Below are 41,887 nucleotides of genomic sequence, written 5' to 3' on the forward strand. Positions count from 1 at the left end.
GCCCACCTCCACCAACGAGCGGTCCGCCAAGGACCGGAGAAGCCCGGAAACCCCCGCATCACAAGGGTTTCCGGGCTTTTTTATTGTCCGCAGCAGACCGGGGCAATCCGTTTCAATCCATGAGACGGTGGGGGTATATCAAGGGGTATCCGACCGCACCCACTGAAGCGATACCCCCAATGCCTCTGACCGACGCAGCCATCAGGCGCGCCAAGCCCAGCGACAAGCCGCAGAAGATCACCGACGGTGGCGGCCTGTACCTCTATCTCGCCCCGACCGGCGCGCGCAGTTGGCGCTGGAAGTACCGCATCGCCGGCAAGGAGAAACTGCTGTCGATCGGCCTGTACCCGGATGTATCTTTGGCGCGCGCGCGCGAGGCCCGCGACGAAGCCCGTCGGCTGCTGGCTCGAGGCGTCGACCCGGGCGCGCAGAAGAAGGCTGCTGCCCTCGCCCAATCCGCCCTAGGCTCGGACAGCTTCGAGACCATCGCCAATGAGTGGCTGGCCGCGCGCCCCTGGGTGCGCAGCTATGCGGAGAAGGTCGAAGCATGGATGAAGAACGACGTGTACCCGTGGATCGGGTCACGCTCTGTGGCCGACCTCACCGCGCCAGACTTCCTCCGGGTGGCCCGGCGCATCGAGGACCGCGGTGCGATCGAATCCGCGCACCGGATCATGCAGAACTGCGGCCAGATCATGCGCTACGCCGTGGCCACTGGCCGGGCCGAGCGAAACCCGGTTGCCGACCTGAAGGGAGCGCTCGCGCCGCCGAAGGAAGCCCACCACGCAGCGATTACTGACCCGGTGCAGCTGGGTGGCCTGCTGCGCTCCATCGAGGCATACAGCGGATCCGCCATCACCCGCGCGGCGCTGCGCCTGGCGCCGCTGGTGTTTCTGCGTCCTGGCGAACTGCGACATGCCGAATGGGAGGAATTCGACCTCGACGCGGCCGTGTGGACCATCCCTGCCAGCAAGATGAAGATGCGTGCTGCGCACCTGGTGCCGCTGTCCAGGCAGGCGCTGCAAATCTTGGAGGACATCAAGCCGATCACTGGCCGGCACAAGTGGGTGTTCTCTGGAGCCCGCGACGCCAAACGCCCGATGTCGGAGAACGCCGTTACCGCAGCGCTGCGCAACATGGGTTACGACCGCACGATGATGACCGGCCACGGCTTCCGCGCGACGGCTCGCACCATTCTGGACGAGGTCCTGCACTTCCGCCCGGACATCATCGAGCACCAGCTTGCGCACGCGGTGAAGGATCCCAACGGCCGGGCATACAACCGCACATCGCACCTGCAGGAGCGCGTGCGGATGATGCAGGTCTGGGCGGATTATCTCGATGGCCTGCGCGATGGCAACGTGGTGAAGCTGCGGGTCGGATGACGCCTACACGCCCCGCCGAATCTGCTGCAGCCCTGCTCTCACCCATGCCTTGGTGCGGACGTCTCTCGCGCGGGGTTTCGTCTCTGCTGGCGGCTTGCGCGGCTCCAGCGCGTCCTTGATCCGTGTCAGATCCATCGCCCCAGACTCAGCCAGGCGCCGCGCCTGTTGCTGCTGCTCGCGCGTAGGCGGCAGGCCGGGCAGTGGCGGCGGCAGTTGGATCGGGGTGCTGTCCGTCAATCGGGCGACGGCCTCGCGCAGAGGCAGGTCGGGATAAAGCCTGGCCGCGCACCAGCGCTCGGCATACCGCTTCGCCTGCCGGACGCTCGCCGCGCGCACTTCCTTCACTTCCCAAAACTTTTGGCCTTCCAGCCATAGGCGCACCCCCGGACCGCCATCGAGTTCGACGCCGGCCGTCTCCCGGCCGTTGTACCAGAGCGCCCAGCGCTCGCCGGTCTGGACCCAGCCAGAGGGGATCGGGGCGGTGCGGAAACCGTAGTGGCCGTGCGGAGGAAGCATGGCCGGGAGGATACGACTTGCCGTCTCAGATCCTCAGACAGCTGCGTAAATCCTTCAGAGAATGGTGGACAAGCCCTGTAGCAAGAATCCCAAGGCGACCAGCAACATTCCTCGCCTGAAGGCCCGCTCCTGAACCTCCTTTCGCTTGAACTCGAGTTCTCCGCCATCGGCGAAGGCCCCGTAGTAAGGCGGTGACAGCGAAGCCCACACCACTCCCACGATGTCGATGTTCAGCCCTACCAAGGTCAACACTGTCTTCAAGCGCTCATGGTCGGGGCTGATGAGCAGCCAGAACGCCACCCAGATCACCGCCGTGGCTCCGAACACTATCGCCAACTGAAAACGGCCCCACTTGACACGAATTTCATGGTCTTCCGGGTACTCCGACATGGGCGCAATTCCTTTTGGGGCGGCGGTCGGAGATTAGCAGACGCCACCTATTACCTCAGGACTAGCCATGTGCGGCCGATTCGTCCAGCTCCCAGTGATCGACTTCGGCCAGCCGGGGCTGGCTGACCTTGCCCCCGGCCTGGCCGAGATCCAGCCCAGCTACAACCTCGCCCCGACACAGCGGGCGTCGGTGATCCTCGACCGCGGCGAAGGCCGGCAGGTCACCCGGCTGGCCTGGGGCCTACTGCCGTTCTGGGCCAAGGCAAAGGGCCTGCAGGGCTCAACCATCAACGCCCGCATCGAGACGGTGGCCACCAAGCCGGCATTCCGCACGGCGTTTAAGAAACGCCGATGCGTCATCCCGATGGCCGGCTACTACGAGTGGTCGGTCAGCCCGATCGACGGGAAGAAGGATCCATGGTTCATCCACGCGGCCGAGCCGCTGCTGGCGGCCGGCCTGTGGGAGGACAGCAGCCCGCTGCTGCCAGAGGGCAACCTGGGAACCTTCACCGTCATCACCGGGGACAGCAGCGGCGTGTCGGCCGACATCCACGACCGCATGCCGGTCTGGCTGCTGGCCAGCCAGATCGATGAGTGGATGGCAGCCGATCCCGACGATGCGATGGCGATGCTGCTGGCCAGCGAGCCCCCATCCATGGAGGCCTACCGGGTCAGCCGTGCGGTCAACACGCCCAGGAACAACCGCGAGGACCTGCTGCAGCAGGTCGAGTGAGGCAGGCCGTCCGGGCCCTGCCCTCGCCTACTCGAACGCCTCGGGCAGATCGAGCCGCAGCCTTGCCAGCATCGCCTGGTTGCCGGCCACACCCGGGTGCACGTTGTCCCCCGAGTTCATCACCGGATCCCAGGTGGCCCCGTCGTTGTTGGCGGACAAGGCCAGATCGAAGCGAACGGGAGGCAGCAGATCCGCGCCGAAGTAGCCGCCGACGATGTCGGTGTTCATCTGCGCGCGCAGGCCGGCCGGCGTGCCGTTCAGCGGCGGCAAGCAACCGATGGCGATTCGGCTCGTCCTCTTCCGCAGCGCATTGAGGATCGCTGTCATGTTGCTGCGCCATGCCGCCTGTGTGCCGGCAGTCAGGGCATCGTTGGTGCCCAGCGTCACGACCACCACCGTATCCCTGCCGCACAGCGAGACAGCCTCTCCCATTGCGCTCACGGCGTGACTGGACAGCTGGCCGCCCCGAGCCATGACCACCGTGTCCAGCGATCCCTTCCCCGCGCGCTCGGACTCGACCATGCGCGACCAGGTCTTGTCGTACTCCGGGTAGGGCAGCCCACCGATCTGCGAGCCTTCCGTGATGCTGTCGCCGAGCAGCAGGACGGCAGCCGGCCGCGCCGCAGGGAACGGATAGTCCGCGACCATGCGGAACCTGTCGACGGCTACGCCGCCGGCAGTGGTGGACGGGAACACCAGGCACGGCGCTCCCCAGGCACGCCCGCTATCGGCTCCCGTGCCCGCGCCATAGTCCAGCACCAGCTCGACCTTCTCGCCGCTCTTCCTGTTGGTGAGGATGAACTTCGTGGAGAACCAGCTGCGCTGCATGTCCAGCCGGACCTGCGAACCGGCCAGGGTCCAAGGCACTGCAATCTCAGCGGCAGCAGCCCCCGGCGCGGTGGTTCCATTCCACTTGTAGACCCGCAGCTGTCCGGTAGCTCCATCCACGATCGCAACAGGGCTGTCCAGTACGGTCCCGCCGCTGTCGCGCACAAAGCCGATGCCCCACACCTGTGCCGCTGCCGTGACATCGGCGTATGCGGTCAGGGTACGGCGCATCAGCAGCGACTTCCCGTAGTACGTCGGGATGCACCGGTTTCCCCAGGACGAAGATACCGCGCTTACGAGGCGACCCTGAGACACTATCGCACCGGCGAGGGTCCAGCCAGCCATTGCGCCGTCGAAACGCTCTTCCAGCAGAGACGGTGGAATGGCCTCCCCCACCACGTCCGAGAGCTTAATGCTGAGAGTTTGGTACTCGACACGCAGCGCGACTCGAACAGCAGCGGTCCCCCAGTCCTGGACATCACCAATGCCGCCGGCCTGCGGGAATCCAGAGGTGGAGAGCGAAGGGCCGCCACCGCTGGCGAACCGGATGTTGTTACCGCTGCCAACCCGAACATAGACGTGACCACCGACAGGCACGTCGAATGGGGTGAAATGCGTGCCCGCCTGCCATGTGTTCAAGCCGTCTTCGAAAGGTACGGCCTCCTTGAAGGTGACCACCCGATCCGGTCCTTGCGCTTCGATGATGGCGACACCACTCCCGGCGTATACGGCCTGAATCAACGAAACCGCGCCTCCCGGAGACGGGTCTGCCGGACCGTAGCCGTACTGTGCCGCGGCGTTGCCCGTGTAGCTGTCAGAAACCGAGCCAACCGCGACCGCCTCGGTACCGATCGCCGCCAAGCCAAGAAAATCCGAGGCCTTTCGCGCCAGAGAGTCTGCCTCCATAGCCTGCGCTGCGGCACGGGTAACCTGAGCATCCAGCGGATCTGAGCCGGTGCCGCTGATATCGACACGAAGGGCCAGCCGTCCCGTGTATGAGAGAACCGGGGGACCCTGAACGTCGCCGACCGCAACCGTGTCTTCGGGGTTCCAACGCGCGGTGCCAATCTGCGTACCGCCAGGGGTATCGAACGTGAGGTTCACGCCCGTGAGCGCCTTGTAGGCGATGTACGAGCCGGCGTCGGCGATGATGTTCAGGTCGATAGACGCGATGCCGGCTGCGGGCCTGGACACCGGGAAAATTGCGATGGTGCGCGTTCCGATGCCATCCGCGCGCGGCGAAAGCACATGAATCTCTCCGGTTGCAGCTGCCCGGAACCCAATCTGCGCACGCAGAAGGAGTGCCCGGTACGGCGTAGGTGTCGCGTTCGCCAGAACCAAGTTGGTCGAAGCAGAGGTGGTGGTCGAGGTAGTGGAGCCAATGCTGCTGTTGACCATGGACGTGCTGAGCCCTGTATTGAGGCGAAGGGCATTCACGTCGGAGACGTCGGCCTTCGCGGCAAGCGCCTGTGCGGCAGGAACGTCGGTGATCAGGCTCGCGGAGGAAGAGTTCACGCGCACGTAGACCTTGTAGGCCACATTGCTGTCGCCAGACTGCACTTTGAACTGAGCCCCGTCCGCAACGGCTGCCAAGCCCGTACTCACATCCGCGTAGATCGGGGAGCCGGCGAAGACCGAATCCCGGATGGTGTCGATCTCGCTTTCCAGCTCCGCCTTGGTTGAGTTGAGTTGGTCCGGCTGAACCGCTGAATCTGCTCGTCCGCCCTGGCTCGCCGTCGCGAAAGCGTTCGACGGCTGGAACGCGGCACTGCCCAGCCCGTCCGCGATGTTCTCCAGCGCACCCACCTTGAAATCCAGCGTCTCCGGATCAGATGTGCCGTCCGTGCCGATCTTGCGCTGCACGGCCTCGATAGCGTCGTTGGCATCGCCGTGCTGATCGGAGTGCGTGCGCGCCTGCGCCTGGCTGTCGTTCGGCTGCGGGTTGTCGAACTGATCGATTTCGGCAGGAAATTTCGTGGTCATAGGGCTACCTCAGGAGATGCGAACGCAGAGGACGGAACCGTTGCGGTACATGGCACCGACGGCCACACCAGCGGTGGCGGCGGCGGCATCGTCAACGGCGTTGGGAAGGGTGGCCAGCGACGCGACGGCTACGAAGTCGGCGGCGTCGTGGGTCGCGGCTGTGCCCAGGCCGAGGGCGTCGGCGATGTCGGTAACCGTCACATCGCCCTGCAGGCCGACCACGGATCGGGTGGCGTCCACGTCTGCGGCGTCGAGCGAGACGGTGCCGGTCTGTCCATTCACCGACTGGACCAGGTCAGGCGGCGTCTGCAGCAGCGTCCAGTCGGCCATCGTGCCGCTGGTGCCGCCGTTCTGGATGTAGGTGCGGCTCTGGTCCGTGCGGACGGCAACGTCACCCTCTTCCACCACCAGCGCCAGCTGCGCGGCCTGGCTGTTCACCACGTAGGTAGAGGTGATCGCCAGCGCCGGCAGGTACTGCGTAGGGATCTTGCTGGCTGCATCCAGCGGCGCAACGCCGTTGGCCGCTCCCTTCTGTGCGGCGATGCGCGCGTCGGCGCGCGCGGCGGTGAAGTACAGGTTGGCGCTGCCTTCGGCAAGGTCGTCGGTGCTGGCTGTCGCGGTGGCCACCACGCGGCCGTACTGGTCGATCGTGGTCTTCACCAGCGCCTGGCCGTCGAGGGTGTCCAGAACCTCCTGCAGGCGGAACGTGGTGTCGCCGTCGCGGCCGTTGCCGTTGCTGATCGACAGGCCGCCGCCGGCCTGGAAGGTGCGCATGCGCCACTGGCCGGGGGCAACCAGCACCGGGTAGCCCATGCCGGAGATTTTCGAGAACGCATCGAGGTTTCGCGGAACGCCCGTCAGCCGATCCCACGGCACACTGCTGCCGCCGGCGTCACCGCCGAACACGGCCGGGTCGATCAGGGTTTTGCCATCCGCCGCGTACAGATTGATGCCCACAACGGCGCCCTTCGTGGCATCGGCATTGATGTTCACCACGCGGCCAAGGTTGTCCTGGAGCTTGACCTTGCTCACGGCTGGGTCTTCCCCTCGCCCAGGCTGCGGATCTCGCCCATGCGGCTGTCGCAGTCCTGCAGAGTGATCAGGTTGGCGTTGTAGGCGGCCACCACGGCCTCAACCGTGCGGGATGTGGCGCGCTTGGCCGGGCACGGCTTGGTCAGGCGGGCGTCGACCGGCACCAGCTTCTCGACGGTGATGTGCACCACCTCGGGCAGCTTCGGCCGCTCGGGTTCATGAGCACAGCCGGCCAGCGCCAGCACGATCAGAGCAAGGGGATGGAATCGCACAGCTGGATCTCCAGTTGGGACCGGCACGCCGGCCTGGTCTTGGCGGCCTGCAGCTCCTTCTCGGCCGCGGTGGCCCGGCGCTGGCCCTCGGCCGCTGCCGCTTCGGCACGCCTTGCGGCTTCGGCCGCTGCCTTGCGCGCCAGCTCGGCCGCGTTGATGGACGCCTGGGTCTGGTCGTTGACCTGCTCCAGCAGCGCGCCGCAGGCGTTCGCCGCGCGCAGGTTCTCGGCGGATTCGGTCCGTGCGTCGTCGCGCTGCTTCTCGGCCTTGGCGATGCTGGCCTGGGCCTTGGCAGCCGCGCCGTCCTCCCCACGCTGGCAGCCCGCCACGAACAGGCCACCGGCCAGCAGCACCCACAGGGCCCAGCGGATCAGGTCCGCATACGGCCGGATCGGGTCAGGGATCAGCACGGCGACCTCCCCTCGGCTTCTGCTTGAAGCTGGTCGCCACAGGCACCAGGAACGCGCCGCCGACAGCCAGGCTGCCCAGCACGATCAGGCCCCACTCGGGGAACAGGTTCTGCGCGCGCTCCGGCATGAGGGCATAGGCGCCGAGCGCGGCGGCGGCGGCGGCGGCGAGAGTGGCCAGCCAGGTACTCGCGCGGCCGGCCACGCCCTGCCAGTTGAAACGGTCCTTCACTTCAGCCCCCTGAGCTGTTTCAGCTCCCGGATGTCCTGCTTGTTCTGCTCGACCTGCACGGCCTGCTTGGCCAGTTCGAGCTTCAGCGCCGGGACGTCGGCCAGCTGGGTGTTGATGGTCTGCAGCTGCTGCTGCACGGTCAGGACCTGCTGGTTGGTGACCTGCTGCTGGCTCAGCAGGGTCTGTACCGACCCCACCAGCCACAGCACGCCGGCAACCACACCGCCGGCGAACGCGCCGACGATCCACTTTTCGACGGGTCCCAATGAGAGGCGAGTGCGGCCGTCCTGGCTCGGCTGGGTTTCCATGCTCATGCGCTCCCGCCCACCTTCCCGCCGGCCTGTCGGTATACGTCCAGCAGGTTGGCCAGCTTCTTCTCGGGCTGGCCGTAGCCGGCCCCCGGCAGGCTCGCCCAGATGTTGCGGACCTTGGCGATGGCCTCCGCGATGCGACCCGACTGGATCAGCGGCAGCGCTCGGCGCTCCCGGATCAGCTGGATGGCCCAGCGATCCTGCGACAACGGCCCGAAGTCCGGCAGCTTCAGCAGGTCCCGGTAGTGGGCATAGTCCTTCAGCATGAACTGGTAACGGCCCGACGCATTCGAGGTCAGGCCCTTGCTGTTGATGCGCTTGGACTTCCGACCGCGCGAGAACGGATGCACCGAGTAGTCGGTGAACACCTCCGGCACCCGGTCAGCACCGGTCACGATCACGTCGTAACCGCGGTCCTTGGTTGCCGGGCTTGTGCTCGTCCCTTCTGCCCAAGCCAGCATCTCGAGGAACGCCACGACGTTCTGCCCGCCCGCCTCCTGTGCTGTGATTCGTGCCACTGTCGGCCCCCTTGGAAGTGATGGGCCTACGGTGCCTTCAGGGGCTGGCGGTTCAATGGGCGCTGGACGCGCAGCCATGCGGGCGGGCTAGAATCCGGGCTCCAACCAAGGAGATGGTGATGGCGCTACCTCTGCATTCATTTGAACGGATACCGACCACCGAGGCCTCGGCGGGTGACCTGGTCTACATCTACAACGGCTGGTGGATAAGGCTCGAGAACGAGGAAGGCGAGGACAAGCGAGGGCTCATTTTGTCCGGCCCGGAGGCTGGAAAGATTGGGAAGTGGCCTGTTGCCAATGGCATTCGTATCGCACACGGAAACGGATGGCAGGTCCTCGCGAAGATCGGTCTTGCAGCTACAGGGAAGCTTCCGGCTGTCTCGATTGGCGAAGAGGGTGTTACGTTCCACGGCCATGAATGGAACATTCCTGAGATGCAATCTTCCTTTACGACCCTCGGACAAGAAACGCTGTCGCGGCGGGAACCATGGGAGTACATCAGCACTTTCAGCATCTGGCTGACGGATGATGATGGGAAACCCTTCGGGACGGAGCCTGTCTTCACAGTGGGGGAGTGACGCAACGGCCCGGGCAACCGGGCCTTTCCTTTGGTACGGGGCTCGCCGGGGCTGGTGGTACCATCCGGATGCCCGGGATGGCCGGGAAAAGGGGGCGGGATGAAAAGGATTGCAGTTCTGCTGCTGTTGTTGGCCGCAGGCAGCGCGACCGGCCAGGATCGTTGGCAGTACGTCGGCGACGGGCTTGATGACGCGTTTGGCGCCTACATGGACACCGCATCGCTCGCGCGAAATGGCGACTATGCAGACGCTTGGTTCGAGTACAGATATTCGCGCCACAAGCGGCTTTCCAAAACTCTCAACTTCGTGCAGATCAACTGCGTGAGGCGGACGATCATCATTCAGTCTTTCACTGAGTACGGCCTGGACGGGAAGCGTGCTGGCGGCAGTCAGGGTCCAACCCAGCAGGCATATATTGCCCCCCAGTCGGTGGGTGAACTGCTGTGGGGCGCTGCCTGCCGAAAAGAATCAGAGCCGCATGGGATGGCGGAGGTTGCAGCTCTGGCCGAGCGCCTCCAAGCACGGGACCCGGACTACGGCCGGAAAATGTCCGAACTGAAGCCCACCCTTGTCTCCATAGAAGCGCTATTCCCACCAACTCTTTGGGCTCAGGTAATCGAGCTCGAGTACAACAAGCTGAGGTAGGCCCACATGGCAGACGACCGTTTCAACGATGCCGGGCAGTTCCACCCAGAGAGGGCGTGGAGCGAGATCCGACGGAAGGACTGGGAGCGCAAGCACGAGGCCAGCCTTGGATTCAAAGGCTGGGCTCTCGTGCTCGGCATCGTTGCATCATTGGCGGTCGCTGTTATCGGCGCGATCGCGTTCGTCTGGCACTACTTCCTGTAGTTCCGTTGCAAGCTCGGCCAGCTGCGGGTCATTGGTGCTGGCGGCGATGTTCCTCAGCGAGGCCAGTGAGCCTACGACGGAGCCTTTCGGCGCGGTGGTGGCACGAGACAGCCAGCGCACAGCCGGGGGATACGTGAAGAGCCTGGCAGCGAGATTGGCCGTGACCCCGCCTCCCAACAGCGAGGCTGTCGATGCTCCGGTCACGTCCATGAGGGACGCGACCAGGGCAGCACCGTAGGTGTATGCGGCAGCGCGGTTTGCGCTACCGCTGGGGTTGGCGAACACCTGCGAACCACTCTTGATGTTGTCGGCCACCCGGGCGATCTGGTCCATATCCTTGGCGAAGCCAGGGCCGTAGTGGCCAAACAGCTCCCGCCTCGCCTCGTCGGACAGCTTGCTCCAGTTGGTCATGAAAGTGCCTGGGCTGAACTGCTCGGCCGGCAGACCGGCCTGGCGCGGCGTCGGACGGCCCATCCGGTTCAGCACTGCGGCCGTCAGGGACTTTTTCCCATCATCCGGCAGGGCCTCCATCACCCGCTTCAGCGTGGTGCCGCCCTCACCCGCGCCAGCCATCACCGCGTTGTAGACCTTCTCTGGTCCGCCGGCCTTGTTCACCACGCGCTCCAGCTGCTTCAGTTGTTCCTGCGTGGACTTGAAGTAAGCATTGGCGCGCGCCAGCGCCTCGGGGGCTTTGCCACCCTGAGCCTGCACAGCGGCCTCGATGTCATCACCCATGGCGCGGTACACGCCGCGCAGCTGCGAGGTGGCCCGGTCAGGGGTCAGGGTGAAGTCGAACAGGCCGTTGCCCAAGTTTGACCGTAGATCCTTGAAGGTCTGGTAGGGCAACGCGGTCCCCCCATCACCCAGGTCCGATGCGATGTTGCGCGCCAGCTGCGTGACTTCGTCAGGGATCATCGACGCGGCGGAGGCAGGCGCGCCGGGATCGACAGCGGTCAGCCGTGCCAGCTCGGCATTGGTCCGATCCAGGCGCACTGGGGTATCCGACGGCACCAGCTGGTCCACGGCGTCATACAGCGCCCGGCGGCGTGCGGTGACGTCGCCCTTGAAGGCCGCGACGCCCTTCTCGATGGCGGTGCCGGCGTTCTGCCGGGTGGGATCTGCCGCCAGTGCGCGCGATCGCTCCCCGAGGTTCCTGGCGATATCGTCGCCCTGCCCCTCGGCAAAACGGCGCATCACCCCCGAGCTGGTCGGCGCTCCCGCCAGCAGGTTCTCCACGCCCTGCAGATTGGTGTTGCCCGATGCCTGGCCGACGGAAGGTGTCGTTCCCAGCGCTTCGAAGTCGGCGATGGTGTTCCGCATAGCCTCGCCGGAGCGGCCGCGCACTGCACCTCGCACAGCGGCAGCGCCGCCCTGCATAAGAGCCGCCGGGCCGATGCCGCCGGCGAGTGCGGCCGCCAACTGGCCAGTAGGACCTGCGCCGCTCTCTCGGGCCAGCCCGGCCGCACCAGAACTGCCGATCGTGCTGATCGCCTGCAGCACTGGCTGGGCAGTGAGGAATTCTCCAGCGCGCTCGGCAAGACCAGGTACTGCCGTGGGCGCCGGTGCAGCTGAAGTCAGCGTGGGTGCCACCGCACGCCCTGCATTGAGGGCTGCGCCGCCGCCAAGCGTCAGTGCGGTACCGGTCAGCGCCTCGCCGATATCGCCCAGCACGCGGTCGCCAGCAGTCTGTGCCTGCGGCAGGCCCAGAACATCGGCCAAGCGCGCAGCGTTGTCGCGGAAGCTGGCCACGGGTCGGCCGGTGATCTTCGTTTCCAGCGTGCCCAGGGCATCACCGCCCAGGGCGCCCAACAGGCTGCCGCCTCCCTGCAGCACCGAGCGCAGGCTGAACGCGGCGTCGCGCAACGGGCCAGCGCGCCAGCCATCCACCTGCCTGCCGGCGGCAGTGCTGTCGGTGGTCGAAGTCACGCCCGAAAAATCAGGCGGCAGCGCCTGCACCGCTGGCAGGTCGGTGATGGGCATCTGCCCTCCGCCAAACTGCCGCTGCAGCACCGCATTGATCTGATCATCAGGCATGCCATCGGGAAACTCGGCGATGCTGCCGTCAGGCAGCTCAACTTCGATCGGCATTACTCGATCCTCCCCGTGGCCGGGTTGAAGCGACGGCGGGCAGGGCCGGCTGGCACCGGTGCTGGTGCAGCGCCGCCGCCGAACGCCTCTACAGCGTTGGGCATCGCGCCGGGGCTTGCTGGACGGCCGTAGTTGCCGTTGATAAGTGCAGCCTTCCGCTGCTGCAGCTCAACCGCCTGCTGGTTGAAGCCAGCCAGGCGCTTCAGTGCTGCCGCCGCAGTGGCTGGGTCGTTTGCGCTCATGAGCTCATTGGCAGCGCGCTGTGCATCTCCCTCGGTCTGCACACCCTTATTGAGCCGCAGCGATTCGTTGACGATCTTGGTCAGGTCGGCCTGCCATTCGTTGTAGTTCACGTCTCCGGGGGTAGCAATACCGGCCAACGTGCGACCGCGCGCCAGCAGCGAACTGGTAGGGCTCACCTGCAGAGATCCATCCGCCAGGCGTTGCGCGTTCTTGCTGATGATGTCAGCCAGCACCTGCGTGCCCCCCAAGGCATCCTCCACCCCCAACAGTTCCCTCAACGCCGACACCGGCAGTGGTGAGTTGCCGCCGGCGTTCTTGCCAGCAGGATTCCACTGACCAGCACGCTGCAACGCGAACTGGGCGCCGTCGATGCCCATGGCTTGGCGGGTCCGCGCCGCGGATGCGAACGAGTTGGCGGCGCTAGCATCGGAGGCACGCGCTCGGGCGGCATCAGCCAGCATGCCTGCGCGCCCCTGCTCGGTGGTGCTGACTCCACCGCCGCCGGGCAGCAGGCGGTTGTTGATCAGGTTCTGGCCTTGGATGGCGGCCAGTTCGATGGGGCCGTTCGCCACGCCTACCAGATTGGCATTGGCCCCTGCCCAGTCGCCGGCCAGCGCTCTGGCTACGGCATCGCCTCGGAATCCCTGTTCCTGCGCGGCGCCGGTGTAGCCTGAGATCTTCGTCGGGTCGAAGCCGCCGCGAAGCGCCGTGGCAAGCAGATTGGCCTGTGCGGGGTCTGCCACCACGCCGCCAATGCTCGCCTGCAGCTGGTCGCGGGCCATCGCCTCATCGCGCTTGATCTGTGCGCCAGCCAACAGTGACGCGAGCTGCGCAGCGCGGGTCTGCCCACCCTGGTAGGCCCGCTCGTCGCGGGAGCCGCCACCGGCAAGTGCCTCGCCCAGAGACATCCATCCATTTCCAGCCATATCAGCGCCCCCACAGGTTCGAATTCTGGTACCAGGTGCCGGCCTGGTTACCGAAGCCCCCCAGCGAGCCAGCGGAGCCTGCCGTGCTTGCCGCGCCGCCTGCGCGCCCTGCCATGCCTCGACCGACGCCCTGCGCGATCTGACCAGCAGCAGTCAGCCACGGATCCGGGCGGATGCCCTGCAGCTGCAACTGAGCGAGGAAATCATCGCTCGCCGCTTCACGCCCGATCAGGCCGAGCTGCGCTGCGAGGTTCCCGCTCTGGAGCGCTTCCCGTCGCCGCAGCTGTTGCGGTGCGTCGATCCGAGCCATCAGGTTCGCTGCGCGCTGGCCATAGTCGCTGATGCCCAGCGCCGCGTTGTTGGATGCGGTGCGATAGGCGTCGCTCACTGCGCCGGCCTGGTTCAGGCCGCGGCTGGCCGCCAGCTGGGCGGCCTGTGACTGGTCGAGAAGCGCTCGCTCGGTGCTGGTGCGCTCGGCGCTGCCATCGTCCGTGGCGCGCTGTCCCAGAAGCTGGTTCACCGCGTAATCAGCACGTTCCTGATTCTCCGCCTGCTGGTAGATCCGGTTCGCTGCCTTCCGGTCGGCCTTCTTGTTGGCCTGGCTCTGCGTGTACTGCTGCGTTGCGGTGCCGAGCAGCACGATTGCAGTTGCGACCCACGTCATGGCTTTGCCTCCAGTTCCAGCGGCTCGTCGTCGGGCATGATCACCAGCGCCTCGATCCGCTCCAGGTCCGTTTCGTCCGTGAGGTGGACCGTTACCAGTTCGCTCGGCGCATGCGCGTAGATGGCACGCTTCATGCCCGGCGGCGAGTCGATGACGTGGAAGCCCTGTAGCTCGACCATGCCGTCGGCGGTGCGCAGAGTGACGTGGCCGGAGACAATCAGGGCATGCCGGAAGCGGTGCCGCTTCCCCACCACCAGGGCGCCGGCTGGCATCGACATACGGCGCAGGTACTGGCCGGGGAGGAAAGTGTGCTGCACCGGCATATCCGCCTGCGGCAGCTGCGCGCACAGGTCCTGCAACTGCACGATGTCAGCCAGCGAAGGCTGGCTCACCAGGCGGGCCATGGTGTTGATCACGTCCGGCATGGCGCTCATCGGGCACCGCCGTAGCCAAAGCCGGGTTGATACAGGGTGTTGTACACGTCGCGGAAGCCCCGGCGGTCTGCTGCTGCCTCACGGCTGCGCGTGTACACGTCGGCGAGGCCGCCGAAGATCTCTCCCAGCGAGTCTGCCCGCAGCCGGCCCTGCGCGGCCTGCAGGTTGCCCTGCAGCGCCTGAGCGGACTGCGTGGCGCCACTGGTCAGGCTCATGCCGCCGGCGACCTGCGACAGCAGGTTCTGTCGGGAGGTCTCGTCCGCCGCCTGCAGGTCGGCCAGCGCACCCTGCGCCAAGCGCTCGGCATCCAGTACGCCGCGCTGATAGTCTTCGCCCAGGCGCCGGTTGGCATCGATCGCGGCCGAGCCGCCGGCCAGCCCACTGCGTGCCATCGCAAACTTCAGGCTGCGGTCTGCCTGCTCCTTCTGCCGACCCAGCTCGCCGCCGTAGAAATCCTGGGTAGCGGCCAGAAAATCGTCATAGCCAGCCTGTCGGTTGGCAGAACTGTACAGCCGGTTCACCTGGTCGGTGGCGCGGTTGATGTTGGTGGTCCGCCACCCTTCGGTCTGTGCGGCGGCATTGGCCGCCTTGCTTCCGCTACTGCCGCCCATCAGGCACCTCGCATGCGTGAGAAATGGGCGATGTCCTCGCCGTTTGCGCCCTGGCCTTGCCAGACGCCGTCGTTCTGCATCCCCAGAGAGCGTTCGAACCACTCGATGGCTCGCAGCCGGTCGGCCAGCGCATTGATCTGCAGACGCCGTGCCCCACCAGCGAAGAGCTGTTCCATCAGCCATCGACTGGCCTTCGTCATGGCGCGCCACTGTTCCGCCCACCCCTCTTCAGTCCCTACCATCCACGACTGCCAGATGCCGGGGCCAACGGGCTCGAATCCGCCAGCAGCAGCGGGCGTGCCATCGGCGCGCAGCACGGTGAGCGCGTAGGGGGAAGATGTGGCCCAGGCGTTCACCAACGCGTGCGCGGTGGTGTCCGGGTTGTAGGCGTCGCCGCCCAGGACGGCCAGGAACTGGCGCTGTTCTTCGCGCCGAAGAATGTCGGCCAACACCACCAGGTGGAGTGGCCGACAGGGCACAACATTGCGCGGGAGACGGGGGGAAATCATGCGGAAATGCTGACTTCCAGCCCGTGTTGATCAATGGTCATGCCATCGGCCGGAAGTCCTGCACGTACAGGCCGAAGGCGTTCCACTGCCACGCCTGCGCGCCGTTATAGACCAGCCGGACCGAGAACGTGGGCGCGGCCATCGCCATCGGTACCGGCCCGCCGGTCAGGGTGTCTGGGTCGACTTCATATGCAGGCGTGAAGGCACCGCCATTCGTCTGGTCGAATCCGATCTGGATGCCGACCTTCCCGCGGCCCACAACCTCGAACCCGTACAGCATCTTCGTGACGCCCGCGGGGCCGAAATCCAGCCATGGCCACTGGATCACACCTTGGAACGGCGTGAAGACACCGGGCTCCAGCTCGTCGCCGACGGCGCCGTCGACCATGCGATAGATGCGGTCGGCCGAGCGCAGATACAGCGAATCGCCCTGAATCGCCCAGGTATGCACCTCGAACGGGAACACATACCGCGACCATGCGCCGACTTGGCCGATCTGGGTCATGGTGTAGACGAACACCTCTGTTTGCCCACCACGGGCGAACATCAGCCAGTACTGGCCTGCCGCGGGGAAGTAGAGCCCGCGCGGCACCACCGCCGGATCGGCCAGCCACGCCTGTACCAGCGGATCGATGGGCATGCCCACGTCACCAGCCTGGAAATTGGTACTGCTGGCCGCAATACCCACGCTGCGCACGCCCTGGCTGGCCAGGAACAGCAGATCGTTGCCCACCGCCGCAATCGCGCGGTGCTGGGTGCTGCCGATCGGCAGCGCGTCCAACAGCGACATGCTGGAGGGATCCTCATCGATCTGCCACAGCTGGAACGCTTCGGCGTTGAACACGGCCAGGTTGCCGCGGTAGAGGCCCATGGCCGCCACCGGGTTTGCGCCGTAGTTCTGCAGGCCGGTGGGCAGGAAGCCTGCATCGTTGGCGCTGCTCCAGTCCTTCGGCGCCACGGTGGCGCTGTATGGCACGGTGTCGCCATTGCCGGCGAAGACCTTGGACGCACCGATCAGCACCACCTTGCTGTTCGGACAGTTCGGATCCTCCACGCGCCGGCTCACCGCCTGCCAGGTGACGCTACCGTCCACCACGGTGCCGCCGATAGTGGTTGGCCACACTGGCTCACTGCCGCCGCTGACGTAGAGTGGTGATGCGCTCCAGGTGACTCGGGTGATGGCGACCGCCTCCCAGGTCACGCCGCCATCCACCACCCGCCTGCCGAGGATGTTCGGCCACGCCGGTTCGCTGGCGCCAGTGTGGCCGGGTGCGTCCTGCACCGCCCGGTAGACCAGCCCTGCGGGAAGTCCGTTTGCCGCTCCGCTCACCACCAGGTTGTCGCCGAACGTCGAATGGCTGTGGTCCGCCACGGACCAGAGGCCGATCGCCGCCCGCGCGTAGGCAGCACCTGCCGGCCTGGCCGAGGTCGCAGTGGACGTCGCCACGCCATCGGTCACCATCGAGCCCTGCGTGTACGAGACCATCACGTCTTCGGCGTCGTACCACCGGATCTCAACCCACCCGCGCGTTGCACCGGCAACGGCTGAACCCTGGTCGATCAGGGCGGTTGCGCTCAGGCTCGCGCCGTCGGCTACAACGAACCGTGCCTGATTGACCGCGGTTCCGTCGCTGATGCGGCCGGGCAACTCCAGACGGCCCGCCGTGATCTGCGCGCCCCCCTCCACGTCCCAACCAGTGTTCCCTCCGCTGAAGTCGCCGTTGATGGCTGCCGTCGCCGTCGGCGCTGGCAGGTTCACCGGCCGAATCAGGTCTCCCTTTGCCGCCTGTTTTGCGGCAGTCCATTGCGGAACGGGGGCGCCGGCCGTGCCGCTGCCAGCGTTGGCCAGGGGGTTCTCGATCGGGACGTCTTCGTTGACCGTCGCGCCGTCGGTGGCTGGCCACTGTGGCTCGGTGTCGCCAGATCGAGCGTTGGCGCCGCTCACACCGGTGACGGTGTACTGGAATCCGTTGTTGCTCGTCGGCACGACGACGTTGCCGACCGCGCGGGTCGCGTACGCCTCCCACGGCGAGTGTCCGCCGCCGGTGTCGACCAGCCGGTATGCAAGGCCGTTGGGCACCGTCGGGCTTACCAGCGCGCCAGGCAGGTAGGTGGTCCCGGCCGCCCACGGCTTCCCCTCTTCCAGCCAGTAGTGATACGTCGTGCCGTCCGAGAATTCGGCAACCACGTACAGGAACCCGAGGAACGGCAGCGAGTAGTGGATCTCCTTCAACGTGGCCGCGCCGTTGCTCGGGTGCTTCAGCACCACCACGGAGTAGCCCGGGCCCGCCGGCATCACCTGGTCGGCGTAGACAACGAAAGCCCCTTTGAAGGAGGTCAGCCCGATCGTTCCGGGAGGCAGATCGAGGTGGATCCGTGCCGCCTGGCGCATGCGGATGGTTCGGGCAGCGGTCACGTAGCCGTTGAGCAGGTCGAACAGCGCATCCTCCGACGCGCCGCCCTTGTCGCGCAGGCGGGTGATGCCGGCCTTCACGGCGGTCAGGTAGGTCGCGCGCATCAGTTGTCCCCCGGCCAGCCGCCAACAGGAATCGGGCGCCGTGCGGCCGGGATCTGCCGCGTGCCCGGAATGTAGCGCCGCGTTCCGTGCGATCCCGCGATCAGCTGCCGCACGTAGGCCTGCGCCTGCTGCATGTAGTTGCCGGCGTCGGGCTGCTTGTAGTGCGCCTTCGCATTCGCCAGCGCATGCAGGAACACCGCGCGGCTGTTGACCGTCAGCAGGTCGTTGTCACCGGTGAGCCACTTCAGGCCCAGGTGCCCCCTGATCTTGATGAGGTATGCGCGGTCAGGTGCCGGGAAGATCTCGATGCAGCCGGTGATCCGGTAGTAGGCCGGCTTGCTCAGGGAGTCGCTGGTGTAAAGCACGGGGTCGATGCCCTCGATCAGCGGGGTCCACTGCACGTCGTCCTGGATGCCCGCCCAGGTGATACGCCGGAAGTCCAGGTACTGGTCTAGGTCCAGCGGAACGTCGTACAGGTTGGCGCCAGGCACGCACTGGATGGTCCACCAGCGCTCCGTTCGCAGCTCCTTGTACTGCTGGTACAGCTGGTCCTGAGCATCGCGGATGAAGCTGTCGACCATGGCATCGAGGTCGAACGGCCGGCGTTGTGCCATCTCCTGCAGGCGGCTGTAGTAGACCTCCGCGTCCTTCTGGCCGTACTTGGCCTTCGCGTCGGCGATCGCCTGCATCTCCACGGCCACACCGTCGATCAGGGTCTTGTCGTCGCCATCCACCAGCGGCGCCTTGCCGTCGCCGTAGCGGTCCATGGCGTACCGCTGCAGCAGCGAGTCCTGCGCGGTGTTGATGATCTGGTCCACGTCCGCAGACTTGGCCACCGTGGTGATGTAGCCGCCCAGCTGGTCGTAGTAGGCCTTCGCATCCTGCTGACCGTGGTGTGCCTTGCCATTGGCCAGTGCCAGCAGGAACACGGCCCACGGGTCGAGCGTGGTCACGTCGGCATCGTCCTGGAACGGTCCCAGCGGCGTGCCGACGCTCAGCCGGTACTGGTGCTGCAGGGCGACCTGCGCTTCGGACAGGAAGTTGGTCAGCAGCTCCTTCACGCCGGGTGCCCAGGCGTCGGCGGTGGCCTGTGCAGAGAAGCCGAGCCGACGCAGCAGGTCCAGGCGCAGCGCTGCCATCGTACGGGGTGCGGGCGTGCCAACGTAGGTGAAGCCCAGCGCAGTCGACACCGTCTGCCGCAGCTGGGTGAACGTGCGCTGCACCTTCACCGGCTCGACCACGAAGCCCAGGCGGCGGATCACCTCCTGCCTGGCCTTCTTCAATGACCACTCCACGCCGAGCGATGCCAGGTTCACCTGCCCGGTGTCGTAGTTGATCGGCGCGTCATATCCCAGCGGGCTGTCATAGACGTTGCCGCCGTTGACCATGATCGGTGCGTTGTTGCCGCCCATATCGTTCTCCAGAAAGAAAAACGGCCGACCGAGTCGCCCCGGCCGGCCGCCAGCCCGCCGCCAGCGGACTTAAACGGTTTCGCTGCCCTGGTCGCCCAGTGCCGTGGCAATGGCATCCAGCACACCCTTGCGCGGCTTCTCGCGGGCGTTCTCGATCGCCGCCAGCTCGTGCAGGTCCTCGTCGGTCAGGTTGTCCAGTTCCGCCTCGATCTCCGCGACGGTCTTGCCGGCGAGGGCTTCCAGCTCGGTCGGCTGGTCTTCTTCTTCCTCGTCGTCCTGGTCGACCTGCTCAGCTTCATCCTTGGCCGAGCTGATGCTGGTCTGCACGGCCTTGGCAAAGTCGCGCTCGTTGCGGTAGGCGAACTTCAGTGCCTCGGCACCCTCGGCAGTGCGGCCGTACTTGTTCTGCAGGCCGGCGAAGACCTCCGAGACGTCGAAGTCCTTGACCTCGATGGCCTCGCGCTTGGACTCGCTGATGGACTCCGGCGGATACAGCTCTTCCACGATCGGCAGCTCGTAGTCGAAGATCTGCACCGGCAGCTTCGTGGTTGCGTCGCGGTCGATGACCAGCGTCAGCAACAGCAGGGAGACGGTCTTGGCCATTACTGCACGCCCTCCAGGGTGATCGGCGCCGTCGCGGCGGTGCCAGTGCGGATGAAGTCCGGCAGGTCGGCGATCTCGACCACTGGCGCGAGGTTGGCGGATGCGCTCAGCACGGTGAACCAGCCCGAGCTGCCTGCGGCAGGGGTGCTGCCGTCGGCCGGAGCCTCATGGCCCTGCAGCAGCACGCCACTGGTCACGGCGGTGTTGCCGCCCAGGTTGGCCAAGCCTTCGCGGCCCCAGCCGCCCAGCAGCGGGGTCTTGTTGAGCTTGACGATGGTGCCCCCGGTCGGGAGCGTCTTCACGTTCGGCATTTCGTTCTCCTGCCGGCGAGGTGTGCCCCCCGCCGGCGTTGCGTGGGGTCAGGCGATCGAGAAGACCGCGTTGCTGTTGCCCTTCTTCAGCGTCAGGCCGTAGTGCGCCGTCATGCCGAAGTAGTGGGTGTGGCGGTCGTACACGCGCGGCGGCGTGCGGCGGACCATCCAACGGCCCTTCACCGGGCGCAGCTTCAGCGACTTGCTGTTGAGGAAGTAGCCGCGCTTCTTCCACGGCACCGCGATGGTGCCAAGCAGGTCGTCCAGGGCGTCGAAGGTCGGATCCCACACCACCGGCACGCCCTTGAAGGCCAGTGCCTTGGTGGACGGGTCAAGGGTGACGCCACCGGTAGCCGAGGTGCCCATGGTGATCTGGCGGCTCATGACCTTCAGCGCATCGGCCTGGATGGCGTCGTACATATCCGAGCCGACCGGAATGAAGTCAGGCGCGCCCAACTTTCCGTATGCGATGGCCTTACGCCACAGGGTTTCCATGTGGGAGATCAGGTTGCCGGCGGTGGCGGTGCTGATGCCGATGTCGGCCCAGTTGCGCCAGTACGGGGTCGCCGCGCGATCGATACCGCCGACGGTACCCACGGTCGGGGTGGTGCTGACCAGCGCGTCCAGACCCGGAACCGCCTTCGGGTTGGTTGCGCCGTCCAGGTGCACCTCGATGTCCCAGTTCTCCTGGAAACCGTCCTTCAGGGTGGTCCAGTTCTCGTCCAGGATGTTGACGATCTGGATCCTCTCGGCCTCGGTCATCACCGCATTGCGGTCATCGGTGAGGATGATGCCGTTGTTGGCCAGCTCGGTTTCGTTGAGGGTGAAGCCGTCGAAGGCCTCGTACGCCTGGAACGGGGCCAGACGCACGGTCTTCTTGCGGTTGTAGGTGACCTGGTCGTCACCGGTGTAGTTCTGGTAGTTCGAGTCGTTGGTGTAGCGGACCTTCTCGTTGTAGACACCGTTGCCGAAGATCGAATCGACCTTGTTCTGGATCAGCCAGTTGGCCAGCGGTCGCTGGGTGGTGAACTGATCGATCGGGTCCTCTTTCGAGTAGGACTGCAGCTGGGTATTGGCACCAGACAGCAGTTGTGCGGCGGTAAGTGGCATAGGAATGGCCTCGGAAGGAAAGATGGCCAGCCCGCAGGGGCTGAGGGTCTTTCCGCGTTCCGAGGGCGCGAGGCTCGTTACAGCGCTACCGGCGGCGAACCCGGCTTACGTCACACGCGGGGCGGCTGGTGTGCCGCTCGCTGGTCAAGATGCCAGTGCTGGTGGGCGCGTCAATGGCCGCTGGGGATACACTCAGCGGGCCGGGGCAAGCCGGCTAACTCAAACAGGGGCAATGGAATGAGCTTTCCCGTAACTGCATTTTTCGTGGCCGAAGCATCGGAAGTGCCGCCAGGCCGCTTTTACATCAACAGGGGGCAGTGGTTCATGTCCGTTGACGCCAACCACGGTCAGGGCGGCAGTCTTTCCGCAATCTGTCTGACCGGCGAGCACACCGGCGTTTTCTTCCCCCGGGACAACGGGACCGTCACCTATGTGGGTGGCGACTACCAGGTGGAGATCCGTGTGGCTGGCATCGAGGCAACCGTGGACCGGATGCAGGGCAACTGGAACGCCTCGATCATCATCGGGGATTCTTTCGCGATCTACGCCCAGCATGGCAATGGCGACGCCGTGTTCGGTCTCGATGGATCCTGGAGCAAAGGCCAGGGTCTTTCAGGATGCCGCAGGCGATTCACTGAATGGTCGGCTTGGCTTGTCCGGCCGGATGGCCGCCAGATCGGGAATGAGCCACTTTTCAACGTGGTGTCAATTCCGAAGGTCGATTAAAGAGCAAGGGGCCGAAAGGCCCCTTCTCCGTTACTGCCCGCGCGCCCGGGCCGCCTGCACCCCAATGTCGAACGCGTTCTCGGGGGTGATCTTCGGCGCCACCGGTGCCGCAGAATTCGCCCTGACCGGGTTGGGAGCGCTGCGGGCGACAGGTGTAGCCGGTGCTGCGGGAGCAGCGACGGCCGTGGCCGGCAGGGCCAGGTAGGCGCGGTGAATCTCGGCCGGCCACTGCGCCGGAGGCAATGTGCGCTGGATGATGTCAATCGTCGGCGCCAGCAGCGCCAGCTTCTGGTCAAACTGGGCATCGCCCGCGCGGAGCTGCGCGCCCAGCTGCTGCACGGACGCCAGACCCTGCTGGTACTGCAGGTCCTGCTGCTGGCGCTCCTGCTGCGCCTGCGTATGACTCTGCTGCAGCTGGCCGGCCTGCCGATGCTGGGCCAGTTCCAGAGCGACGTCGCGGCTGATGTCGCCGGAGCTGACGCGGCCGGCCAGGTCCGGGTGGGCGCTGAGGGGATCGAAGCCAGGCGCCTCACGGCCCAGCTGCTGGCCCAGCCACTGCAGTTCGCCCTGCATGCGCTCGTACGCCTCGGCCATGCGCTTCGGGTCGCCGGAATTGATGTCGGACAGGTAGCGCAGCGCACCGCCGAACTGCTCCGGCGTGCAGCCCGTGCTCTCCACGGTCTGCTCCCACTGGCTGACCCTCTCCCGGGCATCCCGGGCCTGGGTGTGCAGCTCCTGGAAGCGCTCAGCCGCACGCTCTTTCAGGCCCAACTGCTTGACCTCGTCCTCCACAGTCGGCTGCTGCGGCTGTGCAGGCTGTGCCGGCGGCTGCTCATTTGCTGGCGGTGCGCTCGGGTCTGCTGCCGGCGTTGCCGGTGCGCCGTCCTGCGGCGGCTGGCCGTCCGCTGCAGCCGGGACATCGCCGGGCAGTGCGTCCTCGCGGGCCTCCTGCTCGCGTGCGGCTTCAACGCCGGCGGAGAAGGCATCCAGCTCAGCAGCAGCGGGCTGCGACGTGTCGCCACCGTCGGCAACCGGCGGTGCGCCAGTGTCGGCCGGCTGGACGTCGGTCGGGGTGGTATCCGGGGTGGCCGGGGTGTTCTGGTCTTCGGTAGGCATGGTGAAACCTCAGTTGGCGGCGGATTGGGGTGGTGCTGGCGATCAGCGCGGCATGCTGGCGATTGCGCGCCAGATGGCCAGGGTCAGCGGGTGGCGTCGCATGGTTGCTCCTGCGGTCAGAGGGGCGGGGCGACAACGCCGCCCACGGGTGCTGCGGTGGGTACCGACACTTCGGCCGGCGGGAGGGCTTGCATCGGGTCGGCACCTGTTGGGCCGGGCAGCATGGGCGCGGCGCCAGGCATGCCCATGGCGGGCAGCTCCGGCGCCTGCGGGATGAAGGCGTAGGCGTCGATGGACGGATCGCCCAACCGCTCTACCGACTCAACGAGCATCTGCTCCAGCCGGTCCGCGATCTCGAACGGAGAAGCGCCACGCAGCTGGCCAATGGTCATCGCTGCCTGCTGCATCTGGGGAAGGATGGTCGCCCACTGCTGCCGACGCAGGTTGGACGCCGGGCGGCCCGAGCTGCCGGCACGGATGTCGACGTTCAACAGAGCAGTGACCAGTTCGGGTAGATCTGGGTTGATCCACAACGCCTCGGGCCCGGCGATGTCGCTGACCTCTTCCGGAGACAGACCGGCGGGCGACATGGCTTCCTCGGCTGTGTACTGCGCGATCTCGCCCAGCACCTCGTCCAGGCTGTCGCGGCTGTAGCCCAGGCGGGACTCTGTGCCCTGCTGCTGGATGTCGGCCTCGGTGGCCGTCTTGGCGGTCTGGATGCTGGAGGACAGCGCCTCCTGAATGCCCCAGATCAGTTCCAGCTCGGCGCGGATAGGCGCGGTGTCATACAGCGCAGCATCGATCTGGTTGTACTGGATGGGGAACAGCACGCTGGTGGTGGGCAAGCCCTTCAGGTCCAGGCCGACCATCTCTCCGATGCCTGCGCCCTCCAGCTTCGCCGCATCGTCCGGCTCTACAGCGCCACGGTCGAAGCCCAGCTTCGGGATCGCGCGGCGGCGATGCTCGCGGTAGTTCGTGCGGGTGCGGTTGTACTCGTCCAGCAAGGAGCGCGAGCGGTCCACCAGCGACTGCGGGTGCCGCTCCCCATCCACCCACAGCGGCGCCCACTGGAAGAACGGGTAGAAGCGCGTGCTGCGCTGGTCGGGGGTGTACGGCTGACGCAGGTTGCGGCGCAGGCCGGGCGTGATGGTGTGCACCAGATTTGTGGTCAGGTCCCACACCTCCCAAATGCACAGGAACCGCGGGCCGGCGTCGCTGCCCTGCCCTGCCGCCGTTGCGCTGCGGAACACCTCGGCGTCGCTCTCGCTCACCACACCATCGGCGGGGGCGAAGCCGCCTTCCCGCACGCGGCTCTCCGGCTGCACGTGGTAGTAGGCCTCGGCCTTTCCCAGGTCTTCACGAAGATCCGGGAACGTGGCCTGCGTCTTGTCGTACGGCATGAAGGTGCGGTGGGCGATCCACGGCGAGATGGCGTAGTCCTTCAGGGTGGCCACGTCCATGGAGACCTGGATGTCTTCGCCGCGCACGAAGTCGAAGACCAGGCCGTTGTAGATGATGTTCTCGACCTGCGCTTCCAGCGTCTGCATCTGCTGCTCGTACTGAGCCTTCAGCAGGTCGGGGTTGGCGGCGTTGCCCTCGGCCAGTTCGGTCTCGATCGAAGCCAGGGCTTCCAGCTTGGCCCGCAGATCGGCGATCCGCTGGTCGGTGGTGGGGTCGCGCTCGGTCTCGCGATGCCATGCAGCTTTGATCCAGCCGATGCCGATGCTCAGGCCCGAACGCACCATGGCGTCGGCGGCGTGCTTCAGGCGTCCGCGCTTCCACAGCGAGGCGATGACGATCTCCAGCGTGCGGCCCACCTGCTTGGCCAGCTTCACCCGGCTGGAGCCGACCGATTCAGCAGGCTGCACGGCGGGCTCAGGGTCGCGGGCGTACAGGAACGAGGTCAGCAGGTTCACGTAGGTGCCGGCGATCGGCACGCTCACGTCGTACACGGCATCCACCATGTTCCGGCAGTAGCGGCGGTCCAGCGCGTAGCCCTTACGGGCGTGCTTGTCGAAGTCGCGAGACTCTTTGATGCGCTTGTGCCAGTTGGCGACGTCCGCCTCTTCCTGGGCCAGCGCCCGAGCCTGGGCCTCGCGCTCTGCGTCGGCTGCCTGCTCGGCCGCCAGTGCGTCGTTGAAGCTGTCGGCGGTGGGCGTGGTCACAGGGCGGATCTCCTACGTTCGGCGAGTGAGGGCTGGTCGGACTGCTCCAACCACTGCCGGCTATGGGGCACCAGCACCCGAGGCCGTTCAATGGATGGCCGGTCGCGCGCGCTTACTGCGGCGGGGAATTTGCTGTGGATGAAGTAGCCCAGGGCGTCCGGCGGATGGTCGAAACCAGTCGTCTTGTCGGGCAGCCCGTTGGCGTCGTACGGCTGCTTCTCCAGCGCCTCGGTCAGCTTCGGGCAGTTGCGCACGTTTACCAGGAACCGGCGGCGGCGCTTGGCGTTGAGGATCATGGCGTTGACGCTCACGACCCGCGACCGGATGCGCGGGTTGGCCGCCGGCACCACGATGGACATGGAGCGTTCGGCGCGGATCAGGCCCAGGTCGGACGTGCTGGCGTTGTTGGTGTGCTGGCTGTCGCCGCTGGCGTCCGGGTAGATCGTCATGCGGTGGCCGCCGAACTGGTCCCGCAGCGCCTGGATCATCGCTGGGGTGTCGCGGATGCCGGTCAGCTCGGCCAGCGCCATCGGCTCGCCGTCGCGAATCACGCAGACGATGGCCGTCATGTTGAGGACGTTGAAGTCCATGCCGATGTGCAGCGCCTCGCCTTCCTCGATCTCCGCCGTGGTGTTGTTGGCGATGCGGGAGAAGGCCGGGTAGACCGACCCCGTGGTCAGGTTGACGAACATCCCTTCGATGTACGCCTGCACCAGCTGCGGCGGGTAGCTCTCGAACAGGGACTGGATGTAGTCGTCCGGCAGGTTGGCCTCGTTGTCGTAGGTGCTGGCGTGCACCAGGCCGTACAGCGCCTGCAGCGCGGGGTTCTCGCTGGGCAGCTGGTGGAACTGCTCGTAGACGAAGTTGAACCCCTCGGGGGTGGTTGTGACATCGATGCCGTTCTGTAGGCCGTCGGCCTTCACGCGCAGGCGGGCGATGATCTTGCGCCAGGCGTCCTGGGCCTTCCGCTTCTTCAGCGTGTCGATCTCATCCACCAGGGCCTTGCCGACCTTGAAGCCGACGATGCTGGCCGGGTTGTCCATCGACCGGCAGATGATCGTGCCGCGGTACTGGCGGCCTGCGTACAGGTGGGCCTCCTTGTTCGACTCGGTGATGCGCGCGCGCAGGCCCCAGTCGAAGGCCACTTCCTCGATGGTGGGATAGAAGATGTCGCGGATCTGCGGATAGCTGGGGGCGAAGTAGCCAGCCGGCACGCGCGGATGCGTCCACACATGGCTGCACAGCGAGCCACACCCCACCCAGGTCTTGCCCGAGCCGAACCCACCCACGAAGGCGCGGAACTTGTGCGGCAGCTGCAGGAACGCGGCCTGCGGTTCGTTAAGGGTTGGCATTCCGCCGACGCCCGCTGACCACGTTCACCGTAACGGCGACTGGTGCCGGTGCCTCGCCGTCGTCCTCGCCCTCCGGCTTGTCGCGCCAGCTGCCCGGCTTCCGGTTCTTCAGCCAGAAGATGGCCGCGGTCGTGTCCGGCGGGTACTGCTTGTCGGTGGAAGTGACTACGACCTCGCCCTCCACCACCCGGACGTCGTCCTCTCGGCAGCGGTAGCCGGTTGCCCGCTCGAACAGGGCGCGCTCCACCCGCAGGTCGGCCTCGGCCTTACTCAGCTTTAGGGCTTCCGAAAACTCGGGATGCTTGATCTTCCACAGGTTGACCGTGGACAGGGCCACCCCGAAGAACTCCGCCACTTCCGGGTCGGTGCAGCCCCTGCGGCCCAGCAGTGCTGCCTGGCGCGTGAACTCAGCGCGGTACTTTGTGGGCCTACCCCCCTTCGAAGGGGCTTGGGACGTCTTCTTGCCCGGCTTGGCCGTGGTGGCTTCCGGTTTCTTGCGGGCCATCAGATCGCCCCCTGCGGATGCAACCGGAACCAATCCGCCCATACCTTGTGGGGCTCCGGCAAGGAAGCGCCCTGCAAAACGATCGCGTAGATGGTGTTGCCAGAGCAATCCACGAAGCGGTGTCGCTGATACAGGACGGCCCTGCCGCCCCACAGGGGGCCTTTGAAGATCTCAGCACCACCAGCCAGCGTTACCACCTCGCCATCGAGGGGGCCGCCGTAGGCCATGACGCGGATGTGCCGATTCCCGGGGGCATGAACGTCACCATGGAGAGGCAAGTCCCCATGGCCGCCGCAACGCGGCTCTCCCCGTGTCGGCTGCACGCTGTTGTCGACACCTGCGTGCTGGTCGTCCCGGTACGCGCCCCGGGTGGCTACCTGACTGTTCCGCCACCAGGGCGACGGGCTGCGGTCGACAGCCGGAACCGTTCCGTCGGGACGGACGATGCTGGCGTGTAGCAGTTCCATGGTGGATGGCGTCTGGCGGTCGCTCATGCTGCTGTTATCCCAGCCTGAGCGCTCCGATCAATGGCGATTAGGCGGCGAACACCAGTTCCAGCTGCTGCGGCCATTGGACCGGCTCCGGCTGCTCCCAGCCGTAATGCTCCCGCAGGTCATCGGCGATCTGCTCCGGGCTGGGAAAACTGACCCTCTTCCCGTCGGCGGTGTCGGCGCCGTAGAGCCCGAGCAGCCAGTCGGTATGCTCCCGCAGCATGCCCTCGCCCGCTGCCGATCCAATGCGCAGGGCGAAGATGCAGCAGCCAGGATCACCGAAGACGTAACTGCCCTCGCCCTGGGCGTTGCGGATGTCGCGCACACGGGAAAGCACCTTCCTGGCCACCACCAGCACGTCCGCCTCGCTGGCCACGGCAAGGCCGACCGCTGACCGGCGGAACTGCCGGTGCGGTGCCGCCTGCCTGGTCGTCTGGTTGTCGGTCTTCTTGGGCATGGTCGTTCCCCCAATGGGGTTCGTCGGAATCAGGCTGCGGCCTCGTCGGTGATGTGCGAGGCCAGGTGTGTGTTCTCGAACCACAGAGCGATCAGCAGCGCGTCGGCGCGGCCGCTGTCCTTCTTCCTGCTCAGGGAACGGCCTGCACTCGGGAAGCGGGCCAGGGCGAGGACTCGGGCCGCGTCCTTCGCAGTTCCCAGCAGGTGGAAGTGACGCTTCCACGTTGCCGGTGCCACCAGGTCCAGTGGAATTCCGAGCACCCGAATCGTTGCCTTCAGCTGGCCATAGCCCTCAGCGAGGCTGTGCCTGGCCTTGCCGCCCTCGGTCGGCGTGCCGCTCTTGTCCCGCATGGGCCGTGCGTGGATCCGCTCCATGGCCGCCGATACGTGGGCGCCCGGGTGTGCGGCGCGCTGCTCGCGGATGAAGATCGCCACAGCGCGGGCGTCCACCTCGCTGCCCTGCCCCACGTCCATGGTGGGCATGTCCAGCACCGGGCCTGGCTCGCCGTCGATGAGGGTAAAGATCGAGCCGGTCAGGCCGGGATCGATGCCGAAGGTCAGGCTGCGCTCCATGGCCGCACCCTCCCCCAGTACTGGTCGAGTGCGGTGTTCTGCAGATCCAGCAGGTAATCGTCGTCGCCGATCTCTTGGCGGAAGCGGCGCGGCTGCTTGGCGTAGGACGGTCCGAACAGGCGCTCGCAGGTGTCCGCATCCATCCCGCCGAAGGGCTCGCCGCGGTGCGACCACGGATTCAGGCCGATGGTGAAGTCGTGGCCTCGCCGCTTCTGGCCGTGCTTGCCGCCAACGGTCAGGTGGTGCACCTCGCATGGGATGTAGCCCATGCCGAGCGCGTTGGCGACCACGCAGCCGATGTCCTTGATGGCGTCCATGCGCTGCTGCTGGGCGATCGTAGGGCTGCTGGTTGAGCGTCCGCGCTTCATCGACGGTACTCCCAGCGCTTCCTGGGTTTGAACATGCGCAGTAGGTCTTGCTCGGTCGCTCGCTTTCCATGGAAGAAAACCTCTCTACCTGCACGCATGTCAGCGAAGGCCTGAAGAGCGATCGTCCACCACCAAATGGGTCGAACAACGGTTACCCATCGGCCAGTTGTTCCAGCCGCGGCGGTTGCCGCGCGGTCCGCCGCCACAACGGAGTAGACGCGCTTCATTGCTTCGCCAGCCGATCCGCGACAGTGGCGATTCATGCGGTCTAGGCGCTGCTGAGCTGTAGTTATGCGCTTTTCTCTGGTCATGCCGCATACCTCTGCAGTCGCTTCGGGGCCTGGTCGCTCAGGCGCACGTTGTTCTCCACGGCCCATGCCTGCGCGAAGGTGATCAGCTCGGCCATCTGCCCCACGGTCATGCGCCGAGTCTGGATGGACAGGTTCACGATGCTGGCGCCGTCGAGGGATGGGACCACGTCGCCCTGCTGCCGGTTAGACTCGCGCGCCCAGGCGTCGACCAGCAGGCGCTTCCAGCCCTCGGCGTCGATATAGCGGCCTGCCCACTTCAGCTGGGTGGCCAGCTCGCCGCAGATGGCATGGAACATGGCGTTCTGCTCCTTCGACCGCGCCGGCTTGTACTCGGTCACGGTGATCAGCACGTCCTGCCCCAGCTCCAGGAACTGGCAGGCAAAGTGCCATGCAGCTGCCATGCGGGCGCGGGCGTCGCCGGCGCGGAGAATGAAGGTTCCGAGCATCGTTCAGTCCTCCTGTTGGCGGGCAGCGGCAACGCCGGCAAAGCCGCGCTTCTGCCTTGGGCCGGTGCCAGCGGCAGGTGCGCTGGCGCTTGTCTGCTTCGGTTCCCACCACTCGGGCAGGGTCGAGAATCGGAACAGCCCGGGGGCGTATGCCGCGCGGGCCATGCCGGGGGCGCCATCGCGCTGGATGGCAACGATCAGCTCGGCCGTCCCTTCCCAGCGGCTGTCCTTGTGGTAGATCTCGTCGCGATAGATGAAGATCACCGCGTCCGCGTCCTGCTCGATCGATCCCGAGTCGCGAAGGTCTGCCACGATCGGGCGCTTGTCACCGTTGCGCTTCTCCACGTCGCGGTTGAGCTGGCTCAACAGCAGCACCCGGATGTTCAGTTCACTGGCCAGCAGCTTCAGGGCTCGGGTGATATCGCCGATGCCAGATGCCCGGTTGTCACCATCGACGTGCATCAGCTGCAGGTAATCGACCACCACCAGCGCCAGGTCCGGGTCTCGCGCCTTCATGCGGCGGACCTGTGCGCACACATGCTGAACCTTGGCGATGCGCGGCCGGCTGATGCGCAGCGGTGCGTCCCCGATCTTCTTGGTCCAGTGGGTGACGTTCTGCCAGTCGATCTCGTCCAGGTTGCCGGCGCGCAGCTTGCTGCCGGTGATGCCCGCCTTGTTGGCCAGCATCCGCTTGCCCAGCTCTTCCGGGGTCATTTCGAAGCTGAAGAACGCCACCGGCAGGCGCGCGATCAGCGCCACCTGTTCGGCGATGTTCTGCGCCAGCGTGGTCTTGCCCATCTTCGGCCGCGCGGCCAGCACGTACAGGCGGCCGGGTTGCATGCCGTCGAGCAGATCATCCAGGTCTGCGATGCCGGTCGACAGGCCGGTGATGCCGCCACCGGTGTTCGCAGCGGACGAAAGCTGGTCGTACACCCTGGCCATGACCGGTGCCACTGGCTCGAGGTCGCAGGGCTCGCTGTCCAGCAGGCCACCGATGCGGGTCTGCGCGGAGCCGATCAGGTCCAGCGCGCTGCGGCCCTCGGGGCTGTAGGCGGCGTCGATCAGCTCCTGCCCAGCATCGATCAGGGCGCGGCGCTTGGCCGTCTCCGCCACGATCTCGGCATAGCCGCGGATGTTGGCCGCTGACGGGGTGTTGTGCGCCAGCTCGATGATGTAGGCGCCGTCGCCAACCATTTCCAGCTTGCCGCGCGATTCGAACCACTCGCCGATTGTGACGGCGTCGGCTTCTCGGCCCTTCTTCAGCACGTCCTCGATGGCCTGCCAGATCAGCTGGTGGTCGCGGCGGTAGAACTGCTGCGCGGTCAGCACGTCCTGCACGTCCATCCAGGCCTGCGGCCGCAGCATCAGGCCTCCCAGCACCGCCTGCTCGGCCTCGATGGCCTGCGGCAGCGTGCGCAGCCCTTCCTCGCGGTAGTAGTCCAACAGCGCGTTCATTGGACCACCTCGGACAGCGCACGGTCGGCCAGCTTGGCGATCACCGTTTCACGCAGCAGGTACTCGAAGTCCGGCTTCCAGTTCTCGTGCCCAGGCCCACCCTGCTGCCGACCAGCGTGGAAGTCATCATCGGCCGCGGTCTCGAAGTACAGGGTCCAGAACTGCGGGGTGACCTTCTCGCTGCCGAACAGCCGCAGGCACAGCTGGCGCACCGTCGGCAGGGCCTTCTCCACGGCCTTGATCCTTGGCTTGTTCAGCACCGTGCAGGCCGCGAGCAGCCCGTGGGGCTTGGCCATCGTCGTGTTGTACGCAGCCTGGGCGTCCTCGGCGATCTGGCGGATGCGCTCGGCCTTGGTCAGTCTCGCAGGTGCTGCCGTCGGGTCGCTCGTCAGCGTCAGCGACGAGGACGAATCCGAGCGAAGCGAGGATGTCTTTTCCTGCTCCTGTTCCTGCTCCTGTTCCTGCTCTTGGCTTGAAAGGGGTTCGGAAGGGGCTCCAAGAGAACGACGATTCTTCAGGTGGAAATCGGCCTCGTAGCGGTCGAAGAAGCGGCCCAGGAACGGGTTCACCGGCAGCCCGTCGTACTCACGCTGGATGCCCACGCAACGGTTGTCCGAAAGCTTCAAACCCTTGCCAATCTGGAAGGAGGCCATCTCCTTCACCCATACGAATTCCGTCACCTCGTCGTAGAGACAGAACCCCTCTTCGATGCAGACGCGAAGCCCTTCGGAGGCCCTTTCAACCCCCAATCCAGTCTCATGCGCCATGTACAGCACTGGCTGGTAGTACAGCCCCAGCATGTTCGATGTCGGCGAGGACATCAGGTACAGGGCGACAACCACCCCTTCCGCACCCCTCCGGCGAATTGCCTTGCCGGTGTCACCGGTCCAGAACGTGGGTACCAGCTTGGCGTAGTCACGCATGGCCAGCCCCCTTCAGCAGCATGAGGCAACCCGTCACGTACCACAGCTGGCGGACGATGATCATGGCCTTGGCCGTGGCGTCCATCAGGAGGCCCTCAGCATCCCGGCCAGGCGCGACACTTCTGAGCGCCAGCACGGGGGTTCCATGGCAGCCTGCAGGTCGAAGAACTGGCGCAGCAGGTTGGACTCGGTCGCCGCGCACAGCGGACCGACCAGCCGGCGCGGGATCGGACGCGCGCCGCGGCGCATGCGCGACACGTAGCTCTCAGACTTGCCGATGGCTGCCGCCACGTTGGCCAGCTTGTGGTCGCCAGCCTTCATCGCAATGGCCAGCGCCTGGTCCGGCGACTCGATCTGCCGCACGACCTGCAGGGGTGCGTCCTTCGGCTTCCTGGTCACGCAGATACCCAGGTGAAGTCGTCCAGTTGGATCCGTCAGGTTGTCAGTGATTTCCATGATTTGCCTTTTCTTGCCAGGGGGTTGGGGGCGGAAATGGAGGCCCACCACAACGGAAGGCCCCGATGCCCGGTTCACTACGGAAGCCCCGCGGAAACGTCATCCATCTGGATTTCAAGGAGTCCGCGGGGCGCTGGTACGCCCTCGTGAGGGCGAATGGGGGAAGGACCCGCGTGCGGCCGCTGAAGCAGCGGAAGCGCGGGAAGGGAACGGCCGGTGCGGTGGGCGTGGTTGTGCCCTTCCCCACAAGGCTGCTGTGAGGTGGCCATGTCAGGCCGCCGAGTCGGCGGACGCGGATCGAGCGGCGGACTTCTTGCCGCGCGTCGAGTCCTTCTTGGGGACAGGCGCGAAGAGGTCAGGCCGCTTCTGCGCAGCTTTCCAACACCAGGCGTCCGGGATGGGCTTGCCTTCGTCGCGGCCAGTCATCGACTGGCGGGGAAGCCCCAAGAAACGGGCGAACTCGGCGTTGGTCTCGATGCCGAGGGCGGATTTTGCTTCGGTGAGGGTCGGGTTCATTCGGAGAGTAAATCATTGGTTACCTCGGCCAGTCAACCATGATTTCCCCGTTTCAGTCAATCATTCGTTACATGAGCATCGGCGCGCGACTTGAAGAGCTGCGGAAGACCGCCCAGCTGACCCAACAGCAGATGGCTGACATCGTCGGCACGTCAAAGCAGTACGTTGGCCGGTTGGAGAAGGGGTTGAACCAGACTCCGAATGGCGTGTTCCTGACTGAGTGGGCTCGGTACTTCGGCGTGAGTGCCCGTTGGCTGTCTTCAGGAGACGGGCCACGCAACGCGACTGGGGCTACCCCGTCTCAACCTGAGCGACCGGATTTCAGCAAGCTTGCCGCGTCGGTTCTGCTGCTTCGCCACTACTTGGATTTCACCGGGGACCCGCCGGAATGGATCAGTGACGAAGTTCTGCTTGAAACGGCGTTTGAGGTGGTCGAAGAGTTCGGCGCGGAAGTGCGGCAGGACAACGTTTTCGACCTGACGAAGGTTCTGGCAAAGCGGATAAGGGGGGCACAGGATGCAGAAGGACAAATTCGAGGAACTCGCGCAGCGGCTGGCGGCTAGGACGGCCGTACTTAGAGGCGATGCACTGCCACGCCCTACCCTTCGTGCTGTGGACGTGCCGCCGACTCGCCAGATGGACGGCTTCCGGATGGATGTGGTTCTCCGAGAATCGCATTGCCGGATGATCCGGCACTTCCGTAGGCGCTGGGGACAGCCGATGCAGTTGATTATCGACCAAGCCTGCTTTGGCGTAATGGGCATTGAGCAACTGCCCGACGATGACTTGATCCAACTCCATAAGGACCTGGAGCGTGCAGAGGACTGCATGCGAGACGGTGTGACGTTCGAAGACGCGGGTCTGTTGCGGTCTCGGTACGGGTGAAATATGAGTATTTCTGCCCTGCTTCTGGCGCTTGCGATGACGTCCGAACCGTCGCATCAGCAGGTTGCTGAAGCCGTTTCCGAAGCGAAAGAAGCAGCCGGCCGATACGCCGACTGCGCGGGATTTTGGGATTACATGGCCAGTACCGAAGCCGCAGCCGGCCGCCCTTCCGCTGCAGAGCAACTTCGCAACATCGGCAACGGAGCGCAGACCGCTGCGCTATGGCTCCATGCCCAAGCCCACATCTTGGAAGGTGGTAGCCCTGTCAGATACGGGACCTGGCTGCCCATCATTACGCCTCGGCGAGAGGCTGCAGCGCTGCGCGCATCGGCCCTCGCTGAGCGGGCCGATGCCGACTGGATGCGCAATGAAGGGGAGCGCTGTCAGGCACTGCTCCAAGGCCAGCAACAGGCGATAGACGCCATCCGCTCGGATGCGGTCCAAAGGTCAATCGACGCCCAAAACTGAACAGACACGCGGCCCGTTCAGTAAATTCCTGCCCGTGAAGTAACTTTTTGTTGACTGTCATCGGTAACCGATGATTTACTGTCTCGGTCGGCCCACCTGGGCCATCCAAGACGGGGTCCACCATGGCAGAAGCAACCCTCTACCTGATCGCCTGGGCAGCGCTGGTCGCCAGCGCGGTGCTGCGGTATCGCCGCCAGCGTGGGGAGGCCTGAGCCATGGCCTTCGAGAACCTGCCCCGCAGCACGACCAGGATCGGCTATGCCTCGGTCCGCGGCCACAAACGGTCGTGTGAACTTACCCGGGACGAGCGAAGCCTGCCCCAGCACCCGGCCAACGGGTTCATCGCCTGCCCGGACTGCGCTGGTATGGGTGAACACGCCCTCAGCGACAGCCGTATCGGCGACCCGCAGAGCGAGTACGCCATGGTCTGCGACCGCTGCAACGGCGAGGGTGAGATTGCCGACGGCCTGATCGACCCGCTGCTGCTGGTGGCGAAGTACCGCAAGGGCCGCGCTGGCTGGGCCATGAACGAGCGCCGGGAAGCGGATCGCCGGCACTACTACAGCCTGTACCGGATGCGCGCCATGCGGCCCTGCAGTGGTCTGGCTGCGGCCGGAATGCTGGCCAGGGCGCAGATCTGCGCCAACGCAGCCGATCGCGCTCTGCAGGCCCTGCAGCAGGTGGCGGCATGAGCGCCATCAAGGTCCAGCGCACCGTCTACTACTCACCCCGGAAGCGGCGGCACTACTTCACCGCGAAGGCCGCAGCGCGTGCCGAAGCAGCAGCACGCATCTGCCGCTTCTTTCCGACCGAGAAGGGAGAAACCCAGTACAGCGAAGACGGTCGCCCAATCTTCAATGAACCCGGCTGGCACTTCACCGAAGAGCCACGATTGGTTGCGGTGCGCGATAGGTTGACCGCTCGGTACTTGCGGGAGCTGCGCGCATGACCGCCGCCGACCGCGAGGCGCACTACAAGGCGGTGCTGCTGACCGTGAGCTACGGCGTGGCCTTCTGCATGGGCGTCGCGTTCGCCGTCGTGGTGCAGGCGGTGCTGTCGTGAGCCGCCGCCTCCGCATCGCCTGGACTGCCGTCGCGCTGCTCGCCGCCGTCGTCGTGCCGCTGCGCATCGCCGAGATCCACCAAGCCCACAACGACCGTGATCCTGCGAAAGCCCGCTGGGCCAGCACCAGCAGCGTGCGCGGCTGACCATCCCCGCCGGCGTGGCCGGCTCCTACGAGAGGCACCACCGATGTTCCAACTCGAAACCCACGACGCCGTGTTCTCGAACCTCAACCTCAGGAAGGAGAAGCACGGTGAGGACAAGGTTCCAGCTGCCGACATGAAGTTCGCGGTCCAGGCACAGAACACCATCCTGGACACCATCGACCCCGCCATCCGCCCTGCCTTCTTCCGCAAGGCGAAGCGCGGCGAACAGCAGTCCCTGCCCATCGACGACAACGATCTTGTTGCATTGAATCTTCCCATCCTTGGCAAGCAGAAGATCGAGTTGAAGATCGCCGGCTACGAGCTGCGAATCGACTCGCTGATGGGCCACATCGAACCCCTGTTCTTCGCCGACTGCAAGCTCAAGGAATTGACCTGGGAAGCAATCGAGGGCGGCAGCGTGAGCATCCTGCTGACGGTGCAGTCCACCCTCGAGGACGAAGACGCCGCTCCACTCCTGGCCGCGTGGAGTCGCGGCGAAGTGAGCGTGACGCTGGTGCCGCCGAAGCCGGTCGAGCAGCAGAAGGACCTGGCCGCGTAACCGCGTTTGCCCCGCCCGCCGAAATGGCGGGCCCCGCGCCGGCCGGGATTCCACGACGCCGGCATTCATTCCCCTTCATCACGCCAACGGGAGTTCTAACCATGGCACTGCGCATCATCCGCTCCACCGACCCGATCACGGTCACCCGCCTGAACGTCTGCATCTATGCCGCCCCCGGCCTGGGCAAGACGTCCATTTCCTTCACTGCCGACAAGCCGCTGCTGCTGGACTTCGACCGCGGCGCGCACCGGTCGGCAAACCGTAAGGACACCGTGCAGGTGGAGCGCTGGGAAGACGTGGCGCACATCACCGCCGAAGACCTGGTCGACTTCAACACCGTGGTGGTCGACACGGCCGGTCGCGCGCTCGACACGCTGACGCCGGACATCATCCGCCGGAATCCCAAGATGGGCCGGGGTGGTTCGCTCACGCTGCAGGGCTTCGGCCAGCTGAAAAGCGAGTTCGTCGCGTGGCTGAAGCACCTCAACAGCCTGGGCAAGGACGTGGTGCTGATCGCCCACATGGACGAACAGCGCAACGGCGACGAGATCATCGAGCGTCTGGACGTCCAGGGCGGCAGCAAGGGCGAGATCTACAAGGCGGCCGATGCCATGGGCCGGCTCTCCATCCGCGACGGCAAGCGCATGCTGAACTTCAGCCCGACCGATGCGTCGTTTGGCAAGAACCCGGGGCAGCTGGAACCGTTGGAGGTGCCACACCCGGAGCGCGATCCGCTGTTCCTGGCTGCTGTGATCCAGCAGATCAAGGACCGCCTGAATGCAATGACCGAGGAACAGCGCGAGGCGCAGGCGGTGCTGGAGAAGTGGCGCGACCGCACCACGGCGGCGCAGGACGTTGACGGAATCAATGCGCTGTTGCCGGAGGCAAAGGGCGGCTCGCAGGCAATGAAGGTGCTGCTCAATGACCGTGCCGCCGCTCTCGGCCTGACCTTCGACACCAAGGCCGGCCAGTACGCCGCGCCGAAGGCGGCCTAACCGTGCTGGCCCGCGTGTCCAACATCGAGGCGTTCCGGAAGTGGCGGGACGCCGACGACCAGCCGGTGGCAGACCTGGTGCGCTACATCACCGTGGACCAGCCCACCAAGGCGATGCTGGCCGGTACCGCGTTCCACGATGCCTTGGAACACGCGGTGCCGGGCGACTACGACGTGCTGCAGGCGATGGATCACACGTTCCACCTGCCGGACTGCGAGCTGGTGCTGCCGGCGATCCGTGAGGTTCGCGCCTATGGCGAGTACGGCGCCCTGACCGTGACCGGCAAGGTGGATTGCTTGGACGGCAAGCGCGTGGACGACCACAAGACCACCAGCCGGTTCGATGCCGAGCGGTATCTGGCCGGCTACCAGTGGCGGTTCTACCTGGACCTGTTCGGCGCCGACGTCTTCCGATGGAACGTGTTCGAACTGAAGGAGGTGGGCGAACTGGAGTACCGCGTGTCGCCGCCGCAGCTGCTGGAGGTCACCCGCTACCCCGGCCTGCACGACGACTGCATGCAGTTGGCTCTGGACTACCTGGCTTTCGCAGAGGAACGCCTGCCGCGGAACCACCGCGCCGAGGTGGCCGCCTGATGGACGTGACGATCTACCCCAGCCACGCCAAGTGCCTGCGCCGTGCCGGCCTCGCCCGCGCCCAGCTGTTCGCCCATGTGATCGAGGGCAAGCGCTACACCACCGCGCAGGTGGCCGAGATCCTGGGCATATCCCGCAGCGCCGCATACGACCGGATCAAGCGGCGCCATCACCCGCTCACCTGGGCGGGCCTGCAGAAGGCGCGCACGCCATGAAGACCTGCACGAAGTGCGCGGCCCGGCTGCCGCTGCGGTTCTTCCCGCTCATCAACGGCAAGGCGACCGCCGCGTGCGCGCCCTGCCGGAACACCGAGCGCCGCCTGCGCGACCCGCTGCGGCCCCTGCGCCGCGACCGGCTGCAGGTTCGCCTCAACAATCACGTCAACCTCTGGTTCGGCCCGGTGCGGCGCGAGCCTTTCAGGAGCCACGCATGACCGCATACGCAAACATCGCTGAAGCCGCCTCCGCTCGGACCAGGTTGTCCGCTGAGCTGGCGAAACATCTGGCCACGTCCAAGGCCACCGAAGCATCCTTGCGGGCTCAGATTGCTGCCGCCGATCAGGCCGTCGCGATCTCCGCCGCTGGCATGGACCTCGAGCAGATCGCGGCAGCTGAAGCTGTGCTCGAGGTGAGGGGGCTGTATCGCCTTGGTGGAGAGGACCGCGCCAGCGTGCTGCGCGATGCTATCGCTGAAATCTCGACGGGCGACAAAGGGACGACCTACCGCTCGCTGTGGCACAGCTACTTCGGCACGAAGGACTACGAGCATTGGCACGGCCAGCGCTGCGACTGCCAGTACGGCCTCGGCCCGTCCCATGGCTCCATCGTGTTCTCCGTCGGGCTGCAGCGAAGCATCCGTGCCCGCGAAATGGAAGTGCTGACCGATGCCGAGCGTATCGCCTGCGTGTACTACCTGACCAATATCGAAGCCATACAGGCGCAACGGGCACAGGTGGCCGCATGACCCACCACCGCTACGACCGGCGGCTGCCGAAGCGCACCGAGGGCTTCGCCTGGGGCCGGTCAATCGACCGCGTCATGGGCGGCCACGTCCTCACCTACCGCCTGTTCCGCCGCGACCTGAAAGGCGCGCTGCACATCAGCATGCGGCAGTTCGCCCTGACCGAACACCGCCGCTTCATCGCCATGGCGCTGCGCCAGATGCGCAAAGACCTGGCCGCGAAGGTCGACGCCATCGGATACGCCCTCATCGAGGCCGAACAGGCCACCACTCAGCTGCAGGAGGTTGCATGAACACCACGATGGCAGACGGCGCAGAGCAGCGCCTCGACGCACAGATCGCCGAAGCGCTCTTCGGCCAGCCGGGCATGAGCAAGATGGACGTAGCCAACCGCGTGCGCGAGCTGCGCGGGGATGGGCCGGCGCTGCTGGTGGATGGGCCGACCGGTGGGAGCGCGAGGCTGGGGGATTCCCTGCCGCCGCTGCCGTGCACCCATTACAACGCGTGCGGCGACGGAAGCGAGCCGCTGTACACCTCTGAGCAGATGCGGGACTACGCTCTCTCCGCCCAGCCTCAGTACATCACCGATGCCTACGAGTTGGGGATGCGTGACGGGCAGGCCCTCTCCGCCCAGCCCTCCCCGGGTGGTCAGGGGGATGCACACGATATAGAAGACCCGTGCGATGTGATTACCCGTGCAGCTCAGAAGCTATCGGCAGCAGGACAGCCGCGCATAGCCGATCGTCTCGTTAGGGCACGGACAGAGGTGGAAAGGCTGCAAGCGGCGTATCTCACCGCCCGCCAGCCGGTGGGGGTGCCGGTGGTTGCTGCGCATCGCTATATCCAACGCTACCAATCGGCGGAGCATTCGACATGGCTCAACGGCGATGCGGGCGAGACCTACGTCGACGCAGAGCGACAGGGATTGGGCCGAATCGAGCGCGCCTACGCCGCCCCGCCCGCGCTGGCCGTGGACCTGGGGCAGTTCCGCCAGCCGGTCGAATTCTTCATCGCGTACACCTTTGCAGGTACGCCCAGCCACGCCGAGGGCAGACGCCTGCTGGCCCTGATCGACGGCAAGGCGGTGGGCAAATGATCCGACGACCCGCCGAGGCAAAAGCCCGTGCTGCCATCGAAGCGTTCCTTTCCGATGTTGCACCAGGCTGTCCCAACTACGACCTGTGCGAGGACGGTGACGACGGCTGGGCGTTCTGGGTTGCGCAGATGGACACCACCTCCTATCTGCATCACGACATGCGAATCGAGTGGTATGGCACCGGATGGCCGGAACGTTACGACTACGACGGTGAGACGGGCAACTGGATCGAGAAGGAGCCGACCCATGGCTGACCAGCTGCTCACCGCCGCAATGGTCCACCTGCTCGCCCTGGTTGGGATCCTGCTGGTGCTGGGCGCCCTCTGGATCGCGCTGCAGGGTTACCGCGCCGCGCGCGCAGGGCTGCGCTGGTGCTGGCGGAGGTGCGCAGCGTGAACTACTACAGCGAATGGGATCCCTACGCAGCACCGTGGATCCGCAACCTCATCGATGCCGGGCTGATCCCGCCCGGCCACGTCGACACCAGGAGCATCACCGATGTTCAACCCTCAGACCTCGCCGGATACCGGCAATGCCACTTCTTCGCCGGCATCGCCGGCTGGTCCCTTGCAGCTCGACTTGCTGGGTGGCCCGACGACCGCGAGCTGTGGACAGGCAGCGCACCGTGCCAGCCGTTCTCCGTCGCGGGTAAGGGCAAAGCCCAGGATGACGATCGGCACCTGTGGCCCCACTTCCTTCGCCTCATCCGTGCCCGACGGCCCGCTGTCGTCATGGGAGAACAGGTTGCGGCGGCGGTTGGCAAGAACTGGCTCGACGGAGTGTCTGCTGACCTGGAAGCAGAGGACTACGCCTGCAGGGCGGTCGTTGTCCCAGCTTGTGCCGTCGACGCGCCCCATCGCCGGGATCGACTCTGGTTTGTGGCCCACGCCAATGGCGCACGAAGCACGGCTGGGCTACCAGCGCCGACGCGGGGACACGAAGGGCTCGCAGGAATCGCTCAGCACGGTGGTGTTGAACGTGTCGGCACCGCTGGACGATCCGCGCATTGCGGGCCTGTGGCCGACGCCGACCGCCTCGCTCGCCGACAAGGGCGTGCGATCAACGGAGGGTGCGATCAGGGAGGCAGCGCGGAACCATGGGCCGGACCTGGCTGCGGTGTCGCAGGCAGCAGTCGCGCTGTACCCAACGCCACGAGCGTCGGCCAACGAGAACCGGACGACCAAAATCCCGCCCTCGCAGCTGGACGGTCGGCACGGCCTGTACCTGTCGAGCGTGGCCATTGGGATGGAGCCAGCTGGCTCATCGGCCACGACGGAAAATTCCGGCGCGTTGAATCCAGCATTCGTCTGCTGGCTCATGGGGTTCCGGCCCGAGTGGGACGCCTGCGCGCCTACGGCAACGCCATCGTCCCGCAAGTCGCCGCGGAAGTGATCGGCGCCTACATGGACTGCTACCCGGATCCAGACGAGCAGCTGCGCGCTGCGCTGGCCACGAACTGAAGGAGGACAACATGGCTACCGAGCCGCTCGTTTTCATCAAGATGCCCGAGGTCAAGCGCCGCACGGGCCTGAGCAAGACCACGATCTATGACCGGATCAGCGCCGGCACCTTCCCCGCGCCTGTGCCGCTTGGCGGGAACGCGGTAGGCTGGATTGAGGCCGAGGTGGACGCTTGGCAGGCCGCCCGGGTTGCCGAGCGGGATGGAATTGAACCCGCCAAGGCTGCATAGAGTGGGGGTATTGCTGGGGGTATCGGTTTCGGACACCAGCACCAACCACCTTCACCATCAACAACTTACGTTCACATTGCGGTAGGGCCCACCTCCACCAACGAGCGGTCC

56 protein-coding genes are annotated in these 41,887 nt (G+C 66.0%); 22 read left to right on the forward strand and 34 right to left on the reverse strand.

The window, feature by feature from the left end:
* Positions 1 to 119: 119 nt before the first annotated feature.
* Positions 120 to 1,385, forward strand: coding sequence for an integrase arm-type DNA-binding domain-containing protein (locus tag IMX13_RS17920; RefSeq protein WP_193396918.1), 1,266 nt, complete (start codon positions 120 to 122; stop codon positions 1,383 to 1,385).
* A 3-nt stretch (positions 1,386 to 1,388) separates the two neighbouring features.
* Here the strand turns inward: IMX13_RS17920 and IMX13_RS17925 are convergent, their stop codons facing one another.
* Together IMX13_RS17925 and IMX13_RS17930 are read right to left on the reverse strand one after the other, a co-directional pair.
* Positions 1,389 to 1,901, reverse strand: a complete 513-nt coding sequence (locus tag IMX13_RS17925) for a hypothetical protein (RefSeq protein WP_193396867.1) — start codon at positions 1,899 to 1,901, stop codon at positions 1,389 to 1,391.
* A gap of 54 nt (positions 1,902 to 1,955) precedes the next feature.
* The gene (locus IMX13_RS17930; protein ID WP_193396868.1) at positions 1,956 to 2,291 is read right to left on the reverse strand and encodes a hypothetical protein; all 336 of its coding nucleotides are present in this window, start codon (positions 2,289 to 2,291) and stop codon (positions 1,956 to 1,958) included.
* 67 nt (positions 2,292 to 2,358) lie between these two features.
* Here IMX13_RS17930 and IMX13_RS17935 point away from each other — a divergent pair, with 67 nt between their 5' ends.
* Positions 2,359 to 3,024 carry an SOS response-associated peptidase gene (locus tag IMX13_RS17935; protein ID WP_193396869.1) on the forward strand — a complete coding sequence of 222 codons (666 nt, stop codon included), beginning with the start codon at positions 2,359 to 2,361 and terminating at the stop codon, positions 3,022 to 3,024.
* 27 nt (positions 3,025 to 3,051) lie between these two features.
* Here IMX13_RS17935 and IMX13_RS17940 read toward each other — a convergent pair whose 3' ends face one another.
* The 7 genes from IMX13_RS17940 to IMX13_RS17970 are packed head-to-tail and all read right to left on the reverse strand — an operon-like array spanning position 3,052 to position 8,607.
* Positions 3,052 to 5,835, reverse strand: coding sequence for an SGNH/GDSL hydrolase family protein (locus tag IMX13_RS17940; RefSeq protein WP_193396870.1), 2,784 nt, complete (start codon positions 5,833 to 5,835; stop codon positions 3,052 to 3,054).
* A 9-nt stretch (positions 5,836 to 5,844) separates the two neighbouring features.
* Entirely contained in the window at positions 5,845 to 6,867 is a 1,023-nt protein-coding gene (locus IMX13_RS17945; protein ID WP_193396871.1) for a hypothetical protein, read from the reverse strand.
* On the reverse strand, positions 6,864 to 7,139 hold the full coding sequence (locus IMX13_RS17950) for a hypothetical protein (protein ID WP_193396872.1): 276 nt from the start codon (positions 7,137 to 7,139) through the stop codon (positions 6,864 to 6,866). The genes IMX13_RS17945 and IMX13_RS17950 overlap by 4 nt, the downstream gene beginning before the upstream one ends.
* A complete protein-coding gene (locus IMX13_RS17955) occupies positions 7,115 to 7,549 on the reverse strand; it encodes a hypothetical protein (RefSeq protein WP_193396873.1) in 435 nt (144 codons plus the stop codon). The genes IMX13_RS17950 and IMX13_RS17955 overlap by 25 nt, the downstream gene beginning before the upstream one ends.
* Positions 7,536 to 7,778, reverse strand: coding sequence for a hypothetical protein (locus IMX13_RS17960; protein ID WP_193396874.1), 243 nt, complete (start codon positions 7,776 to 7,778; stop codon positions 7,536 to 7,538). The genes IMX13_RS17955 and IMX13_RS17960 overlap by 14 nt, the downstream gene beginning before the upstream one ends.
* The gene (locus IMX13_RS17965) at positions 7,775 to 8,092 is read right to left on the reverse strand and encodes a hypothetical protein (protein WP_227255505.1); all 318 of its coding nucleotides are present in this window, start codon (positions 8,090 to 8,092) and stop codon (positions 7,775 to 7,777) included. The genes IMX13_RS17960 and IMX13_RS17965 overlap by 4 nt, the downstream gene beginning before the upstream one ends.
* On the reverse strand, positions 8,089 to 8,607 hold the full coding sequence (locus IMX13_RS17970) for a glycoside hydrolase family 104 protein (protein WP_193396875.1): 519 nt from the start codon (positions 8,605 to 8,607) through the stop codon (positions 8,089 to 8,091). The genes IMX13_RS17965 and IMX13_RS17970 overlap by 4 nt, the downstream gene beginning before the upstream one ends.
* A gap of 119 nt (positions 8,608 to 8,726) precedes the next feature.
* Between IMX13_RS17970 and IMX13_RS17975 the strand changes: the two genes are divergently transcribed.
* Both IMX13_RS17975 and IMX13_RS17980 read left to right on the forward strand, forming a co-directional pair.
* Positions 8,727 to 9,185: a hypothetical protein gene (locus tag IMX13_RS17975; protein WP_193396876.1), complete on the forward strand. Its 459-nt coding sequence runs from the start codon at positions 8,727 to 8,729 to the stop codon at positions 9,183 to 9,185.
* 99 nt (positions 9,186 to 9,284) lie between these two features.
* Positions 9,285 to 9,830, forward strand: a complete 546-nt coding sequence (locus tag IMX13_RS17980) for a surface-adhesin E family protein (RefSeq protein WP_193396877.1) — start codon at positions 9,285 to 9,287, stop codon at positions 9,828 to 9,830.
* Between the two features lie 147 nt (positions 9,831 to 9,977).
* On the opposite strand, the gene IMX13_RS17985 is transcribed toward IMX13_RS17980, so the two are convergent.
* The 11 genes from IMX13_RS17985 to IMX13_RS18035 form a co-directional block, all read right to left on the reverse strand.
* Positions 9,978 to 12,122, reverse strand: a complete 2,145-nt coding sequence (locus tag IMX13_RS17985; RefSeq protein WP_193396878.1) for a hypothetical protein — start codon at positions 12,120 to 12,122, stop codon at positions 9,978 to 9,980.
* Positions 12,122 to 13,273, reverse strand: coding sequence for a hypothetical protein (locus tag IMX13_RS17990; RefSeq protein WP_193396879.1), 1,152 nt, complete (start codon positions 13,271 to 13,273; stop codon positions 12,122 to 12,124). Before IMX13_RS17990 ends, IMX13_RS17985 begins: the two co-directional genes overlap by 1 nt.
* Before the next feature lie 19 nt (positions 13,274 to 13,292).
* Complete coding sequence (locus IMX13_RS17995) at positions 13,293 to 13,931, reverse strand: hypothetical protein (RefSeq protein ID WP_193396880.1); 639 nt, start codon at positions 13,929 to 13,931, stop codon at positions 13,293 to 13,295.
* A gap of 20 nt (positions 13,932 to 13,951) precedes the next feature.
* The gene (locus IMX13_RS18000) at positions 13,952 to 14,389 is read right to left on the reverse strand and encodes a hypothetical protein (RefSeq protein WP_193396881.1); all 438 of its coding nucleotides are present in this window, start codon (positions 14,387 to 14,389) and stop codon (positions 13,952 to 13,954) included.
* The gene (locus tag IMX13_RS18005) at positions 14,386 to 15,000 is read right to left on the reverse strand and encodes a hypothetical protein (protein WP_193396882.1); all 615 of its coding nucleotides are present in this window, start codon (positions 14,998 to 15,000) and stop codon (positions 14,386 to 14,388) included. Before IMX13_RS18005 ends, IMX13_RS18000 begins: the two co-directional genes overlap by 4 nt.
* Entirely contained in the window at positions 15,000 to 15,509 is a 510-nt protein-coding gene (locus IMX13_RS18010) for a hypothetical protein (RefSeq protein ID WP_193396883.1), read from the reverse strand. The genes IMX13_RS18005 and IMX13_RS18010 overlap by 1 nt, the downstream gene beginning before the upstream one ends.
* Before the next feature lie 37 nt (positions 15,510 to 15,546).
* On the reverse strand, positions 15,547 to 18,027 hold the full coding sequence (locus IMX13_RS18015) for a hypothetical protein (RefSeq protein ID WP_193396884.1): 2,481 nt from the start codon (positions 18,025 to 18,027) through the stop codon (positions 15,547 to 15,549).
* A complete protein-coding gene (locus IMX13_RS18020) occupies positions 18,027 to 19,439 on the reverse strand; it encodes a hypothetical protein (protein WP_193396885.1) in 1,413 nt (470 codons plus the stop codon). Before IMX13_RS18020 ends, IMX13_RS18015 begins: the two co-directional genes overlap by 1 nt.
* Positions 19,440 to 19,508: 69 nt before the next feature.
* Positions 19,509 to 20,042 carry a hypothetical protein gene (locus IMX13_RS18025; RefSeq protein WP_193396886.1) on the reverse strand — a complete coding sequence of 178 codons (534 nt, stop codon included), beginning with the start codon at positions 20,040 to 20,042 and terminating at the stop codon, positions 19,509 to 19,511.
* Entirely contained in the window at positions 20,042 to 20,344 is a 303-nt protein-coding gene (locus tag IMX13_RS18030) for a hypothetical protein (RefSeq protein ID WP_193396887.1), read from the reverse strand. The genes IMX13_RS18025 and IMX13_RS18030 overlap by 1 nt, the downstream gene beginning before the upstream one ends.
* A gap of 57 nt (positions 20,345 to 20,401) precedes the next feature.
* Positions 20,402 to 21,463 (reverse strand): phage major capsid protein, encoded by a 1,062-nt coding sequence (locus IMX13_RS18035; protein ID WP_193396888.1) that lies wholly within the window; start codon positions 21,461 to 21,463, stop codon positions 20,402 to 20,404.
* Between the two features lie 237 nt (positions 21,464 to 21,700).
* Between IMX13_RS18035 and IMX13_RS18040 the strand changes: the two genes are divergently transcribed.
* Positions 21,701 to 22,189 carry a hypothetical protein gene (locus IMX13_RS18040; RefSeq protein WP_193396889.1) on the forward strand — a complete coding sequence of 163 codons (489 nt, stop codon included), beginning with the start codon at positions 21,701 to 21,703 and terminating at the stop codon, positions 22,187 to 22,189.
* Between the two features lie 30 nt (positions 22,190 to 22,219).
* Here the strand turns inward: IMX13_RS18040 and IMX13_RS18045 are convergent, their stop codons facing one another.
* The 13 genes from IMX13_RS18045 to IMX13_RS18105 form a co-directional block, all read right to left on the reverse strand.
* Positions 22,220 to 23,305: a hypothetical protein gene (locus IMX13_RS18045; RefSeq protein WP_193396890.1), complete on the reverse strand. Its 1,086-nt coding sequence runs from the start codon at positions 23,303 to 23,305 to the stop codon at positions 22,220 to 22,222.
* 116 nt (positions 23,306 to 23,421) lie between these two features.
* Positions 23,422 to 25,470: a hypothetical protein gene (locus IMX13_RS18050; protein WP_193396891.1), complete on the reverse strand. Its 2,049-nt coding sequence runs from the start codon at positions 25,468 to 25,470 to the stop codon at positions 23,422 to 23,424.
* Positions 25,467 to 26,822, reverse strand: a complete 1,356-nt coding sequence (locus tag IMX13_RS18055; protein ID WP_193396892.1) for a phage terminase large subunit — start codon at positions 26,820 to 26,822, stop codon at positions 25,467 to 25,469. Before IMX13_RS18055 ends, IMX13_RS18050 begins: the two co-directional genes overlap by 4 nt.
* A complete protein-coding gene (locus tag IMX13_RS18060; RefSeq protein WP_227255506.1) occupies positions 26,809 to 27,327 on the reverse strand; it encodes a terminase in 519 nt (172 codons plus the stop codon). Before IMX13_RS18060 ends, IMX13_RS18055 begins: the two co-directional genes overlap by 14 nt.
* Positions 27,327 to 27,821, reverse strand: a complete 495-nt coding sequence (locus IMX13_RS18065) for a hypothetical protein (RefSeq protein WP_193396893.1) — start codon at positions 27,819 to 27,821, stop codon at positions 27,327 to 27,329. Before IMX13_RS18065 ends, IMX13_RS18060 begins: the two co-directional genes overlap by 1 nt.
* Positions 27,822 to 27,861: 40 nt before the next feature.
* Positions 27,862 to 28,275, reverse strand: a complete 414-nt coding sequence (locus IMX13_RS18070; RefSeq protein ID WP_193396894.1) for a hypothetical protein — start codon at positions 28,273 to 28,275, stop codon at positions 27,862 to 27,864.
* A 29-nt stretch (positions 28,276 to 28,304) separates the two neighbouring features.
* Positions 28,305 to 28,847, reverse strand: a complete 543-nt coding sequence (locus tag IMX13_RS18075; RefSeq protein WP_193396895.1) for a hypothetical protein — start codon at positions 28,845 to 28,847, stop codon at positions 28,305 to 28,307.
* The gene (locus IMX13_RS18080; protein WP_193396896.1) at positions 28,832 to 29,215 is read right to left on the reverse strand and encodes a Ref family recombination enhancement nuclease; all 384 of its coding nucleotides are present in this window, start codon (positions 29,213 to 29,215) and stop codon (positions 28,832 to 28,834) included. Before IMX13_RS18080 ends, IMX13_RS18075 begins: the two co-directional genes overlap by 16 nt.
* Before the next feature lie 307 nt (positions 29,216 to 29,522).
* Complete coding sequence (locus tag IMX13_RS18085; protein ID WP_193396897.1) at positions 29,523 to 29,972, reverse strand: recombination protein NinB; 450 nt, start codon at positions 29,970 to 29,972, stop codon at positions 29,523 to 29,525.
* Between the two features lie 3 nt (positions 29,973 to 29,975).
* Positions 29,976 to 31,427 (reverse strand): replicative DNA helicase, encoded by a 1,452-nt coding sequence (gene dnaB / locus IMX13_RS18090; protein WP_193396898.1) that lies wholly within the window; start codon positions 31,425 to 31,427, stop codon positions 29,976 to 29,978.
* Positions 31,424 to 32,350: a hypothetical protein gene (locus IMX13_RS18095; protein WP_193396899.1), complete on the reverse strand. Its 927-nt coding sequence runs from the start codon at positions 32,348 to 32,350 to the stop codon at positions 31,424 to 31,426. The genes dnaB and IMX13_RS18095 overlap by 4 nt, the downstream gene beginning before the upstream one ends.
* A gap of 84 nt (positions 32,351 to 32,434) precedes the next feature.
* The gene (locus IMX13_RS18100) at positions 32,435 to 32,749 is read right to left on the reverse strand and encodes a hypothetical protein (RefSeq protein WP_193396900.1); all 315 of its coding nucleotides are present in this window, start codon (positions 32,747 to 32,749) and stop codon (positions 32,435 to 32,437) included.
* A 327-nt stretch (positions 32,750 to 33,076) separates the two neighbouring features.
* The gene (locus IMX13_RS18105; RefSeq protein WP_193396901.1) at positions 33,077 to 33,322 is read right to left on the reverse strand and encodes a hypothetical protein; all 246 of its coding nucleotides are present in this window, start codon (positions 33,320 to 33,322) and stop codon (positions 33,077 to 33,079) included.
* A 71-nt stretch (positions 33,323 to 33,393) separates the two neighbouring features.
* Between IMX13_RS18105 and IMX13_RS18110 the strand changes: the two genes are divergently transcribed.
* The 15 genes from IMX13_RS18110 (at position 33,394) to IMX13_RS18180 (ending at position 40,482) form a co-directional block, all read left to right on the forward strand.
* Positions 33,394 to 33,885: a helix-turn-helix transcriptional regulator gene (locus IMX13_RS18110; protein WP_193396902.1), complete on the forward strand. Its 492-nt coding sequence runs from the start codon at positions 33,394 to 33,396 to the stop codon at positions 33,883 to 33,885.
* 325 nt (positions 33,886 to 34,210) lie between these two features.
* Positions 34,211 to 34,675: a hypothetical protein gene (locus tag IMX13_RS18115; RefSeq protein ID WP_193396903.1), complete on the forward strand. Its 465-nt coding sequence runs from the start codon at positions 34,211 to 34,213 to the stop codon at positions 34,673 to 34,675.
* Between the two features lie 365 nt (positions 34,676 to 35,040).
* The gene (locus tag IMX13_RS18120; protein WP_193396904.1) at positions 35,041 to 35,367 is read left to right on the forward strand and encodes a hypothetical protein; all 327 of its coding nucleotides are present in this window, start codon (positions 35,041 to 35,043) and stop codon (positions 35,365 to 35,367) included.
* On the forward strand, positions 35,364 to 35,624 hold the full coding sequence (locus IMX13_RS18125) for a hypothetical protein (protein WP_193396905.1): 261 nt from the start codon (positions 35,364 to 35,366) through the stop codon (positions 35,622 to 35,624). The genes IMX13_RS18120 and IMX13_RS18125 overlap by 4 nt, the downstream gene beginning before the upstream one ends.
* A 109-nt stretch (positions 35,625 to 35,733) precedes the next feature.
* Complete coding sequence (locus IMX13_RS18130) at positions 35,734 to 35,883, forward strand: hypothetical protein (RefSeq protein ID WP_193396906.1); 150 nt, start codon at positions 35,734 to 35,736, stop codon at positions 35,881 to 35,883.
* A 43-nt stretch (positions 35,884 to 35,926) separates the two neighbouring features.
* Entirely contained in the window at positions 35,927 to 36,442 is a 516-nt protein-coding gene (locus tag IMX13_RS18135) for a hypothetical protein (protein WP_193396907.1), read from the forward strand.
* Between the two features lie 101 nt (positions 36,443 to 36,543).
* Complete coding sequence (locus IMX13_RS18140) at positions 36,544 to 37,437, forward strand: ATP-binding protein (RefSeq protein ID WP_193396908.1); 894 nt, start codon at positions 36,544 to 36,546, stop codon at positions 37,435 to 37,437.
* Positions 37,438 to 37,439: 2 nt separating this feature from the next.
* Positions 37,440 to 38,030, forward strand: coding sequence for a hypothetical protein (locus IMX13_RS18145; protein ID WP_193396909.1), 591 nt, complete (start codon positions 37,440 to 37,442; stop codon positions 38,028 to 38,030).
* The gene (locus tag IMX13_RS18150) at positions 38,030 to 38,245 is read left to right on the forward strand and encodes a helix-turn-helix domain-containing protein (RefSeq protein WP_193396910.1); all 216 of its coding nucleotides are present in this window, start codon (positions 38,030 to 38,032) and stop codon (positions 38,243 to 38,245) included. The genes IMX13_RS18145 and IMX13_RS18150 overlap by 1 nt, the downstream gene beginning before the upstream one ends.
* Positions 38,242 to 38,463, forward strand: a complete 222-nt coding sequence (locus IMX13_RS18155) for a hypothetical protein (protein WP_193396911.1) — start codon at positions 38,242 to 38,244, stop codon at positions 38,461 to 38,463. Before IMX13_RS18150 ends, IMX13_RS18155 begins: the two co-directional genes overlap by 4 nt.
* Positions 38,460 to 38,993, forward strand: a complete 534-nt coding sequence (locus IMX13_RS18160) for a hypothetical protein (RefSeq protein ID WP_193396912.1) — start codon at positions 38,460 to 38,462, stop codon at positions 38,991 to 38,993. Before IMX13_RS18155 ends, IMX13_RS18160 begins: the two co-directional genes overlap by 4 nt.
* The gene (locus IMX13_RS18165) at positions 38,990 to 39,283 is read left to right on the forward strand and encodes a hypothetical protein (RefSeq protein WP_193396913.1); all 294 of its coding nucleotides are present in this window, start codon (positions 38,990 to 38,992) and stop codon (positions 39,281 to 39,283) included. Before IMX13_RS18160 ends, IMX13_RS18165 begins: the two co-directional genes overlap by 4 nt.
* Positions 39,280 to 40,086, forward strand: a complete 807-nt coding sequence (locus IMX13_RS18170) for a hypothetical protein (protein ID WP_193396914.1) — start codon at positions 39,280 to 39,282, stop codon at positions 40,084 to 40,086. The genes IMX13_RS18165 and IMX13_RS18170 overlap by 4 nt, the downstream gene beginning before the upstream one ends.
* Positions 40,083 to 40,340: a hypothetical protein gene (locus tag IMX13_RS18175; protein WP_193396915.1), complete on the forward strand. Its 258-nt coding sequence runs from the start codon at positions 40,083 to 40,085 to the stop codon at positions 40,338 to 40,340. The genes IMX13_RS18170 and IMX13_RS18175 overlap by 4 nt, the downstream gene beginning before the upstream one ends.
* Entirely contained in the window at positions 40,333 to 40,482 is a 150-nt protein-coding gene (locus IMX13_RS18180; protein WP_193396916.1) for a hypothetical protein, read from the forward strand. Before IMX13_RS18175 ends, IMX13_RS18180 begins: the two co-directional genes overlap by 8 nt.
* A gap of 113 nt (positions 40,483 to 40,595) precedes the next feature.
* Here IMX13_RS18180 and IMX13_RS19005 read toward each other — a convergent pair whose 3' ends face one another.
* The gene (locus IMX13_RS19005) at positions 40,596 to 40,943 is read right to left on the reverse strand and encodes a hypothetical protein (protein ID WP_264464706.1); all 348 of its coding nucleotides are present in this window, start codon (positions 40,941 to 40,943) and stop codon (positions 40,596 to 40,598) included.
* Positions 40,944 to 40,977: 34 nt separating this feature from the next.
* Here IMX13_RS19005 and IMX13_RS18950 point away from each other — a divergent pair, with 34 nt between their 5' ends.
* Positions 40,978 to 41,478 (forward strand): hypothetical protein, encoded by a 501-nt coding sequence (locus IMX13_RS18950; protein WP_227255511.1) that lies wholly within the window; start codon positions 40,978 to 40,980, stop codon positions 41,476 to 41,478.
* A 79-nt stretch (positions 41,479 to 41,557) separates the two neighbouring features.
* Entirely contained in the window at positions 41,558 to 41,776 is a 219-nt protein-coding gene (locus IMX13_RS18190; RefSeq protein ID WP_053517467.1) for an AlpA family transcriptional regulator, read from the forward strand.
* The last annotated feature ends 111 nt before the right edge of the window (positions 41,777 to 41,887 follow it).

This window comes from Stenotrophomonas sp. B2 (assembly GCF_014947095.1).
GTDB lineage: Bacteria > Pseudomonadota > Gammaproteobacteria > Xanthomonadales > Xanthomonadaceae > Stenotrophomonas > Stenotrophomonas maltophilia_P.

What these genes read in the sequence shown, in the direction of transcription:
- IMX13_RS17920 (WP_193396918.1), top strand. Translation starts at nt 120, where the DNA reads ATGAGACGGTGGGGGTATATCAAGGGGTATCCGACCGCACCCACTGAA.
- IMX13_RS17925 (WP_193396867.1), bottom strand. Translation starts at nt 1,901, where the DNA reads ATGCTTCCTCCGCACGGCCACTACGGTTTCCGCACCGCCCCGATCCCC.
- IMX13_RS17930 (WP_193396868.1), bottom strand. Translation starts at nt 2,291, where the DNA reads ATGTCGGAGTACCCGGAAGACCATGAAATTCGTGTCAAGTGGGGCCGT.
- IMX13_RS17935 (WP_193396869.1), top strand. Translation starts at nt 2,359, where the DNA reads ATGTGCGGCCGATTCGTCCAGCTCCCAGTGATCGACTTCGGCCAGCCG.
- IMX13_RS17940 (WP_193396870.1), bottom strand. Translation starts at nt 5,835, where the DNA reads ATGACCACGAAATTTCCTGCCGAAATCGATCAGTTCGACAACCCGCAG.
- IMX13_RS17965 (WP_227255505.1), bottom strand. Translation starts at nt 8,092, where the DNA reads ATGAGCATGGAAACCCAGCCGAGCCAGGACGGCCGCACTCGCCTCTCA.
- IMX13_RS17975 (WP_193396876.1), top strand. Translation starts at nt 8,727, where the DNA reads ATGGCGCTACCTCTGCATTCATTTGAACGGATACCGACCACCGAGGCC.
- IMX13_RS17980 (WP_193396877.1), top strand. Translation starts at nt 9,285, where the DNA reads ATGAAAAGGATTGCAGTTCTGCTGCTGTTGTTGGCCGCAGGCAGCGCG.
- IMX13_RS17985 (WP_193396878.1), bottom strand. Translation starts at nt 12,122, where the DNA reads ATGCCGATCGAAGTTGAGCTGCCTGACGGCAGCATCGCCGAGTTTCCC.
- IMX13_RS17990 (WP_193396879.1), bottom strand. Translation starts at nt 13,273, where the DNA reads ATGTCTCTGGGCGAGGCACTTGCCGGTGGCGGCTCCCGCGACGAGCGG.
- IMX13_RS18000 (WP_193396881.1), bottom strand. Translation starts at nt 14,389, where the DNA reads ATGAGCGCCATGCCGGACGTGATCAACACCATGGCCCGCCTGGTGAGC.
- IMX13_RS18005 (WP_193396882.1), bottom strand. Translation starts at nt 15,000, where the DNA reads ATGGGCGGCAGTAGCGGAAGCAAGGCGGCCAATGCCGCCGCACAGACC.
- IMX13_RS18010 (WP_193396883.1), bottom strand. Translation starts at nt 15,509, where the DNA reads ATGATTTCCCCCCGTCTCCCGCGCAATGTTGTGCCCTGTCGGCCACTC.
- IMX13_RS18015 (WP_193396884.1), bottom strand. Translation starts at nt 18,027, where the DNA reads ATGCGCGCGACCTACCTGACCGCCGTGAAGGCCGGCATCACCCGCCTG.
- IMX13_RS18020 (WP_193396885.1), bottom strand. Translation starts at nt 19,439, where the DNA reads ATGGGCGGCAACAACGCACCGATCATGGTCAACGGCGGCAACGTCTAT.
- IMX13_RS18025 (WP_193396886.1), bottom strand. Translation starts at nt 20,042, where the DNA reads ATGGCCAAGACCGTCTCCCTGCTGTTGCTGACGCTGGTCATCGACCGC.
- IMX13_RS18035 (WP_193396888.1), bottom strand. Translation starts at nt 21,463, where the DNA reads ATGCCACTTACCGCCGCACAACTGCTGTCTGGTGCCAATACCCAGCTG.
- IMX13_RS18040 (WP_193396889.1), top strand. Translation starts at nt 21,701, where the DNA reads ATGAGCTTTCCCGTAACTGCATTTTTCGTGGCCGAAGCATCGGAAGTG.
- IMX13_RS18045 (WP_193396890.1), bottom strand. Translation starts at nt 23,305, where the DNA reads ATGCCTACCGAAGACCAGAACACCCCGGCCACCCCGGATACCACCCCG.
- IMX13_RS18055 (WP_193396892.1), bottom strand. Translation starts at nt 26,822, where the DNA reads ATGCCAACCCTTAACGAACCGCAGGCCGCGTTCCTGCAGCTGCCGCAC.
- IMX13_RS18060 (WP_227255506.1), bottom strand. Translation starts at nt 27,327, where the DNA reads ATGGCCCGCAAGAAACCGGAAGCCACCACGGCCAAGCCGGGCAAGAAG.
- IMX13_RS18065 (WP_193396893.1), bottom strand. Translation starts at nt 27,821, where the DNA reads ATGAGCGACCGCCAGACGCCATCCACCATGGAACTGCTACACGCCAGC.
- IMX13_RS18070 (WP_193396894.1), bottom strand. Translation starts at nt 28,275, where the DNA reads ATGCCCAAGAAGACCGACAACCAGACGACCAGGCAGGCGGCACCGCAC.
- IMX13_RS18075 (WP_193396895.1), bottom strand. Translation starts at nt 28,847, where the DNA reads ATGGAGCGCAGCCTGACCTTCGGCATCGATCCCGGCCTGACCGGCTCG.
- IMX13_RS18080 (WP_193396896.1), bottom strand. Translation starts at nt 29,215, where the DNA reads ATGAAGCGCGGACGCTCAACCAGCAGCCCTACGATCGCCCAGCAGCAG.
- IMX13_RS18085 (WP_193396897.1), bottom strand. Translation starts at nt 29,972, where the DNA reads ATGCTCGGAACCTTCATTCTCCGCGCCGGCGACGCCCGCGCCCGCATG.
- dnaB (WP_193396898.1), bottom strand. Translation starts at nt 31,427, where the DNA reads ATGAACGCGCTGTTGGACTACTACCGCGAGGAAGGGCTGCGCACGCTG.
- IMX13_RS18095 (WP_193396899.1), bottom strand. Translation starts at nt 32,350, where the DNA reads ATGCGTGACTACGCCAAGCTGGTACCCACGTTCTGGACCGGTGACACC.
- IMX13_RS18105 (WP_193396901.1), bottom strand. Translation starts at nt 33,322, where the DNA reads ATGAACCCGACCCTCACCGAAGCAAAATCCGCCCTCGGCATCGAGACC.
- IMX13_RS18110 (WP_193396902.1), top strand. Translation starts at nt 33,394, where the DNA reads ATGAGCATCGGCGCGCGACTTGAAGAGCTGCGGAAGACCGCCCAGCTG.
- IMX13_RS18115 (WP_193396903.1), top strand. Translation starts at nt 34,211, where the DNA reads ATGAGTATTTCTGCCCTGCTTCTGGCGCTTGCGATGACGTCCGAACCG.
- IMX13_RS18120 (WP_193396904.1), top strand. Translation starts at nt 35,041, where the DNA reads ATGGGTGAACACGCCCTCAGCGACAGCCGTATCGGCGACCCGCAGAGC.
- IMX13_RS18125 (WP_193396905.1), top strand. Translation starts at nt 35,364, where the DNA reads ATGAGCGCCATCAAGGTCCAGCGCACCGTCTACTACTCACCCCGGAAG.
- IMX13_RS18135 (WP_193396907.1), top strand. Translation starts at nt 35,927, where the DNA reads ATGTTCCAACTCGAAACCCACGACGCCGTGTTCTCGAACCTCAACCTC.
- IMX13_RS18140 (WP_193396908.1), top strand. Translation starts at nt 36,544, where the DNA reads ATGGCACTGCGCATCATCCGCTCCACCGACCCGATCACGGTCACCCGC.
- IMX13_RS18150 (WP_193396910.1), top strand. Translation starts at nt 38,030, where the DNA reads ATGGACGTGACGATCTACCCCAGCCACGCCAAGTGCCTGCGCCGTGCC.
- IMX13_RS18155 (WP_193396911.1), top strand. Translation starts at nt 38,242, where the DNA reads ATGAAGACCTGCACGAAGTGCGCGGCCCGGCTGCCGCTGCGGTTCTTC.
- IMX13_RS18160 (WP_193396912.1), top strand. Translation starts at nt 38,460, where the DNA reads ATGACCGCATACGCAAACATCGCTGAAGCCGCCTCCGCTCGGACCAGG.
- IMX13_RS18165 (WP_193396913.1), top strand. Translation starts at nt 38,990, where the DNA reads ATGACCCACCACCGCTACGACCGGCGGCTGCCGAAGCGCACCGAGGGC.
- IMX13_RS18170 (WP_193396914.1), top strand. Translation starts at nt 39,280, where the DNA reads ATGAACACCACGATGGCAGACGGCGCAGAGCAGCGCCTCGACGCACAG.
- IMX13_RS18175 (WP_193396915.1), top strand. Translation starts at nt 40,083, where the DNA reads ATGATCCGACGACCCGCCGAGGCAAAAGCCCGTGCTGCCATCGAAGCG.
- IMX13_RS18180 (WP_193396916.1), top strand. Translation starts at nt 40,333, where the DNA reads ATGGCTGACCAGCTGCTCACCGCCGCAATGGTCCACCTGCTCGCCCTG.
- IMX13_RS19005 (WP_264464706.1), bottom strand. Translation starts at nt 40,943, where the DNA reads ATGGGGCGCGTCGACGGCACAAGCTGGGACAACGACCGCCCTGCAGGC.
- IMX13_RS18950 (WP_227255511.1), top strand. Translation starts at nt 40,978, where the DNA reads ATGGCGCACGAAGCACGGCTGGGCTACCAGCGCCGACGCGGGGACACG.
- IMX13_RS18190 (WP_053517467.1), top strand. Translation starts at nt 41,558, where the DNA reads ATGGCTACCGAGCCGCTCGTTTTCATCAAGATGCCCGAGGTCAAGCGC.